The organism is Bacillus sp. SG-1, from assembly GCF_000181495.1.
Classification (GTDB): domain Bacteria; phylum Bacillota; class Bacilli; order Bacillales; family Bacillaceae_B; genus Rossellomorea.
Map to the genome: position 1 here is coordinate 42,501 of NZ_ABCF01000008.1, position 42,396 is coordinate 84,896.

General features: G+C 42.7%; 34 protein-coding genes, 16 tRNA genes, 2 rRNA genes and 1 pseudogene (1 of these 53 cut by a window edge). 44 read left to right on the plus strand and 9 right to left on the minus strand.

Annotation, left to right across the window (positions count from 1 at the left end; genetic code table 11):
• The 27 genes from BSG1_RS07220 to BSG1_RS07350 form a co-directional block, all read left to right on the plus strand.
• Positions 1-573 (plus strand): 23S ribosomal RNA (locus BSG1_RS07220) (it extends 2,364 nt beyond the left edge of the window).
• Positions 574-716: 143 nt separating this feature from the next.
• A 5S ribosomal RNA gene (gene rrf / locus BSG1_RS07225) occupies positions 717-833 on the plus strand.
• 10 nt (positions 834-843) lie between these two features.
• Positions 844-918, plus strand: a tRNA-Asn gene (locus BSG1_RS07230).
• Between the two features lie 4 nt (positions 919-922).
• Positions 923-1,014 (plus strand) — tRNA-Ser (locus tag BSG1_RS07235).
• Positions 1,015-1,027: 13 nt separating this feature from the next.
• Positions 1,028-1,102, plus strand: a tRNA-Glu gene (locus BSG1_RS07240).
• A 64-nt stretch (positions 1,103-1,166) separates the two neighbouring features.
• Positions 1,167-1,242 (plus strand) — tRNA-Val (locus BSG1_RS07245).
• Positions 1,243-1,252: 10 nt separating this feature from the next.
• Positions 1,253-1,326, plus strand: a tRNA-Met gene (locus BSG1_RS07250).
• 58 nt (positions 1,327-1,384) lie between these two features.
• A tRNA-Asp gene (locus BSG1_RS07255) sits at positions 1,385-1,461 on the plus strand.
• A gap of 161 nt (positions 1,462-1,622) precedes the next feature.
• Positions 1,623-1,698, plus strand: a tRNA-Phe gene (locus BSG1_RS07260).
• A gap of 11 nt (positions 1,699-1,709) precedes the next feature.
• Positions 1,710-1,785: transfer RNA gene (locus BSG1_RS07265), tRNA-Thr, on the plus strand.
• A gap of 12 nt (positions 1,786-1,797) precedes the next feature.
• A tRNA-Tyr gene (locus BSG1_RS07270) sits at positions 1,798-1,881 on the plus strand.
• Between the two features lie 7 nt (positions 1,882-1,888).
• A tRNA-Trp gene (locus tag BSG1_RS07275) sits at positions 1,889-1,962 on the plus strand.
• 17 nt (positions 1,963-1,979) lie between these two features.
• Positions 1,980-2,055, plus strand: a tRNA-His gene (locus BSG1_RS07280).
• Between the two features lie 45 nt (positions 2,056-2,100).
• Positions 2,101-2,175: transfer RNA gene (locus BSG1_RS07285), tRNA-Gln, on the plus strand.
• A 5-nt stretch (positions 2,176-2,180) separates the two neighbouring features.
• Positions 2,181-2,255, plus strand: a tRNA-Gly gene (locus BSG1_RS07290).
• Positions 2,256-2,260: 5 nt separating this feature from the next.
• Positions 2,261-2,334: transfer RNA gene (locus BSG1_RS07295), tRNA-Cys, on the plus strand.
• Between the two features lie 10 nt (positions 2,335-2,344).
• Positions 2,345-2,429: transfer RNA gene (locus tag BSG1_RS07300), tRNA-Leu, on the plus strand.
• 16 nt (positions 2,430-2,445) lie between these two features.
• Positions 2,446-2,519: transfer RNA gene (locus tag BSG1_RS07305), tRNA-Gly, on the plus strand.
• A 728-nt stretch (positions 2,520-3,247) separates the two neighbouring features.
• Positions 3,248-4,189, plus strand: a complete 942-nt coding sequence (locus BSG1_RS07310) for a carbohydrate ABC transporter permease (RefSeq protein WP_006836317.1) — start codon at positions 3,248-3,250, stop codon at positions 4,187-4,189.
• Positions 4,189-5,016: a carbohydrate ABC transporter permease gene (locus BSG1_RS07315; protein ID WP_006836318.1), complete on the plus strand. Its 828-nt coding sequence runs from the start codon at positions 4,189-4,191 to the stop codon at positions 5,014-5,016. Before BSG1_RS07310 ends, BSG1_RS07315 begins: the two co-directional genes overlap by 1 nt.
• Before the next feature lie 71 nt (positions 5,017-5,087).
• Positions 5,088-6,368 (plus strand): ABC transporter substrate-binding protein, encoded by a 1,281-nt coding sequence (locus BSG1_RS07320; RefSeq protein WP_044022558.1) that lies wholly within the window; start codon positions 5,088-5,090, stop codon positions 6,366-6,368.
• 138 nt (positions 6,369-6,506) lie between these two features.
• Positions 6,507-8,318, plus strand: coding sequence for a sensor histidine kinase (locus BSG1_RS07325; protein ID WP_006836320.1), 1,812 nt, complete (start codon positions 6,507-6,509; stop codon positions 8,316-8,318).
• A complete protein-coding gene (locus BSG1_RS07330; protein WP_006836321.1) occupies positions 8,296-9,873 on the plus strand; it encodes a response regulator transcription factor in 1,578 nt (525 codons plus the stop codon). Before BSG1_RS07325 ends, BSG1_RS07330 begins: the two co-directional genes overlap by 23 nt.
• An 18-nt stretch (positions 9,874-9,891) precedes the next feature.
• Positions 9,892-10,617: a ThuA domain-containing protein gene (locus tag BSG1_RS07335; RefSeq protein ID WP_006836322.1), complete on the plus strand. Its 726-nt coding sequence runs from the start codon at positions 9,892-9,894 to the stop codon at positions 10,615-10,617.
• A 406-nt stretch (positions 10,618-11,023) separates the two neighbouring features.
• Complete coding sequence (locus BSG1_RS07340; RefSeq protein WP_006836323.1) at positions 11,024-12,052, plus strand: Gfo/Idh/MocA family protein; 1,029 nt, start codon at positions 11,024-11,026, stop codon at positions 12,050-12,052.
• 13 nt (positions 12,053-12,065) lie between these two features.
• A complete protein-coding gene (locus BSG1_RS07345; protein WP_006836324.1) occupies positions 12,066-13,106 on the plus strand; it encodes a Gfo/Idh/MocA family protein in 1,041 nt (346 codons plus the stop codon).
• Between the two features lie 12 nt (positions 13,107-13,118).
• Complete coding sequence (locus tag BSG1_RS07350) at positions 13,119-14,087, plus strand: sugar phosphate isomerase/epimerase family protein (protein ID WP_006836325.1); 969 nt, start codon at positions 13,119-13,121, stop codon at positions 14,085-14,087.
• Between the two features lie 1,447 nt (positions 14,088-15,534).
• On the opposite strand, the gene BSG1_RS21075 is transcribed toward BSG1_RS07350, so the two are convergent.
• The gene (locus BSG1_RS21075) at positions 15,535-15,708 is read right to left on the minus strand and encodes a hypothetical protein (RefSeq protein WP_006836327.1); all 174 of its coding nucleotides are present in this window, start codon (positions 15,706-15,708) and stop codon (positions 15,535-15,537) included.
• A gap of 458 nt (positions 15,709-16,166) precedes the next feature.
• Between BSG1_RS21075 and BSG1_RS19765 the strand changes: the two genes are divergently transcribed.
• The 4 genes and pseudogenes from BSG1_RS19765 (at position 16,167) to BSG1_RS07370 (ending at position 19,322) form a co-directional block, all read left to right on the plus strand.
• Complete coding sequence (locus tag BSG1_RS19765; protein ID WP_052302367.1) at positions 16,167-16,655, plus strand: SDR family NAD(P)-dependent oxidoreductase; 489 nt, start codon at positions 16,167-16,169, stop codon at positions 16,653-16,655.
• Positions 16,656-16,814: 159 nt separating this feature from the next.
• Positions 16,815-17,144, plus strand: a pseudogene (locus BSG1_RS19770) (SDR family oxidoreductase); the annotation flags it as partial.
• Positions 17,145-17,245: 101 nt separating this feature from the next.
• Positions 17,246-18,163, plus strand: coding sequence for a GNAT family N-acetyltransferase (locus BSG1_RS07365; RefSeq protein WP_006836331.1), 918 nt, complete (start codon positions 17,246-17,248; stop codon positions 18,161-18,163).
• Positions 18,164-18,191: 28 nt separating this feature from the next.
• The gene (locus BSG1_RS07370; protein WP_006836332.1) at positions 18,192-19,322 is read left to right on the plus strand and encodes a serine hydrolase domain-containing protein; all 1,131 of its coding nucleotides are present in this window, start codon (positions 18,192-18,194) and stop codon (positions 19,320-19,322) included.
• Between the two features lie 60 nt (positions 19,323-19,382).
• Here BSG1_RS07370 and BSG1_RS07375 read toward each other — a convergent pair whose 3' ends face one another.
• Complete coding sequence (locus tag BSG1_RS07375; RefSeq protein WP_006836333.1) at positions 19,383-20,054, minus strand: B3/B4 domain-containing protein; 672 nt, start codon at positions 20,052-20,054, stop codon at positions 19,383-19,385.
• A gap of 495 nt (positions 20,055-20,549) precedes the next feature.
• On the opposite strand from BSG1_RS07375, the gene queG reads away from it, so the two are divergent.
• Together queG and BSG1_RS07385 are read left to right on the plus strand one after the other, a co-directional pair.
• Positions 20,550-21,686, plus strand: a complete 1,137-nt coding sequence (queG, locus tag BSG1_RS07380; RefSeq protein ID WP_006836334.1) for a tRNA epoxyqueuosine(34) reductase QueG — start codon at positions 20,550-20,552, stop codon at positions 21,684-21,686.
• A gap of 198 nt (positions 21,687-21,884) precedes the next feature.
• Positions 21,885-23,114 (plus strand): Bcr/CflA family efflux MFS transporter, encoded by a 1,230-nt coding sequence (locus BSG1_RS07385; protein WP_006836335.1) that lies wholly within the window; start codon positions 21,885-21,887, stop codon positions 23,112-23,114.
• A 141-nt stretch (positions 23,115-23,255) separates the two neighbouring features.
• On the opposite strand, the gene BSG1_RS07390 is transcribed toward BSG1_RS07385, so the two are convergent.
• Positions 23,256-24,896: a M4 family metallopeptidase gene (locus BSG1_RS07390; protein WP_052302368.1), complete on the minus strand. Its 1,641-nt coding sequence runs from the start codon at positions 24,894-24,896 to the stop codon at positions 23,256-23,258.
• A 405-nt stretch (positions 24,897-25,301) separates the two neighbouring features.
• On the opposite strand from BSG1_RS07390, the gene BSG1_RS07395 reads away from it, so the two are divergent.
• Positions 25,302-25,718, plus strand: a complete 417-nt coding sequence (locus BSG1_RS07395; RefSeq protein WP_006836337.1) for an NUDIX hydrolase — start codon at positions 25,302-25,304, stop codon at positions 25,716-25,718.
• Between the two features lie 39 nt (positions 25,719-25,757).
• Here BSG1_RS07395 and BSG1_RS07400 read toward each other — a convergent pair whose 3' ends face one another.
• Positions 25,758-26,030, minus strand: coding sequence for a DUF1292 domain-containing protein (locus BSG1_RS07400; RefSeq protein ID WP_006836338.1), 273 nt, complete (start codon positions 26,028-26,030; stop codon positions 25,758-25,760).
• A gap of 281 nt (positions 26,031-26,311) precedes the next feature.
• Between BSG1_RS07400 and BSG1_RS07405 the strand changes: the two genes are divergently transcribed.
• Positions 26,312-26,617, plus strand: coding sequence for a hypothetical protein (locus BSG1_RS07405; RefSeq protein WP_006836339.1), 306 nt, complete (start codon positions 26,312-26,314; stop codon positions 26,615-26,617).
• Positions 26,618-26,724: 107 nt separating this feature from the next.
• On the opposite strand, the gene BSG1_RS07410 is transcribed toward BSG1_RS07405, so the two are convergent.
• The gene (locus BSG1_RS07410) at positions 26,725-27,621 is read right to left on the minus strand and encodes a glycerophosphodiester phosphodiesterase (RefSeq protein WP_156791430.1); all 897 of its coding nucleotides are present in this window, start codon (positions 27,619-27,621) and stop codon (positions 26,725-26,727) included.
• Positions 27,622-27,843: 222 nt separating this feature from the next.
• Here BSG1_RS07410 and BSG1_RS07415 point away from each other — a divergent pair, with 222 nt between their 5' ends.
• Together BSG1_RS07415 and trmL are read left to right on the plus strand one after the other, a co-directional pair.
• Positions 27,844-28,704: an amidase domain-containing protein gene (locus BSG1_RS07415; protein WP_006836341.1), complete on the plus strand. Its 861-nt coding sequence runs from the start codon at positions 27,844-27,846 to the stop codon at positions 28,702-28,704.
• 65 nt (positions 28,705-28,769) lie between these two features.
• A complete protein-coding gene (gene trmL, locus BSG1_RS07420; protein ID WP_006836342.1) occupies positions 28,770-29,252 on the plus strand; it encodes a tRNA (uridine(34)/cytosine(34)/5-carboxymethylaminomethyluridine(34)-2'-O)-methyltransferase TrmL in 483 nt (160 codons plus the stop codon).
• A 511-nt stretch (positions 29,253-29,763) separates the two neighbouring features.
• Here trmL and BSG1_RS07425 read toward each other — a convergent pair.
• Positions 29,764-31,209, minus strand: coding sequence for a DEAD/DEAH box helicase (locus tag BSG1_RS07425; RefSeq protein WP_006836343.1), 1,446 nt, complete (start codon positions 31,207-31,209; stop codon positions 29,764-29,766).
• A 328-nt stretch (positions 31,210-31,537) separates the two neighbouring features.
• Here BSG1_RS07425 and BSG1_RS07430 point away from each other — a divergent pair, with 328 nt between their 5' ends.
• The 7 genes from BSG1_RS07430 (at position 31,538) to proC (ending at position 40,081) form a co-directional block, all read left to right on the plus strand.
• The gene (locus tag BSG1_RS07430; protein WP_044022560.1) at positions 31,538-31,984 is read left to right on the plus strand and encodes a DUF4385 domain-containing protein; all 447 of its coding nucleotides are present in this window, start codon (positions 31,538-31,540) and stop codon (positions 31,982-31,984) included.
• 241 nt (positions 31,985-32,225) lie between these two features.
• Entirely contained in the window at positions 32,226-32,975 is a 750-nt protein-coding gene (nfsA, locus tag BSG1_RS07435; protein WP_006836345.1) for an oxygen-insensitive NADPH nitroreductase, read from the plus strand.
• A 383-nt stretch (positions 32,976-33,358) separates the two neighbouring features.
• Positions 33,359-35,254 carry a PrkA family serine protein kinase gene (locus BSG1_RS07440; RefSeq protein WP_006836347.1) on the plus strand — a complete coding sequence of 632 codons (1,896 nt, stop codon included), beginning with the start codon at positions 33,359-33,361 and terminating at the stop codon, positions 35,252-35,254.
• 1,297 nt (positions 35,255-36,551) lie between these two features.
• Positions 36,552-37,718, plus strand: a complete 1,167-nt coding sequence (gene yhbH / locus BSG1_RS07445; protein ID WP_006836348.1) for a sporulation protein YhbH — start codon at positions 36,552-36,554, stop codon at positions 37,716-37,718.
• A 150-nt stretch (positions 37,719-37,868) separates the two neighbouring features.
• Positions 37,869-38,891, plus strand: coding sequence for a phosphotransferase enzyme family protein (locus tag BSG1_RS07450; RefSeq protein WP_006836349.1), 1,023 nt, complete (start codon positions 37,869-37,871; stop codon positions 38,889-38,891).
• 52 nt (positions 38,892-38,943) lie between these two features.
• A complete protein-coding gene (locus BSG1_RS07455; RefSeq protein WP_044022561.1) occupies positions 38,944-39,213 on the plus strand; it encodes a hypothetical protein in 270 nt (89 codons plus the stop codon).
• Between the two features lie 61 nt (positions 39,214-39,274).
• Positions 39,275-40,081 carry a pyrroline-5-carboxylate reductase gene (gene proC, locus BSG1_RS07460; protein WP_006836351.1) on the plus strand — a complete coding sequence of 269 codons (807 nt, stop codon included), beginning with the start codon at positions 39,275-39,277 and terminating at the stop codon, positions 40,079-40,081.
• Positions 40,082-40,135: 54 nt separating this feature from the next.
• Here the strand turns inward: proC and BSG1_RS07465 are convergent, their stop codons facing one another.
• From BSG1_RS07465 to BSG1_RS07475, 3 genes are all read right to left on the minus strand, one after another.
• Positions 40,136-40,801, minus strand: a complete 666-nt coding sequence (locus tag BSG1_RS07465; RefSeq protein ID WP_044022562.1) for an SIMPL domain-containing protein — start codon at positions 40,799-40,801, stop codon at positions 40,136-40,138.
• Positions 40,802-40,810: 9 nt separating this feature from the next.
• Positions 40,811-41,287 (minus strand): transporter, encoded by a 477-nt coding sequence (locus BSG1_RS21320; protein ID WP_083802861.1) that lies wholly within the window; start codon positions 41,285-41,287, stop codon positions 40,811-40,813.
• Between the two features lie 94 nt (positions 41,288-41,381).
• Positions 41,382-42,329, minus strand: a complete 948-nt coding sequence (locus BSG1_RS07475) for an L-lactate dehydrogenase (protein ID WP_006836354.1) — start codon at positions 42,327-42,329, stop codon at positions 41,382-41,384.
• Between the last annotated feature and the right edge of the window lie 67 nt (positions 42,330-42,396).

The window sequence follows — 42,396 nt, forward strand, 5'->3', positions numbered from 1 at the left end:
AAGGCACAAGGGAGCTTGACTGCGAGACCTACAAGTCGAGCAGGGACGAAAGTCGGGCTTAGTGATCCGGTGGTTCCGCATGGAAGGGCCATCGCTCAACGGATAAAAGCTACCCCGGGGATAACAGGCTTATCTCCCCCAAGAGTCCACATCGACGGGGAGGTTTGGCACCTCGATGTCGGCTCATCGCATCCTGGGGCTGTAGTCGGTCCCAAGGGTTGGGCTGTTCGCCCATTAAAGCGGTACGCGAGCTGGGTTCAGAACGTCGTGAGACAGTTCGGTCCCTATCCGTCGTGGGCGCAGGAAATTTGAGAGGAGCTGTCCTTAGTACGAGAGGACCGGGATGGACGCACCGCTGGTGTACCAGTTGTCTTGCCAAAGGCATCGCTGGGTAGCTATGTGCGGAAGGGATAAGTGCTGAAAGCATCTAAGCATGAAGCCCCCCTCGAGATGAGATTTCCCATCACTTTATGTGAGTAAGATCCCTGAAAGATGATCAGGTAGATAGGTCTGAGGTGGAAGCGTGGCGACACGTGCAGCTGACAGATACTAATCGATCGAGGACTTAACCACAATTTTTAGCGAAACTCGGAATACTTTCTTTTCTTCATACTTTATCTAGTTTTGAGTGAATAATTTTATAAGTTTTTTTAAAAAAAGACTTGAAAAAATTATAAAACTCGTTATAATAGTACTTGTCCTTAAAAAAGACATTGTCTGGTGATTAAGGCGAAGAGGTCACACCCGTTCCCATGCCGAACACGGAAGTTAAGCTCTTCAGCGCCGATGGTAGTTGGGGGATCTCCCCCTGTGAGAGTAGGACGTCGCCAGGCTGAGTATTATTCCGCAGTAGCTCAGTGGTAGAGCTATCGGCTGTTAACCGATCGGTCGCAGGTTCGAATCCTGCCTGCGGAGCCAATATGGAGAGCTGTCCGAGTGGCCGAAGGAGCACGATTGGAAATCGTGTAGGCGGGTAACCCTGTCTCAAGGGTTCAAATCCCTTGCTCTCCGCCATTATATATTAACTGGCCCCTTGGTCAAGCGGTTAAGACACCGCCCTTTCACGGCGGTAACACGGGTTCGAATCCCGTAGGGGTCACCAAGCTTTTTTACGAAGCGAAGCGGAGTAAAAGAAGCATCATTAAAAGTCATATTGAAACACATTTGGAGGATTAGCTCAGCTGGGAGAGCATCTGCCTTACAAGCAGAGGGTCGGCGGTTCGATCCCGTCATCCTCCACCATTTAAATCGTCGCGGGGTGGAGCAGTTCGGTAGCTCGTCGGGCTCATAACCCGAAGGTCGCAGGTTCAAATCCTGCCCCCGCAATACCATTTGACTCACGTCAAGTTGTTGATAGATATTTTGACTAACGTCAAAAATCTCTGGTCCGGTAGTTCAGTTGGTTAGAATGCCTGCCTGTCACGCAGGAGGTCGCGGGTTCGAGTCCCGTCCGGACCGCCACTTTTTTAAAAAAATCTTAGTTCAAACTAAGAGGGTTTCGATAAACGAAAAGGTCAAGGAAGTGACTGAGCGAATACCGGAACGCACTGGAAGGTGCGTGAGGATATGAGCGATGGAACTGACGCAGAGATTTGAAGTTTAGCGGAAGCCGAAACTAATACGGCTCAGTAGCTCAGTTGGTAGAGCAATGGACTGAAAATCCATGTGTCGGCGGTTCGATTCCGTCCTGAGCCACCATCTTCCTAAATGCCGGTGTAGCTCAACTGGTAGAGCAACTGACTTGTAATCAGTAGGTTGGGGGTTCAAGTCCTCTTGCCGGCACCATCGAGAATATTTGGAGGGGTAGCGAAGTGGCTAAACGCGGCGGACTGTAAATCCGCTCCTTCGGGTTCGGCAGTTCGAATCTGCCCCCCTCCACCATCTATATAGGGGTATAGTTTAAAGGTAGAACAGAGGTCTCCAAAACCTCCAGTGTGGGTTCGATTCCTACTACCCCTGCCATATTTTTAATACTCATGGCGGCTGTGGCGAAGTGGTTAACGCATCGGATTGTGGTTCCGACATTCGTGGGTTCGATTCCCATCAGTCGCCCCATAAAATTTTTAACATAACTAATTGAAGAAGCATATAATATATTAGTGGGCTATAGCCAAGCGGTAAGGCATCGCACTTTGACTGCGACATGCGTTGGTTCGAATCCAGCTAGCCCAGCCAATTTTGCGGAAGTAGTTCAGTGGTAGAACACCACCTTGCCAAGGTGGGGGTCGCGGGTTCGAATCCCGTCTTCCGCTCCATTGTCGGCGGCATAGCCAAGTGGTAAGGCAGAGGTCTGCAAAACCTCTATCACCGGTTCAAATCCGGTTGCCGCCTCCAATCAACACTTGCCGGTGTGGCGGAATTGGCAGACGCGCACGACTCAAAATCGTGTTCCTTCTGGAGTGCCGGTTCGACCCCGGCCACCGGTACCAATTTCATATGTATATTGCGGGTGTAGTTTAGTGGTAAAACCTCAGCCTTCCAAGCTGATGATGAGGGTTCGATTCCCTTCACCCGCTCCATACATAACATTCCAACTCTTTCTCTTGAGAAAGAGTTTTTTGTTGTTTAAGTACTAATTCACTTCTTCTGGTTTAACGCATAAGGATACATACAAGTTGGAACGCATGCTAACCTTGATCTAAGAGTGATGTAATCTGATGACATTATAGGAAGCTATTGCCTGCCGCTGCTTAACAGAGCACTTATACCCTTTGTTTGGGGTATACTGGCTGCATTTGTTTCTTTTTTAAAAATATCGGTTCTCATGTCACTAGAAGGAAAAGTCCCTGAGAGAGGGAATCTCGTCTATTCTGCTTCTATTTGCATCTAATATTCATTAATTGCGTCAGTTGAGGATTATTGCATCCAATTCAAAAGAAATGAGTCTAATTTGGAATAATTGTGTCTACTAGTATTTCTAAAGATCAAATAGGAATCTACAAGCTACTATTTTTAAGAAGAAGATTCACCTTAATCGATCGCATCCATAACTCCTCCTAACTGATGGTCCAGATCCACGATGAAGACCTTCCAGGTAAGAAAATTCAACCTATAATATATTAAGTAGAAGCGCTAGCCTGCCTTCCGAGCGTCGACTAATTCCTACTCTTACCGGGAAGTACCTGTCACCAAATGGAGCTTCACCACTCATCACAATTTTGCCCCTTCTTTGTCAATTTTGTATACCTCTTTAAGAAAGCGCTTCCATTATACTTAAAGAAAGTAATTTATATAGGCGGTGATACCGGTGGAGACAAAGATTGAGACAGGGCCTGTGAGGCCAGAGATACAGATCCAAACACCAGCCAAGAAAAAGATAAGGTATAAGAGCATATTAACCTATGCAGCCTTTGTGGGACCCGCCCTTTTGTTTTTCCTGGTGATACAGATCATTCCATTTTTGATGGGACTTTATTATTCTTTTACTTCTTGGAACGGAGTAAGTTCGGCTGTTGAATGGGTAGGGATTGAAAACTACAAAAAAATCTTTTCGGATGATCCTGTCTTTTTCAATTCATTCATGTTCACAACGAAGTTTATGTTTGCAGCAGTCCTTATTAGTAACTTGTTGGGCTTCAGTTTCGCGCTGCTCCTGAATGCAGCCTTGAAAACTCGAAATATATTAAGAACGGTATTCTTCATTCCGAATGTAATCGGAGGGCTATTGCTTGGTTTCATCTGGCAGTTCATCTTCGTTAAAGGTTTTGCCTCACTTGGTAATATGACGGATATCGGATTTTTCAAAATGCCATGGCTTGGGGATGAAACGACTGCCTTCTGGGGAATCGTCATTGTCTTTGCTTGGCAGATCAGCGGCTATATGATGGTCATTTATGTAGCAGCGCTTCAAGGAGTTGATAACTCTTTGTTAGAGGCGGCGAAAATGGACGGAGCTTCAGCTTGGGCTGTACTTACCAGGATTATTATTCCATTAATCCTGCCGGCTTTCACGATTTGTTTCTTCCTTACAATTTCGATGGCATTCAAGATCTTTGATTTGAATATTTCCCTGACAGGCGGAGGACCTTTTAACTCAACTCAGTCAGTTGCTATCAATATCTATCAGGAAGCATTCCAGAACAACCGATACGGGCTGGGTACGGCGAAGTCCATTCTATTCTTTGTGGTAGTAGCCATTTTCACTACCGTACAAGTAATGGTGACTAAGAAGAAGGAGGTTGAGGCATAATGGGCAATCGTTATACCAAAAAGACATTTGTTCTTGAGATTATCGGGATTACCGTAGGGCTCATTTTCCTTATACCTTTTTACTTCGTGCTGGTCAACTCGGTAAAGCCTTTTGCGGCAATCTTGATCGATGCAGCTGCATGGCCGAAGGAATTCCTTTTCTCCAATTATGCTAAGGTATGGGAAATCATTAACTTCCCAAGAGCTTTCTGGAATTCACTGGTTATCACAGTTTTTAGTAATATTGGTCTAGTCATCATCAGCTCGATGGCCGCCTGGAAGATGGTGAGGACACCAGGAAAGTTCAGTAAGATATTATTCATCATCTTTGTGTCAGCAATGGTCATTCCATTCCAGACGGTGATGATCCCGCTTATGAAATTGGGAGGGGCACTGAATCTTACGAACAGTATCCCGGGATTGATCATCATGTACTTCGGTTTCGGAGTTCCATTGTCATTGTTCCTGTTCCATGGCTTCGTGAAAACCGTACCGATGGAAATAGAGGAATCTGCGATGATCGATGGGTGCAGCCAGTTCGGTGTGTTTTGGAGAATTGTTTTCCCTCTTCTCAAACCGATTACAGTGACAGTCATCATTCTGAATACCCTGTGGATCTGGAACGATTACCTGCTTCCGCTTCTTGTATTGCAGGATGCAGAATTAAGGACGATTCCTTTGGCAGCGAGCTCTTTCTTTGCTCAATATACAAAGCAGTGGGATATGGGGCTTGCGGCATTGGTTCTCGGTATTACGCCGGTCATCATCTTCTTCCTGTTCTTGCAGAAACACATTATTAAAGGAATTGCTTCAGGATCAATTAAGTAGATATAAAGTTCATGGCAAAAGCCAGGAATTTATATAAAATATTAATAAGTACCAGGGAGGTCAAACTATTTATGAAACGTTTTCTGCTTTTATGTATGTCTCTAGTTTTTGTATTCGGTATTGTGGCCGGATGTTCTTCTAATGAAAACAGTTCAGGCAATTCAGATGGCAATACTGATTCAGGAGAAGAAGTAGTAACACTTAATTTCTTCCAGTTCAAAGTTGAAATTGCGGATCAGCTTGCTGAAATGATCAAAGAATTCGAAGCTGAGCATCCAAACATTAAAGTCAAACTTGAAACTGTCGGCGGCGGTGCTGATTACGGTGCAGGACTAAAGGCGAAGTTTGCATCAGGTGAAGAGCCGGATATCTTCAATAACGGTGGATTTAAAGAGTTGGAACTTTGGAAAGAAAAATTAGCTGACTTGTCAGATGAACCATGGGTTGAGCATGTTCTTCCTATTGGTAAAGTCCCGATGACAGATGAAGATGGAAAGCTTTACGGTATGCCGGTTAACCTTGAAGGTTATGGATTTGTTTATAATAAGGATCTGTTCGAGAAAGCGGGTATCACTGAGCCTCCTGGAACTATCGATGAATTGAAAGATGCGTCTGAGAAATTGGAAGCTGCCGGTATTACTCCGTTCTCAGCTGGTTACGGCGAGTGGTGGGTAATCGGACAGCATTTACTGAACATTCCTTTTGCTCAGCAGGAAGATCCAGTTGCATTTATCGAAGGTCTATATGATGGATCTGAAACAATCGTTGGCAATGAAAAATTCAAACAGTTCAAAGAAGTACTTGATACAGAGTTGAAATATGCAAACGACAACCCATTAACAACAGACTACAATACACAAGTTACTCTGTTTGCTTCTGGCGAAACAGCTATGCTTCAACAAGGTAACTGGACAGAAAACATGATCTATGAAATCAATCCTGACATGAATATGGGCTTCCTGCCAATCCCAATCAGCAACGATGACAGTGCTGACCGCTTACCGGTAGGCGTTCCTAACAACTGGGTATTAAATAAGAATTCCGAACATCTTGAAGAAGCCAAAACATTCTTAGAGTGGATGGTAACTTCTGAAACAGGCAAACGTTACATCACAGAAGAGTTTTCGTTCATTCCAGCATTTGATAATATCGAGCCTGCTGGTCTTGGCGACTTAGGACAGTCCATCCTTGAGTTCTCTAAAGAAGAGAAAACAATTCCTTGGACTTGGTTCAGATGGCCTGATGGAGCGAACAAAGAGTTCGCCGCGGCTATCCAGGAGTATGCTGCAGGAAAGATCGATTATGATACATTGCTTGAGCGCTTCCAGACTACTTGGGATAATCTGAAGTAATAGAATAATAGAAAGCATGTCTATTACAGGCATGCTTTCTATTTATATCCCTTTTGGGGGAGTGACTAAATAACGCTTTCAATTATAAGGCGATACACTCTATACTAGTGTATATGAGAGACTTGGAGGATCAACTTTATGATTAAGAACAGTATCCGAAACAAGCTGATCGTCTTGTTAATGATCACCACGATAATTCCTTTCGGGAGTTCCATTATTATTACATATCTATACACAAAGAATTCGATAGAGGAAGAAGTCGTGCAGGAAAGCAGCAATCTCCTTTACCAAGGGAAAATCAATCTGGAAAACTATATCAATGAATTAAGCGGGTTAACACTTTCCCTTTATAACAACCCTGATTTCATTAATTATATGAGGTCTCCGCAAAGTGAAAGTGATTACCTAACAATCGGGTTAGTTAAAAACGTCGTGCAAACGTTTCTTTATACAGAGAAAACGATTAAAGAAGTCACCATTACTTTTGCTGACGACGACAGGGTGATCTCTGCGACCAAACATTCGACTGTCGTTTTTTCTATGAGGGAAGGTGCTTCAGAACAAGAGGCACTTATGAAAGCTGCACGGAGTCCTTACAATCTGAATATTGCACCAGCCTATCCCCAGCAGGAAAATGAGAGGAAAAGGTCCAAGAGTATCGCCACCATACACAGAGCCCTTATCAATATTCCTGCCGATGAAGTATTGGGATATATCTCTCTGGAAATATTACCAGACAAAATTTTGGACTTGAGTAAAAATCTATACAATACTGACACGGAAGAATTTTATCTGTTGACTCCAGAAGGAGAGGTGATTTACAGCTCTGACGGTGATACCTCCCTAAATAAACGGAGCCAGGAGTGGATTCAGGAAATAACGGATGGAAATGAAACATCCGGTACCCTGGAATGGCAAAAGGACTCGTTTAACGGGGTGATGATGTATGACCGGCTTTCTCCATCAGCGGGCGGCTGGATATTAGTGAAAAGGGTCTCCTATGCGAACCTTTACGAAAGCGCTTTTAGTGTGGCGAAGATCAATATCCTGTTTGGCTTTGTCGGCTTGTCGCTTGTCATTCTGTCGATATTGTTCGTCTCATTTAAGATCACCTCTCCAATCCGTGTACTGCTGCATAACATCCAGCAGGTCGAAAAAGGTGAGATGAAAATTGAATCCCAATCCTTTGGAACCGATGAGATCGGACTTTTGGGTTCAAGGTTTCAGCAGATGATCGGGAGAATCAATCACTTGATTAACAGAGAATACAAACTGGAATTGGAGAATAAGACCAACCAGCTAAAGGTTCTGCAGTCCCAGATCAATCCGCATTTCTTGTATAATGCCCTTCAGTCAATCGGAACCATCGCATTGAAAAATAAAGTGCCGCAAATTTATACTTTGATTACCCATCTCTCAAAGATTATGAGATACGGAATGGATATGGAAGAAGATATCGTTTCGCTCAATAAAGAGATCAATTACACCCGGGCTTATCTCCTTTTACAGAAGGAAAGGTTTGGAGATCACCTGGACTATTCAATAGAGGTGGAAGAGGGGCTCAAGGAAGTAAAAGTACCGAAGATGCTGCTACAGCCAATCATTGAGAATTATTTCAAGCATGGCTTTGATATTCGTGAGGGGATTGGAAGAATCAGATTAAACTGTTTCAGTGAGCACGATGAATTGGTGATCACAGTTGAAGATAATGGTGCAGGGGTAACAGCGCAAAAACTTCAAGAAATCTATGAGCATTTTCAAACTGATATAAAGAATACAACAGGGGAAAATACAAGCATCGGATTGAAAAATGTGTTTGTCCGCTTGAAACTTTACTACAATCAACAGGCAAGTCTGGAATTGCAGAACTTAGAAGGCGGCTTCAGGGTCACAATGAGGCTGCCGGTACAGATGGAAGGTGATACTCATGAAAGCAATCATTATCGATGATGAAAAGCATGTCAGGGAAGGTTTGATCTTGCTGGCCGAATGGGAAAAGTTCGGAATTCATACCATCTTGGAAGCAGAGGATGGGGAGCAAGCCATTGAACTGATTAAAGAGCATCGTCCGGAAATCATTTTTACCGATATGAGAATGCCGAGAAAAGATGGAATAAGCTTGTTGAAGTGGCTGCATTCATCTGAACTCCACAGTAAGACGATAGTGGTAAGCGGCTATGATGATTATGAATATATGAGGAATGCTCTTTACTATAAAAGTTTTGATTATATCCTTAAGCCGATTGAACCGGAAGTGCTGAACGAAGCATTGGAGAAAGCCGTCAGTGAGTGGAAGGACCAAGCCCGCTCAAGAAAAAGCCAGGTGGAAGATAGTCAGGTCCTGAATGAGGTTAAACCTCTCTATTGGGATCGTATGTTTTCCAAACTTTGTCTAACGGGAGGTCTTTCTGAAGCAGCAGAAAACAGGATCAGGAATGAATATGGTCTATCTTTGACTGATAAGGGAGTGAAAATCGCCTTAATACCCATCAGGCCGTTTGTTGTGAAGGCTTTCCAGTTTGAAGATGAATTGGCTTTCTTTACATTGAGCAATATTGGGAATGAACTGTTAAGAAGGAGTAATGAGGGTGTCTGCTTTCGCAATATCAACAACGATGAGGAACTCGTCATTTTAATATGGAATGCAGACAATGCTCCACTATTGATCCAAGATATCCATACGGCCATTTACCAATACAGCAAAGTCAGGCCCATCATGGCTCTGGGAAAACACTCAGCAGATGTGAAAGGGGCTTATGACTCTTCACACCAGGTTTTAAGAAAGCATGACCTTCTGTCGGCAAAGCGGGTCGTGACTGAAGAAGATATACTAAACACCCCCCTTTTACACCTGCTGGATTATTCAAACGACCTGAAATGGGCGCTCCGTTCCGGCAGCATGGAACAAATCGATACACAAATAAACAGCCTGTTCAACTTGCTGGAAAAGGATTTTACTTTTTCATTAGACCAAATTGCCACCTGGGACAGGCAATTCGAATTATTGAAAAATAACTGGTTAAAAGAGTATGAGATTAACAATGAAGTTACATTTGTTAAGAGAGAAGACTACTGGAAGGAAGATGGCACTTTTTCTCTCCCAAAATTCAAAAAAGAAAAAGCGGACGAATTCAAGGAACTGGTCAAGATACTGTCCGATGCAAAATATCAAAAAGAGAAAAACAGCATGCAGCGGATTGAAGAGTATTTGCAAAAGAATTATCAGGAAGACATTAATCTGCAGGAGATTGCCGACCGGTTTTATCTCAGCAGGGAATATATATCGAGAAAATTCAAGCAGGATTATGATGCCACCATTACCGATTACTTAACAAGCATACGGATGGAAAAGGCCAAGAATCTATTGAAAAATCCCTACCTTAAAATCTATGAAGTTGCCTACGGGGTGGGTTATCAAAATGAAAAATACTTCAGCAAAGTGTTTAAAAAGCATGAAGGCGTGACACCGAACGAATATAGGCAATCTTATTCAACAAAATCTTAATAAACGGAGGGTTTACCCATGTTAAACGTTACAGTATGGAATGAGAATCGTCATGAACAAAAGAGTGAGAAAGTACGTGAAGTGTATCCCGAAGGTATTCACGGTGCTATTGCATCCTTCTTGGGAGAAGCATCCTTTAATGTGAAAACGGCTACCCTTGATGAAGAGCAGCATGGTTTGACAGAAGAAGTTCTCAAAGAGACCGATGTCCTGTTGTGGTGGGGACATATCGCACATGAGGAAGTATCCGATGAAGTGGTAGAAAGGGTCAGGCAGCGTGTTCTTGATGGAATGGGTCTGATTGTCCTTCACTCCGGCCACTTTTCAAAGATTTTTAAAGTATTAATGGGGACTTCCTGTGATCTTAAATGGAGGGAAGCGGATGAGAAGGAGCGGATCTGGATAGTGGAACCTAGCCACCCGATCACCGAAGGACTGGGAGAATATATCGAACTTGAAAGAGAAGAAATGTACGGGGAGCATTTCGATATCCCTGCCCCTGATGAGCTGGTGATGGTCAGCTGGTTCGAAGGCGGCGAGGTATTCAGAAGCGGATGTACCTATAAACGCGGCAACGGAAAAGTGTTCTATTTCCGTCCTGGCCATGAAACCTATCCTACCTATCACAACAAGGAAGTTCAAAAAGTGATTGTAAACGCAGTGAATTGGGCTTCACCTGTCAAACGAGAAAGACCTGTTTACGGAAATGCAAAACCGCTTGAAACGATTAAAGGTTCAAAGTAAAAGGTTATTCGTGAAAACTGATGTTAGTGAAGAAGGTCGGTTTACCTAGATTTCTCTATGTAGTACATTGCTATTTATCCAGGAATTAAATCCTGATTAAGAAAAGAGCAAGATCGTTTCCTAGCATGCTTTTCTCTTTTATGAATAGGCTGTTTGCTAAAAAATTGTTGCTTTCCACACTAACTATTCAGAGTTTCTTACGAAGGGTTGATTGGAGCGTAAGGTGTGCGACCTCCTGCGGGACTAGCGGGACAGGTGAGACCCCACAGGCGCAGCCGAGGAGGCTCACCGCCCGCCCCGCGGAGTCGCGCACCTGGAGCGGAAATCAACTATCTCATTCAAATAGCAAAAATACTTACGAAAAGAGCTTATAAAAAAGCTAAGCCATTAACAAGGAGGAAATGAAATGAATAAAATCAAAATCGGAGTGGTCGGATGTGGCAGCATCGCGCAGCATCGTCACCTGCCTGAATATGAAAATAACGAACATGTTGAAATCGTTGCTGTCTGTGACATCGTCGAAGATCGTGTACAGAAGGTTGCTGAGAAGTATGGAGCCCGTGCCTATACGGATTATGAGGAATTGATTGCAGATGGAAAAGTTGAAGCAATCAGCGTCTGTACCCCAAATTACCTGCATGCCCCTATTTCTGTCGCAGCATTAAGAGCAGGCAAGCATGTATTGTGTGAAAAACCGATGGCCACTTCTTCTGTAGAAGCACAGGAAATGATTCAAGCAGCAGAGGAGAGCGGAAAAAAACTGATGATTGCACATAACCAGCGATTCGTGCCATCTCATGAAAAAGCAAGAAAATTGATAGAGAGCGGTGAATTAGGAAAGATCTACAGTTTCCGTTCAGCTTTTGGACATGGTGGTCCAGAAGGCTGGAGTGCTGATGGAGCAGACAGCTGGTTCTTTAAGAAAAAAGAAGCATTCATAGGTGCAATGGGTGACCTTGGAGTGCACAAGACTGACTTGCTCCGCTACATACTTGGTGAAGAGTTTGCCGAAGTTGGTTCCTTCATTGAAACCAGTTCAAAGGAAAATGCGGACGTTGACGATACCGCTGTTTGTGTATTGAAAACTGAAAGCGGAATCATCGGGACACTGGCAGCAAGCTGGTCATATGTGTCGAAAGAAGATAACTCCACGATCATTTACGGCGAGAAGGCCATCCTGCGCTTGGAAGACGATCCAGTTCACTCTCTGGTTGTTCAATATGCAACCGGTGAAGTGGTTAAATATGAACTAGGCGGGATTCAGACCAATGAGGAAGGCGGACAGAGGAACTCCCATGTCATTGAGCAGTTCGTGGCCAGCATCGTACATGATACTGAGCCGTCCGTTACAGGGGATGAAGGAATGAAGTCTCTGCAAGTAGTATTGGCTGCGCTGGAATCGAATGAAACAAAACGAATTGTAAAAATCAACTGAGGTGTTATCAACCATGACAAAACTTCGTATGGGGATGATAGGTGTCGGAGGCATCGCTCAAACCCGCCATATCCCTGCGTATAAGCAACTGACAGATATCGTAACAATTGAAGCGGTCAGTGACATCAATGCCAAGACAGCTGAGGAAGTGGCTGCCAAATTTGATATCCCCCATGTGTTCAGTGATTATCATGACATGTTCTCCCATGTGGATGCTGTCACAATCTGTACACCGAACAAATTTCATGCGGAAATTTCAATTGCTGCACTCAAGGCAGGAGTACATGTCTTCTGTGAAAAACCGATGGCCATGTCGCCTGAAGAATGTCAAGATATGATTGTTGCAGCTGAAGAATCCGGCAAGGTATTGAGCATCGCCTACCATTACCGATTTATGAAAGAATCCCAGGCGGCGAAAAATTTAATAGACCAGAACGAAATAGGCGAACCGATCGTCGCAAGAGCCAGAGCCATCCGCCGCCGTAAAGTTCCAGGCTGGGGAGTATTCACGAACAAAGAATTGCAAGGCGGGGGGAGCCTGATCGATTATGGTTGTCATTTCCTTGATCTTTCCCTATGGCTGTTAGGCAATCCAACCCCTGTCGAAGTAACAGGAACAGCCTATAATAAACTGAGCAAAATGGCTGATGAAGTCAATATGTGGGGAGACTTTGACCGGGAAACGTTCGAAGTGGATGATCACGTAACAGCCTATATCAAGTTTGATAACGGGGCTTCGATGTTATTTGAAACATCATGGAGTGCCAATGTGAAGAGCGATGAAGAAGTAATGAGCATTTCCGGCTTAACAGGAGGGCTGGACTTGTTCCCTCTTCATCTTAATCAAAGGAAACACGGCATGCTGTTGAGCAGTAACGTGGATTGGGTACCTGGGGAAGATAATCCGGGTGTACCGCAGGCGGAAAACTTTATCAACAGCTGTCTAGGGCGTGAAGAACTTCTTGTAAAACCTGAGGAAGCAATGAAAGTATCACAGGTCATTGATGCAATATACCAAAGCAGTGAAAATGGTCATAGCATTCGACTGCAATAGGAGGAAGCGTATATGAAACTAGGTGTGTTTACCGTTCTATTTTCTCAAAAGAATTTTGAAGAAATGCTGGACTATGTAAAAGAAGCGGGGCTTCATGCCGTTGAAATCGGAACAGGCGGCTATCCAGGAAACGCTCATTGTGACTTGGATGCTCTTTTAGAGAGCGAAGAGAAGCGGAAGGATTATTTAGATAAGGTAACATCGAGGGGGTTGACCATCAGTGCATTCAGCTGTCATGGAAACCCAATTTCTCCTGAGAAAGCGTTCGCTGAAGAGTCCCATGCGGCTCTGGAAAAAACAATCAAGCTCGCCGGATTAATGAATGTCCCTGTCGTCAACTGTTTCTCAGGAACTGCAGGAGACCATGAAGGGGCGAAACATCCTAACTGGCCGGTATCTCCTTGGCCTAATGAATATGGCGACATCTTAAAGTGGCAATGGGAAGAAAAGCTCATTCCATACTGGAAGAAGATGGGCAAGCTTGCCGAAGATAATAATGTGAAAATCGGCCTTGAACTGCATGGCGGATTCCTTGTCCACACTCCTTACACAATGTTGAAATTACGTGAAGAAACCTGTGAAGCCATCGGTGCCAACCTGGATCCTAGCCACTTGTGGTGGCAGGGGATCGATCCGGTCGCAGCCATCAAGATCCTTGGGAAAGCAGGCGCCATTCACCATTTCCATGCAAAAGATACCTATCTTGACCAGGACAACATCAATATGTACGGTCTGACGGATATGCAGCCATATGGCAGCATCCAAACAAGAGCATGGTCATTCCGTTCAGTCGGCTGCGGCCACAGTATGCAGGAATGGTCGGATATGATGAGTGCATTAAGGACCTACGGCTATGATTATGTCGTCAGCATCGAGCACGAAGACCCAATCATGTCGATTGAAGAAGGCTTTATGCGTGCAGTCAAAAATTTGAAGTCGATTTTGATTGAAGAACAGCCTGCAGATATGTGGTGGGTGTAGGGAAGGACTTTTAAGAAAGAGGGGTACCAATCTAATTGATTGGTGCCTTTTTTGTTTTCTATTGATTTATGGACGGACATCCCGTGGATCAGGAGCGTGGTGGATCTTCTTATGATGTTAGATGGAATGAAGTCCCTCGCGTGTGAAGCGCATGTCGTGATTGTGAGCTTTAGGAAGAAATGATGCCCCGCGCGTCCGGAGCGCATGGCATCATTGTGAGTTTTTGGATGAAATGATGCCCCGCGCGGTCGAAGCGTTTGGCATCATTGTGAGCTTTAGGATGAAATGATGCCCCGCGCGGTCGAAGCGCATGTCATCATTGTGAGTTTTAGGATGAAATGATGCCCCGTGCGTCCGGAGCGCATGTCGTCATTGTGGGTTTTAGGAGGAAATGATGCCCCGGGCGTCCGAAGCGCATGTCGTCATTGTGGGTTTTAAGAGGAAATGATGCCCCGCGCGCCCGGAGCACATGTCATCATTGTGAGTTTTAGGATGGAATGATGCCCCGCGCGGTCGAAGCGCATGTCATCATTGTGAGTTTTAGGAGGAAATGATGCCCCGCGTGCCCGGAGCACATGTCATCATTGTGAGTTTTAGGATGGAATGATGCCCCGCGCGTTCGAAGCGCATGTCGTCATTGTGAGCTTTAAGAGGAAATGATGCCCCGCGCGTTCGAAGCGCATGTCGTCATTGTGGGTTTTAGGATGAAATGATGCCCCGTGCGTCCGGAGCGCATGTCGTCATTGTGGGTTTTAGGAGGAAATGATGCCCCGGGCGTCCGAAGCGCATATCGTCATTGTGGGTTTTAAGAGGAAATGATGCCCCGCGCGCCCGGAGCGCATGTTATCATGTGAGCTTTAAGATGAAATGATGCCCCACGCCCGCTGTTTTCCTAGAAGGAATATACCAATGATTAGAAGAATGAGTAGATGACTACTTCAAAATAAGGAATGAGAATGAACCTGAAGTTATTAGAGTTAAAGTGAAAATTGTAGTATAAGGGGTTGGTCGTTTGGAGAGTTCATTGTTAAAACTGATAGAAGACAATAGAAAGGCGTTTATGTTTTCAAATTATATCTTCTTGGTCCTCTATGGAGGCATAACGTTTCCAACAATCTACTCAAGTGATCTCATTTTTATTGCAACCATGATTGTGAGCTATGTTTACCTCAGTGTTATATTCTGTGGACTGTTTGATAGAAACCCATTAGTTGTGTTTTCTTCAGCATTTTTGTTCAATCTGGTCGGACTCTCGTTGCGAGTTATCTTGGAGTGGGGAGAATACTCAATGACAAGATCTTTAAATTTCTTGACTGTAGGATTTCATTTGATCATTATCCCATTGTTCATATTACTTATTTATCTTATATGGCCAAAAATAAAGTTTAAAACTAAATTTTAGTGAAATGGCTTGAGTCAAAAACCTCAAGCCATTTCTTGATAGAGACTATTCATGGATTTGCTGTTGCACCTGTTGGATTTTTTGTTGTGCTTTTTCAAGTTCAGTTAGGGCGAAGTTACATGCTTCTGCCTCACTGCTGCCTGAATTAGCTTGTTTCAAGTGAAGATGTGCTTTATGGATAATATCCTGTGCTTCTTGTAACTCGCTTTTAAAGTTCATGGCAGTTCACCCCTTTATCAGATCATCTTCTTTATCATGCGTAATCTTCCGTTGAAATACACCCGGATACCTACTTTTTGATTTTATATAAGTATAGTATTACCTTATAGCGTAGGGTGGTAGAAAGGTGAATTCTTAAGGATTAGATGCTTTTTTTGAAGAAGTTGTTACAACGAAATAATATACTCGCATCAACTATACAGGATTCAGCTTTTGTATGGACTGTAATCGTTGAGCACTATTTAGCAATAATATCCAATATAAAATATCTATGATACTATAAGACTCAGAGATGACTTAAAGGAGCAATAAATTATGGCAACTATCCTATAATCCAAACTTGATATATATCCCTTTAAACCAAGGGATAAGTATGTCTATTTTTATTATAGGACGTGCTCTCCAATGAAATATTCATCTCTTTTTGTGTGCGTCCTTCAAACAAGGAGGATAAATACTTGAAACACTTAAAAGGAAAAACAGCTATTGTAACAGGTGCAAGCAGGTCAACGGGAATAGGGGCTGCAATATGTCTTTCCCTTGCTAAGGCAGGGGCAGATGTATTCTTTACCCATTGGGCTCCGTTCGATGAAACTGATGGAAATGGAATTGAGAAAGATTTTCCACAAGAATTATATGAGATTATAAAAGGCTTTGGAGTAAGATCATCTCATATGCCGCTGGATTTAAGTTTGGCGGACGCTCCAGTAAAGCTGTTGAATAAGGTGGAAGAAGAGTTAGGAACAGCTAATATATTGGTTAATAATGCAACCTATGAATCTCCGGTGAGCTATAGAGAATTAAATGCAGAAATACTGGATAAGCACTATCAAGTTAATAATAGTGGTACCTTGATGCTGTCCGTCGAATTTGCGAGAAGGTACGAAAGAAAACTCTTTGATAAAGGCTGTTTTCGTATAGATTGTTGCTTTCGGAAAAATCCCTAGTGCCGGATTTTTCCCCTGGTACAAGGTTTCTTCTCTCTGAACAGGGAGAGCAGCTCTTTTCTTCCTGCCTTACCAGGATATTTCGTGTGAATGATGTCTATTTTTTCGAAATTCATATTAAATAGCAACAAAGTTTAAGAAAAGAGCCTTGATAAAAAAGATGGCAGGATTATTAATCTTGTATCAGGAGGGCCAAACCCTAATAATTTGGCTTATATTGCAACAAAAGGAATGATCATTGCGATAACCGAACCGCTGTCAGTAGCACTTGCTCCCATAGGGATTACGGTGAATTCTGTAAACCCAGGGCCAACTGACTCAGGATGGATGACTGAAGAAATAAGAAATTATTTATTACCTCAATTTCCTTCTGGCCGCCTTGGAAAACCGGAAGATGCAGCAAGACTTATCACATTCTTAGCAAGTGACGATTCCAGCTGGATTACAGGGCAGACTATTAAATCTGAAGGAGGATTTTTGGGGAAGTAGAGGTATTTAAGGGAGGATTGTTTTAGCGATTCTCCTTTTTGTCGTTTTGAAGATTTTGAGGTTTTGGACTTTGGTAACCTTAATTAGAAAAGGGGAAAGAAATGTCTATCATAACAATTGAAAAAGCTGTCAGTGAAGATGCTGATAAACTGACAAAAATCATGAAGAGGACTTTTGATGAAGAAGCAAAAAAGTGGCTGGCGGGTCAAACTGGTGTAGTTGATTATAATATTCAGCCTCCTGGGTACGCATCAATCGAGATGACAAAATATATGATTGAAGAACTGGAATATTTTAAGGTTAAATATAAGGGCAAAATCGTTGGCGGAATTATTTTAACGATTACTGGAACGTCCTTTGGAAGAATTGATCGGATATTCGTTGACCCTGAATATCAAGGGAAGGGAATAGGCTCTAATGTTATAAAATTAATTGAGGAAGAATTTTCAATGGTACGAACTTGGGATCTTGAAACATCAAGCAGACAAATTAATAATCATAATTTTTATGAAAAAATGGGGTTTAAGACCACCTTTGAAACTGAGGACGAGTACTGTTATATAAAGAGAAAGGGATCTTTATCAGCACCGGAAGGTAAAGATATATCCAATATTCAATACGAGAATTGCAATATGGAGAGAACAGAGTGTTATCAAGTGAATCTGGAAGGTAGTTCATTTAGTAACAGTAATCTAGCAAATACACACATTAGTAATTGCAACCTTAGTCATTCTAAATTCCAAAATATTAACCTAACACATTCTCTTTATGCGGACTTAAACCTTTCTAATAGCACAATGAAATTAGTTACTTTGGGAGGAGTTTGCTTTATAGATTCTAACCTTGGGGAGGACGAACAACCAGTTTCGTTTGAAAGATGTGACCTCAAAGGCTCCACAATAAGTAATAGCAATTTACAAAACGTAGAAATAAAAGATAGTGAAATAACAGGAATGAAAATCAATGATATTTCAGTAGAAAAGCTTCTTGAAGCATATTATCAAGTGAATAAAGAGTAAAAATATAGGATTTATAACGGAGGTTTCCATGACTTATTCAGATGATAAGTACTATCAGATAACGGATTTTATAGAGAAGCAAATGCATAACCATAACGGTGTCGGATTGAGTGTTGCGATTGTTAAAGATTCAGACATTGTCTATTCAAAGGGATTTGGTCATTCTCAGATTCATCCAGTAAACAAACCTATTGATGCGGATACTTTGATGAGCATTCAAAGTGTTTCTAAGAACTTTGTGGCAGTTTCAATTATGCAGTTGGTTGAGAAGAATATGATTTCATTGGATGATTCTGTGGTGGACTATTTGCCTTACTTTAGAACAAAGGATAAACAACAGAGCGATACCATCACGATCCGGCATGTATTGTCCCATACTGCGGGATTTCCCTCAGATTTAGGAATAGCCAATATGACTGCTCCGAATATAAGAGAAATATTTTCAGATACTCCTACAGAATTCCAGGAAGCATTAGACTATTACCGGCTTACAGAAGAAGAACTATATAGTATCAAAAACCGTGAAGATATAACGAAATGGTTTAAGAAAGTAGAATTGGAGTATCCGGTCGGGAAGGGATGGAATTACTGTACCGATGCATATGTAATACTTGCGGATTTATTTGAAAAAGTTACAGGCTCCTCTTGGGAAAAACATCTTAAGGAAGATATATTGATTCCCTTGAATATGAACCGGACAACTGGCGATTCGGCTTTGGTTGAAAGTGAAGAGAATAGTGCGAGATATTATTTGGGCGAGGAAAAAGTAGAAACTCCATTTCCAAAGAACCAAATTTCCGCTCCGATTGGATATTTATATTCAACAGCGAATGATCTAGGAAACTATTTACTCTTCCACTTAAATAAAGACGCCACTATTTTACGTTCGGATTTAATAGAAGAAATGCGGAAACCCGTTCAACTCGTCAATGAGGAATGGCGATTCGGAAGTGAAGTCAGGAGCTATGGACTTGCTTGGTTTACAGATACATATAAAGGTCAGGGGGTTGTAGAACATGGAGGCGGTCAAATGGCTGTCAGGTCGCTTATTTCCATGGTTCCCCAACATAAGCTTGGAATTGTAGTATTATTGAATTTTGATGGAACCATCCATCATGATATATGTGATAAGATCATAGACGTTTTCACTGGTTCTTAAATATATTTGAATACTGCACAAAAAAAGCAGAAGCCGCAATGGTCTCTGCTTTCATATCTCTCAACTGCCAACAACTGAAAACGTTCCTTCCCCTCCATGGATTGAAACAAACATATCCATCAGGGATTTTGTCAGCTTTTCACTCTCCTCAACAGAAAGAGAGGGCTTTAAAAAGATGATTTGTACCGCGTTTTTCGTTTCTTCCCCTACAGGTGCTGTTGCTGAATCGACAAATGGGCTTCCGAATGGGCCGGCAGCGTCACATGCAACGATCAGGTTCTCGATTGAATTTTCACGTCCATTCAATCCGGTGTAGGATTCCCCTTCAGAGCCGATCCTTAGTTCGATATTTTCACCTTGCAGTTTGTCCAAATCATAGATGCCGATCGGGACTTCATATTGCAGGGAAAAGAAGTTGTTCAGGTCAATGGCTGAATTGATCGTTTGCAGGTAGTTTTGCTTTTTAACCCTGCGGTATAACGCTTCAGCCGAGTGGCGGTAACGGTTCGGGTCTTTGCCAACCGATTTGAAAATCTTTCTCCATTGGGCAACGCCGTCAATTTCAGTCACAGGCCTTTCCTGGAGGTCAAAAAAGATTGATTCCTGAAACAGCTGCAGCCTGCCTTTCAGCATTTGAGGCGATGAGCCGACTTCGATATTATGATATTGAATAAAACCAACTTTGAAACCGTCTACCTTGGCTGTAATTAGGGGATTTATCGTAATTTCCACTTATTTTCCCTCCACATTTATTTTAAAATAGTTTATCATAATACACGGCTATATTTCATATGTGGGAATTTACTGAGTAAGTATGAATTAATATTCTTATGCTCAGATTTGAAAAGTTTAAATCACTTAGAATGTTTAAATAATAAAGTGGGGACTAAGTCTTGAATATATAATAATTAGATTGGAGCGGAAGGTGCGTGATCTCCTGCGGGATTAGCGGGACAGGTGAGACCCCGCAGGCGAAGCTGAGGAGGCTAATCCAGCTCCAGCGGCCAGTGACTAGCAGATTTCGGTCTCTCTCCTTGCGATAAGTCATCATCGAATCGCTAACGCTCTTCGTGATTCCTTTATCTCATACGAGAGCCCTAAAATCTGTACGTCACTGAACGGCACGGCCGCTTCCACTTTTTACTTCACCGCCCGCCCCGCGGAGTCACGCACCTGTAGCGGAAATCGTTAAACGATTATAGTAATCATAGAAAGGAGGAGAGAGCATTGGATTTCGATCAATTAAAGCAGGATATTATTGAATACAGCAAAGAAATCGGTATTGATAAAATTGGTTTTACGACAGCCGACACCTTTTCCGAGATGAAGAACCTGCTGCTACGCCAGGAGATGCTGGGCTATCAGTCAGGCTTTGAAGAAAAAGATATCGAAAAGCGTGTGGACCCCTCACTCATATTCGATGGACCGAAATCAATCATCGCGATTGCTCTCGCCTATCCTTCGAGAATGAAGAATGCTCCCCAAAGTAAAAGGGGTGAACGCCGGGGGATTTTCTGCAGGGCGTCATGGGGGACGGATTATCACGATGTTCTCAGGGACCGGTTATCCAAGCTGGAGAAGTATATAGAGTCCAGAGTTCCACAGGCTCAGTTTAAATCCATGGTGGATACGGGAGAGCTTGTAGACAGGGCGGTGGCCGAGCGTGCAGGAATTGGCTGGAGCGGGAAAAACTGCGCGATCATTACTCCTGAGTTTGGTTCCTATGTATACTTGGGTGAAATGATTACGAATCTTCCGTTTGCCCCTGATGAGCCAATTGAAGACCAATGCGGTACATGCAATAAGTGTGTAGATGTCTGCCCGACAGGAGCACTCGTCGAAGGTGGACAGCTCAATGCACAGCGCTGTATTGCTTTCCTAACCCAAACTAAAGGGTTCCTGCCTGATGAATTCAGAACTAAGCTTGGTAACAGGCTGTACGGCTGTGATACTTGTCAAACGGTCTGCCCTGAAAATAAAGGCAAGGATTTTCATAACCATTGGGAAATGGAGCCTGATCCTGAAATCGCCAAGCCGCTGTTGAAACCTTTATTGACAATCAGCAATAGAGACTTCAAAGAAAAGTATGGACATGTTTCCGGATCATGGAGAGGGAAAAAGCCAATTCAGCGGAACGCCATAATTGCTTTGGCTCACTATAAAGATGAAACTGCCCTTCCTGATCTAATCTCTGTGATGGAAAATGATGTAAGACCGGTTATCAGAGGAACCGCTGCCTGGGCATTAGGCAAGATTGGCGGAACCACTGCCGAGGAAGCCCTTCAGGCATTCCTTGCAAAAGAAAAAGACGAAGAAGTCATTTCTGAAATCCATAAAGGGTTGGAATTGATATCAGCAAATTAAAACGGACTAAGCTGCCATTGCTTTGGTCCGTTTTTTTGGCGCAAAAACCGATGAGCAAGGAAATGTCAAAGGAAGATTAGTAGATTATTTCTCCAAAAAGAATCCAAATCTATTGTAAAAAGCAGGCTTTCTTTGCTAGAATCAATTGAACTAATTGGAAGAAACTGAAAGTGTCAGACAGGAAGGAAGTTTAGAAACATGATTCAACCACCTACAGGAAAGGAGCGGATCGGGCTTGCATTTCTTCTCGGAATGCTTGGTGTGCTCGGACCGCTTAACATTGATATGTATTTACCCAGTTTCCCTGGAATCGCCTCAGACTTGGAGGCGAGTGCTTCCCAGGTCCAGCTAAGTTTAACGAGCTGTCTCATTGGACTGGCTGTCGGTCAAATTGTAGTAGGGCCCATCAGTGATGCAAAAGGGAGAAAAAGTCCCTTACTGTTGTTTATCTTCTTGTTCGCCCTGTCATCTATTCTTTGTGCCGTTGCTCCAAATATTTCGGTATTGATTGCAGCGCGTTTTCTGCAGGGGTTTACCGCGTCGGCAGGAGTTGTACTATCGAGGGCAGTGGTTCGTGATGTATTCAGCGGAAGGGAACTGACGAAGTTTTTCGCTCTATTGATGGTCATTAATGCTACTGCTCCCATGATTGCTCCCATAACTGGCGGAGCAATACTATTGCTGCCATTTGCAACTTGGAATACGATATTTTATGTGCTTGGACTAATTGGCTTTCTCATAGTAGGGGTCATTGCCCTGAAATTAAAAGAAACCTTGCCGCCTGAAAAGCGTATTCCAAGCTCTCTTGGGAGTTCGGTAAGAACAATTGGCAGTCTGCTGAGGGACCGGTCATTCATCGGCTTCGCTTTGACGGTCGGACTGATTCACGGTGGGAGCTTTGCCTATGTTGCAGGAACACCGTTCGTTTATCAAGGGATTTATGGGGTTTCTCCGCAGGTTTTCAGCATATTGTTCGGAATAAACGGCCTTGCGATCATTACAGGCAGTTTTCTCATCGGCCGTCTGGGCGGCTTTATTCATGAGAGAAAGCTGCTTCGAGTGGCTGTCATCATAGCAGTGTGTGCGACTTCATTTCTGCTTCTCATGACAATCATTCAAGGTCCATTGGCAGCGGTTGTCATTCCTATATTCATCTATATGACAACTATGGGAATGATTTTGACCAGTACCTTTACATTGGCAATGGAACACCAGGGACATCGGGCAGGCAGTGCTAGTGCGGTATTGGGAATGCTCCCGCTGGTCATTGGGTCGATTGTCGCTCCGCTTGTAGGAATAAATGAAACAACGGCAGTGCCGATGGCAGCAGCGTTATTCATTACAGCTTCTTTTGGGGCTGTGGCATTCTTCAGGTTAACGGGGAAAAAACAGGCTTTAGCAATGAAGTTAAGTACGAATAGCAATTGATATTTGTTAAAGTTTTAATTGATTTTCGTGAATTATCTGAGGGGAGGGCCCTTCTTAGCAAGGGGGGAATCGCTGCAGAGCAGAAAAAGGCCGGTTGGACAAATATCCAACCGGCTCTTTTATTGAGGCTTTTTTTCTTCTTTAGTATACTCCTACACTGTCCCAAGCCGATTTTACAGCATTGTAAGTAGAACTTCCGCTTCCGTACAGGTCTGCTGCAGATTGCAGAAGAGAAGCACGTGCGTAACTGAAGTCACTTGTAGGCGTCAGGTAGACTGTAAGGGCACGATAGTAAATTTTTTCAGCTTTGGCATTGCCGATGCTTGTGACAGTATTATAGAAAGCTTTATTTGGAATCCCGGAATTTGTGTGAACGCCGCCGTTGTCAGAAGTAGTGTTCACATAATCGTCCATATGCTCCGGTTGTCCATATTGTGACGGATTGGAAAGACTGCGCAGTGCATCACCTGCTACGCCTGGTGTGTATACATCTTCACCCATTAAGTAATCAGCCGTATCAAGGAAGTAGCCGAATACATCGGAGAAGGACTCATTTAAGGCACCAGATTGATATTGGTACTCTAATCCGGCAGTCCTTTCTGTTACTGCATGTGTAATCTCATGTGCCACAACATCCTTGGCTCCTGAAAGTTCACGGAAAGTTGATCCGTCACCGTCTCCATATACCATCTGTGATCCATTCCAGAAAGCATTGTTGTAATTGGTACCATAATGCACCGTTGAACGGATGGTTGCACCATTGTTATCATAACTGTTGCGGTTATGAGTGTTTAAGAAATAATCATATACATCTTCAGCATAGGCGTGAGCGTCTACTTCCGCTGCTTGGGAGTAGGCTGTCCAGGCGTTATTGCTGTCGACTGTGTAATATCCCGGCAGGGTTGTCCCGTTTTGAGCTGTACGTGTTTCAATGACACCGTTCATTGGTTTTGTTACGTCATATAAATAGTAAGTTCCATTTGCATAATAAGTATTAAGCTGCTTGTAATCATCTTTCACACCATATCCGTAACCAGTAGTTGCAGCATCTGTAACAGCGTTATATGCTTCAAGAACCTCACCGCTTACAGCATCTACATAGATTTGCCAATTTGCTCCGTATGGCTGGATGAATTGCAATTGAACTTTGTAAGCAAGATTGAAAGCCCCATCTTTCTCATGAACTACTAAATCTTTTTTTACATTGGTGTTTTTAACTTTGCTTTTCTTTGCTGCAGCAAAGGTTTCTTCTTCTGGCGTTACTGTTTGAGATTCATCAAGTTCAATATAGTTCCAGGCAAGACTTACTGCCTCGTCTTGATTGATTTCAGCTTTTGACTTTTTAACTTTTTTAGAAGCATCCGGATATAATTGTCCTGCAGCTGTAGAAACGGAGTTGTCTTTATGTGTATGCACAGAGAAGATGGCTCCGTCGATTGGAACACCTTTCACTGACTGAGCAAATTTGTAATGCTTCATCCCCAGTTCATCTTCTGTCGTTTCTAGAAGAGTCAGCTCGGTAGAAGGATCGATTCCCAGAGCATCCTGGTTATTCTTAAGGAATTTTTTAATTTCTTTTTCATTTTTAGCCTTGGATTTTGAGAGTTTTTCAGAGTAGAATTTTGGTTTATCCTTTTGTTTATCCAGAATTTTTTTGGAGACTTCAAATTTAGAAGTATGATTGCTTGAAAGTGTTGATGCTAAAGAGGCTCCAGGCAAAGCTGCGCTGAATACTAAAGAAGTGCCGAGTGCTAATGATACTAATTTTAATTTTTTTGTCATATGTGTTGCTCCCTCCATCATTTTAATCTTGCATAATAGCTATTATTTCAAAGTAACCCGCGTGGTCTAGAAATTAGTCTAGCAAATGAGCAAAGAATTACAATCAAAATGTTTTGAATATTTTAACGATTTTGTGCGTTATTCAAGCCTTTTCGGTTCTTTATCTTTTCAATGCTCTTTCAATCTACAATTATAGTTTTTTAGGCATATGTAAATAGTTATAAAATAAGGAAAATTAAGGATTGTAAATATGGTAAATATGTAACTGATAGGTAATTTATGGTAGTTTTTAAGAGGTTTCTGATATAGTGATTATTGACTTAGAAGAACGTCAGTTAGAATAGGCAAGTAGAGAGAATTATTCAGTCATCAGGAATAGAATAATGAATTCAGTGGGGTGTGGATATGAAAAGAGAAGATGTGGTTTATGGTTTGATATTTGATGAGCATAAACAAAAGGTAATTATGGTCAAAAATGTTGGGGCTGGATGGACGCTTCCCGGCGGTGCAGTTGAAAAGGGAGAGACGCTTGAGGAAGCTCTTATTCGTGAAGTAAGAGAGGAAACCAACTTAACAGTGGAAGTTGAAGAGCTGCTTGCCGTTAATGAAGTGTTTTTTATTGAAAAAGACGTTCACCCGCTATTTTTCACTTTTAAAGTAAAGATTGTGGACAGTGAAATAAGCATTTTGGATCATGAGGAAATTGAGGACATACAATGGGTGGACCTGAATGAGGCTGATGCATTAATGCCCTATTTTACTGAAGGAGTAGAAGGGCTGTTACAAGGTAAGCTCGATTATACCTTTCAAGGAAAGCGATGATAGCAAACGTGAGCCCCATAGTATGGGAGCTCACGTTTTTTACTTATGTTCCGCTTCAAGGTTTTCTGTCCCTTCTACGGCAATCTCATAGGCATCAAGGATGGAATCATGATCTTCTTCATTCCTGATGTTGACAAGGTACTGGTCATCTCCCTCTTCCTCGACTTTCATCACAATCGTATGGTTACCATTGCCAGACTTTAACATCGCGTAAGAATGGCCTTTCATTTCAAATAAGGCTTCAACTGAATATTGCTCCTGATTGCCATTCACATCTTCAATGGTAATGATATCTCTGTATACATCATGCATCACTTTTCCCCCTTGTGGTTGAGATTGTCCTGTTTATCGTTTCCATTCTGGCAAGTGTTCATGTGAGGCAAAGAGTGAGAGAATCTTCCAGATTGGCAAAGGTAACTTCTTAAGCGGGATTTATCACCTCGAATAATTCTTTTGGTGAAGTGATTTGGGACTACCTGCAGAATTAGTATGACAACCGAGCAAAGTTCACGTCCGGACGCGGAGTTACACTTCCCATAGTCTCTGGAAAGAAAGGGCATACTAAGAAAAAAACTTAGTCAGGGGGAAAAGGTGTGAAGGTGGACGATCAGGAAAGGAGTCAGCTCAGTCAGGCAATCGACCAGTTATCAGAAGGACTGGACACCATCATTGAGCTGTATAACAATTCGGTGGAAGATAAGCCGCTTCTTCAATTGACGGATGAGAATGAAGAGTTATTGAGCAGAGCCACAATCAAATATGGCGGAGAAGAGGTCAACGGAAAGGTGAACAAAGTAATAGCCGAACTTCTCGAATGGCTTCCGCTGGATGATGTGGTAACTGAAGAAGCTGAAGCGAATGAAGAAACGGAAGAAACCGAAGAAATCGAAGACAAATAGCCGTTACGAAGACGGCAGTAAATGAAAAACAGAGAAAATGTCAGTGATTTTCTCTGTTTTTGTATGGAAAGAGAACTAGTGTTGTCGGAGGGAATGATGAGCAAAAATCACTTTTTAAAAAGAAGCAAGGCTAGAAACGTAATGGCACTGATAATTAATGAGGTTTTCTCAAGTAAACTGGTGGATGAATAATATTGTTCGTCAGGATAATTTGTGATGATTCCATTCACATTGAGGTTGCGTAAGCTCTGTGCAGTTTTTGAATCAGAAACTGTCCACGTAAAGACATTCAGGTTTCGTTCTTTAGCCTGCTGCATGAAGCTGGCATCTACAAGGGTTGCTTTAGGATTGATAAAGGAGGCGAATCCATCGATTGCAAACAGGTCTTCCCCTGAGGAGAATTCAGAAGTTCCAATAATGATTCCAGTAGGGATCACAGGCAGCAGTTGATGAAATTCCTGAATGGACTGTTTATCAAACGACTGGACAATAATGGGGGATAGTGTATATCCCGCCTTCAACCTTTTGGTTAAAAGCTCAGCCAGTTCTTCCTCGATATCAGGGTAAATAGAGGGGTGTTTGAGTTCAATCAGAATTCCAGTTCGTCCTTCATACCGGTCGAGTATAGTTTCAAGGGTAGGAACTTTTTCTCCTTTGAATCTTGGACTGAACCAGCTCCCGGCGTCAAGAGCTGCCAAATCGTCGTAAGTCAAGTTCTTAATGCGTCCTGTTCCATTGGTTGTCCGGTCAACAGTCACATCATGCATGGCAACAAGTTTTCCGTCCTTTGTCATTTGAACATCAACCTCGATGTAATCGGCGCCAAGGTTGACAGCCATATCAAAGGCAGAGAGAGTGTTTTCAGGTGCTAAGGCAGAAGCACCGCGGTGAGCAACAATTAAAGTATCATTACCCTTGTCGCTGGCAAAGGATCCTGTCATTCCATTCAGGAAACAGAACACAGAAAAACTGAGAAACAAAGAGAGAAGTATTTTGATAAGCATTCCTCCTTTCAACCTATTCAGCCCTTTCCCTTCATTACCCTTCTTCACTCGGGTTTTACACCCGCATTGTCCTTATATATTAAATTATGCAAAATTGGGACGGATGGTCAGCAAAACGGGCTTTATATTTTTAATGCTTTCGGGGAGATAGTGCAGACGAAAAATAAGTTTTGCCGGGCTTCCATTCATCATAGGTATTAATGAGAGAAGGAGGCTGAAAAGATGAGAAAGCAACTGATAGCAAGACTGGAGGAGAGAATAGCAAATTTCATAGATGGTGAAGGGTCTGACAAACTACAACGAAAGAATGAGTTGCTGAGAAAAAGAAATGGAGAAATCGTAAAAGTCGAAGGAACAGGAAGAATTGAAAAAGTTGAAAGAGTCGAAGGTGGAAGCAGGGCAGATTACACGCTTCACCTGAAATATTTGGTCAAACAAAAGAACCTGATGCATATAGAAGAAGAAATTGAACCAAGAGAGGCTTTCTTTTACAAAGGCAAACTTGTCAGTGATGATGAACTTCCAGTTGACTACAGCCAGCAGTCACAGCCTGAAATCAACTTCCGTGATGGGGAAGAAGAAGAAAGGATCGCCTATCAATACGATCGGTTAAAAGCTGTTCAGTATGCAGAAAAATGGTGGAACAGTTACAATCCCGCCTATAAAAAGTTTGAAGTCGATTGTACAAACTTCATCTCTCAATGCCTTCATGCTGGCAACGCGCCAATGAGAGGATATCCAGGCCGTGGAAGAGGCTGGTGGATGAGAGACAACAATTGGAGTTACAGCTGGTCTGTAGCCAATTCACTTCGCCTATATCTTCCTTCTTCCAATTCCGGCCTGAGAGCGGAAGAAGTCTCAGGCCCGGAAGAATTAAAGCTCGGGGATGTAATCTGTTACGACTTTGAAGGAGACGGCCGATACAATCATAATACGATTGTGACTTCCAAGGACGCCTATGGAATGCCGTTGGTCAATGCCCACACCACAAACAGCAGGCTAAGGTACTGGAGTTATGAAGATTCAACCGCGTATACTTCTGATATCAAATATAAGTTCTTCACAATTGTAGATGATCACTAAATTATTGTCCTTGGAGCAAACGGTGGTATAATGTCACATAGAGTTTATTATCGAGGTGACGAATAGTGGGTATACATGTAGTACTATATCAACCAGAGATTCCTGCAAACACCGGAAATATCGCACGGACATGTGCAGCAACTGACACGACTCTTCATCTGATCAGACCCTTAGGTTTTTCAACAGACGATAAAATGCTGCGCAGAGCGGGACTTGATTACTGGCAGTTTGTAGAAATCAACTACTATGATTCCATTGAGGAATTCTTTGAAAAAAATGAAGGCGGTGAATTTTACTATCTCACAAAATACGGTGAGAATGTCCATTCCGGCTATGATTACAGCAATAAGGAGAAGGATTATTACTTCATCTTTGGAAGAGAGACAACCGGACTTCCGGATGAAGTCATCGAAAACAACAAGGATCGCTGCCTTAGAATTCCGATGAATAACAATGCCCGCTCCCTTAACCTTTCCAATACGGCTGCAATTCTTGTATATGAAGCGTTGCGCCAGCAGGATTACTTGCAACTGAATAAAAAATTGTAAAAGGACTGGATGTTGTCTGGTTCTTTTTTTTGCTTAATTTGTTTTGTTCTTCATAAAGGCTGGGTTTATTTACGCTTTAGGTGGAGTGTATCTGCTTTAGGATGTCAAGCTTTCTCAAGACAGTTTTGGCTCTCAGTGCTGTGGTTGATGTCCTTGAAGGAGTTTCTCAAGGCAGTCTCGGCTGTCAATTCGGTGGTTGATGTCCTTGAGGAAGGATCTCAAGACACTTTTGGTTGCCAATTCGTGAGTTGATGTCCTTGAGGAGGGTTCTCAAGACACTTTCGGCTCCAAATTCGAGGATTGATCTCCTAGAAGGGGTAGCCAAGAACTGACGCACTTAGGTAACCTATTATTTTGGTTGATAGGGGAACCGTACTATAATTCAATAAGGATAATTAGAAGTTGCCATGTAAGGTAGCTTTGGCTCTCTGAACCTTATGATTCTAAAGAAAAGCAAATATCCCCCCTCATCATTTAAAACAAGGGGGGATCGCATTTTCTATACCATCTATTATTTAATTGCTTTACTCACTTTTAACTTCTTACCTTTGACCGTCGCCTTCTCCATGGCTTGTAAAACCAAGGAGCCCTTTCCATTCAGAATGTCTACATAAGACATTTGATCATGTATGGTGATAATGCCTATATCATCTGCAGAGACGCCAGGGATTTTTGCGATCGTTCCGACAAAATCAACAGCGCGGATTTTCTTCTTTTTACCTCCGGTGAAATGGAGTTTCATAATATCTTGATTGATGCGGGCGGTTTTATTATTCCTTACAACGCGTCTGCCGCTGAGTTTTTCTTCGAAAGCAGCTTTTCCAGCAGCCACTTCGGAATGGCTTGGAGCTTCTACTGCAGGTAGTTCAAAGCCGATGTATCTTTCAATTGCTTTGATGAATTTTCCTTCATAAGGAGTTGATAATGTAATGGCTTTTCCTTTATTTCCGGCACGGCCGGTTCTTCCGGTACGGTGCACGTAGCTCTCTTTTTCCATGGGAACATCATAGTTGATGACCAGTGTCACATTATCAATATCAATCCCTCTTGCAGCTACATCAGTCGCCACAAGATAGCGGAAGTTCCCCAGTTTGAATCCTTCCATAACAGAGAATCTGTCTTCTTGTTCCAGCCCCCCATGGAGTCTCTCACAAGGATATCCGGCCTTTTCGAGTTCAGAATACACTGTATCCACGTTTTCCTTTGTCCGGCAGAAAATCAGGCAGCTGTCAGGATTTTCTACTACTGTGATGTCTTTAAGGAGTGAGATTTTTTCTTCTTCTCTCACTTCAATTAAGGAATGTTCAATGGTATCAGCTGTCACCCCGGTTGATTCAATCTCAATCTGAAGAGGATTGTTCATGTATTTATGGCAAAGATTTTCAACGTCTTTAGGCAAGGTAGCGGAAAACACCATTGTTACACGATTTGAAGGCAGCTCTTTAATAATCGCTTCCACTTCATCGATGAAACCTCTATTAAGCATCTCATCTGCTTCATCAATGATAAGATACTTGATTTGATTCAGGTCTAACGTTTCTCTTTCAATGTGGTCCATGACCCGGCCAGGCGTACCAACGACTACATGAGTTTTTTGTTTTAGCTCATCCTTTTGTTTTGAAAAAGGTTCTTTTCCATAAACGGCCACTGCTTTAATGCGTTTAAACCTTCCGATATTCGTGATATCTTCGCGTACTTGAACCGCAAGCTCCCTGGTTGGGGTAAGGATTAATGCCTGTGGCTTTTTCTCTTCCCATTCAATCATATCGGAAACAGGGATGCCAAAGGCGGCAGTCTTTCCGCTACCTGTTTGGGCTTTAACGACAAGATCTTGATTTTCCAATGCAGATGGAATGACTTTATTTTGGACTTCAGTTGGCGTTTCATATTTTAAAACAGCTAGTGCTCTTTGTATCTCTTCACTTACATGATAATCCGCAAAACTTTTTTTACTCATTATTCAACCTCTTTATTTGTTTTTTCGTCCTATGTATAGGATTCTCTTCAAGAAACATCGTATGCATTATCGGAATATGGTTCATTATACTTGAAAAGTGAGGACAAATCGCTTTTATTACAAATTTTTAAAATAAGGAGACTCTCCCAACCTCTGAAACAGCCGGGGGAAAGGAGAATTTGTGCCATTTGTTAACATTTGGAACTTCACATATCATCTATGCATCTGCAGAGGGACAGGAATCAATAAGAACCCGAAGCACTGAATAGTTTTTTGAGGCATACAAAATGGAGACCGAGGGTAAACCTCACATAAAAGGATGATAGCCATGGCTTTTAACTATGATTTGGACTTTGTAAAAATCGATTTTCGCAAAAATCCTGAATTGTACAGGGTTGGCAGGGGAGAACAAGGGGTGCTGCTGGTGGAGCCTTACAAAAGTGAAATCCTGCCGCATTGGCGATTCAAGACCCCTGAAATAGCGGAGGAGTCATCCGATAAAATTTATCAGATGTTTCTCGATTATAAGGAGAAAGACGATTTTGTCGGCATGGACATGGCCAGGAAATTTCTACAGATGGGATATACACGAGCACGCCGATACACGAATTACAAAGGCGGGAAGAAATATGACGGGAATGGCGAGATAAACGAAAGGCAGAATGATCCGGAGAAGGCAGAATCAGCGGCCATCTTTATGGGAAAATGGAAGCTTGCGAGAGAGGATAAAGATTATCTTGAGCGGAAAAAAGACCACCAGAAGAAATATGGATAAAGGTAAGGGTGCCTGGTCCCGGCTCCGGTTACTTTGAAAGAGAGTCAACCGGGCTTCATGAAGTCATTGAGATAATAAGCCCCGCCGCCTTTTGAGTACAGCAGAAATTGGCTTTCGCCACCTCTAACAAATTTACATGCAACTAAAAAAGGACGGGATGTTCCCGGTTCTTTTTATTTGTCTTGTGATAGGTGTAACCTTAACATAGAGGATAAAATAGATATTGGGAGGTTTTTAATATATGAATTCAACAATAGAGACGATTTTATCCCATAAGTCAGTGAGGAAGTTCAAGGATGAAGAACTGACGAGGGAACAAATTGAAACATTGGTCAGGAGTGCCCAGGCAGCATCGACCTCCAGCATGATTCAGGCCTATACGATCATCGGGGTTACGGATCCAAAAAAGAAAGCAGAGCTTGCTGCTATTGCCGGTAATCAAAGCTATGTGGAAGAAAACGGCCACTTCTTTGTATTCTGTGCAGACCTTTACCGTCACGAGGTCATTGGGGAAAATGAAGAAGCAGACGTAACCGAATCACTCCAAAGTACGGAAAAATTCATGGTTGCGGTGATAGATGCTGCACTTGCTGCACAAAATGCTAGTGTCGCCGCCGAATCAATGGGCCTCGGAATCTGTTACATAGGCGGCATCCGAAATGACTTAAATGCGGTGTGTGAAGTACTGGAGATCCCGGACAGAGTTATTCCTTTATTCGGACTGGCAGTGGGGACTCCTGATGAAGATAATGATCTCAAACCGAGAAGACCGCTGTCCCACGTCTACCATGAAAATGCATATAGGTCTGATAAAGAAACAGTGGCAAAAGAACTGGAAGAATATGATGCAACCATTTCTGAGTATTATTCAGAGCGAACCAATGGAAAAAGGACGGATACTTGGTCAGCTCAAATGGCAAGGATGTTGTCAGCCAAAAAGCGCATGTATATGAAAGAGTTTGTTGAGAAAAAGAAGTATGACTTGAAATGAGCTCGGTTTGAAAGCTGTTGAACTTAACATAAAAGCCCCCTGCCATCGTCGGCAGGGGGCTTTCTTTCTAAAATCAGTCTTTGTTTGTACCTGGCTTGTTATCGTAACCGGCAGTAAAGATCGCTGTAAGGAATGCAGCACATACGCCCAAAATAAGAATTGTACCCATATCTATGTATTCCTCCTCGTATCGTTGTTTCGTTGTCAATCCTTCTCTTAGTATAGCCTATTTCCCTGATTATGTGAATGTTAAGCCGATTTTTTTCGGGTAATATTTGAAAACTTTTCGAACATCAGGACAATTTTCTTTATTTAGCATGATTGTCTATCTGAGGGCATAGAGTATAATAATCGCTCTCAACAAGTGACAGGGGAGGTCCTTTATGGATATTTTAAAAAAGGTTGAAGGCTATCGTGTTGAAGAAGAAAAGTTGAAATGGGAAGGTACATTTGCAGATTATCTGGATATTATCAAAGAGAGACCTATTGTAGCTCAGTCAGCACATTCACGTGTGTTCAATATGATTCAAGATGCAGGGGTAGAAGAAGTTAATGGGAAAAGAAAATATAAATTCTTCAGCAACCAGCTGTTCGGGCTGGAGGAAGCTTTGGAGAGGCTGGTTGAAGAATATTTTCATCCCGCTGCGAAAAGGCTCGATGTCAGAAAAAGAATCCTGCTATTGATGGGTCCTGTCAGTGGTGGTAAATCGACATTGGTTTCGATGTTAAAGAGAGGGCTGGAAGCATATTCCCGTACAGACCGGGGTGCAATTTACGCAATTAAAGGATGTCCGATGCATGAAGATCCGCTGCATTTGATTCCACAGCATTTGCGGGAGGACTTCTTTGACGAATATGGAATCAGGATAGAAGGTAATCTTTCGCCGTTGAACACGATGAGAGTCGAGAAAGAGTACAGCGGGCGGATTGAAGATGTTTTGGTTGAAAGGATTTTCTTTTCCGAAGACAAACGGGTCGGTGTCGGCACATTCAGTCCATCAGATCCAAAATCACAGGATATTGCCGATTTGACGGGAAGCATCGATTTCTCAACCATAGCTGAATATGGTTCAGAATCAGATCCACGTGCCTATCGATTTGATGGAGAACTAAATAAGGCGAACCGCGGCCTCATGGAATTCCAGGAAATGCTCAAGTGTGATGAGAAGTTTCTGTGGCATTTGCTGTCTTTAACACAGGAAGGAAACTTCAAAGCAGGAAGGTTCGCCTTGATTTCCGCTGATGAGCTGGTCGTCGCTCACACGAATGAAACAGAGTATAGATCCTTTATTTCGAATAAGAAAAATGAGGCATTACACTCGAGGATCATCGTCATGCCAGTTCCATATAACCTTAAAGTGACTCAGGAAGAAAAGATTTATGAAAAAATGATCAGTGAGAGCGATGTGTCGGGTGTTCATATTGCCCCACATACATTAAGGGTTGCCGCCATGTTTACAATCCTGACTCGTCTGAAGGAACCGAAACGCGGTGACATTGATTTAATAAAGAAGATGAGGTTGTATGATGGAGAAAGCGTCGAAGGCTTCAACTCTGCCGATGTCGAGGAGATGAAAAAAGAGTATCAGGATGAAGGGATGAGCGGAATCGATCCGCGTTATGTCATCAACCGTATCTCTTCTACAATCATCCGCAAAGAAATGTCATCAATCAACGCCCTGGATGTCCTTCGTTCGCTAAAAGAAGGGCTGGATCAACATCCATCGATTACCCAGGAATTAAGGGAGAAATACCTGAACTTTATTTCCGTTGCCCGGAAAGAATATGATGATATCGCCAAGAAAGAAGTCCAAAAAGCGTTTGTGTACTCCTATGAAGAATCTGCGAAAACGCTTATGGACAATTACCTGGATAACGTAGAAGCATACTGTAATAAGGCGAAGCTGCGTGACCCGCTGACGGGTGAAGAAATTAACCCTGACGAAAAACTAATGCGCTCGATTGAAGAGCAGATCGGTATCTCTGAAAATGCGAAAAAAGCATTCCGTGAAGAGATTCTAATCCGCATTTCAGCATATGCACGTAAAGGGAAAAGATTTGACTATAACTCTCACGACCGCTTGAGAGAAGCCATCCAGAAGAAGCTGTTTGCCGATCTTAAGGACGTCGTCAAAATCACAACTTCATCCAAAACTCCTGATGAACAACAGCTGAAAAAGGTCAATGAAGTGGTTGCAAGATTGATTGACGAATACGGTTATAATTCGACTTCAGCCAATGACTTGTTAAAGTACGTTGGAAGCCTGTTAAACCGATAATCACATTCAAAGAAAGAGCTGGCAGCCTTATTATGGGGCTGCCGGCTTTCTATTTATTTGTCCCTTTAGCATTTTTATAACGTATTGTAAAACAACTACATTTTTTGTCATGCCTGGAGATTAATAGATGCTGGATGAAACCGAACGGAATTAGGGCATCATCCTGGATCGCCGTGATATATGATGTGTGAAAACAAGCGGAATTAGGGCATCATTTTAGGCTGCTGTGAAAAATGATGTAGGGAAACAAGAGGAATTAGGGCATCATTCTGGGCCGGTGTGATAAATGATGTTTGAAAACAAGTGGAATTAGGACAACATCCTGGGCAACCGCAATAAATGATGTATGAAAACAAGCGGAATTAGGACATCATTCTGGGCCGCCGTGAAAAATGATGTGTGAAACAATCGGAATTAGGGCATCATTCTGGGCTGCCGTGAAAAATGATGTAGGAAAACAATCGGAATTAGAGCATCATTCTGGGCCACCGTGATAAATGATGTAGGAAAACAAGCGGAATTGGGGCATCATTCTGGGCCGCCGTGATATATGATGTGTGAAAACAAGCGGAATTAGGACATCATTCTGGGCCGCCGTGAAAAATGATGTAGGAAAGCAATCGAAATTAGGGCATCATTCTGGGCTGCCGTGAAAAATGATGTAGGAAAACAATCGGAATTAGGGCATCATTCTGGGCCGCCGTGAAAAATGATGTATGAAAGCAAGTGGAATTAGGACATCATTCCAGGCTGGTGTGAAAAATGATGTAGGAAAACAAGAGGAATTAGGGCATCAATCTGGGACGCCGTGAAAAATGATGCATGAAAACAATCTCAATTAGAGCATCATCCTTGGAAGCGACAAGATGAAGATTAGCACAACTAGGGCGGAGTGGAGTAAAAGAGGCAGCGAGGGCGATTCGTGCGAGTCGTTTAGTGGACATGAGTTTAAGAGTCAAAACAGATAGTCATAAATCTACTGAAGAGACTGCAAAGCACTGATGATCCAGAAATGTTTAGCCGCCCATTTTTCATTTTCTTCCCATTTTTACTCATAAGCAGACGGCCCCGTTAATACTTATTTATACACACCTGATAATAAATGAAATAGAGGCTTGTCCATTTAATAGGTGAACGTACAATTGTCGAAATTATTTGTAAATTTATTGCCGGTTCTGCATAGTATAGAGTAATCAGCAATTGTTTTACCACTGCTGCTTTTTATTTTCAGCACTCGAGACAGTATATGCAAACAGTTGTATCTTTGTGAAAAAATTAAATAAGGAGGGGAAATAGAATGAGTCAATTGGATAATCATCAGTTTGTGATTTCAAAGGAAGACTGGTCCCTCCACCGCAAAGGCTATGATGATCAGCAGAGGCATCAGGAAAAAGTTCAAGATGCCATAAAAAACAATCTGCCAGATTTAATCTCCGAGGAAAATATCATTATGTCAAACGGCCGAGACGTTGTGAAGATTCCGATACGATCATTGGATGAATACAAAATCCGCTATAATCATGATAAGAATAAACACGTTGGTCAAGGACAGGGAGACAGTCAGGTTGGAGATGTGGTAGCTCGAGACGGCTCACAGCAAAAAGGTCCTGGTAAAGGCCAAGGCGCAGGGGATCAGGCTGGAGAAGATTACTATGAAGCGGAAGTTTCTATGATGGAGATTGAAGAGGCACTGTTCAGCCAACTGGAACTGCCCAACTTGAAGAAGAAAGAACAAGATATCCAAACGGTGGAGAATATAGAATTCAATGATATCCGTAAAACTGGATTGATGGGCAACATTGATAAGAAAAAAACGATGATGACAGCTTTTAAAAGAAATGCAATAAGCGGAAAACCGAGCTTTCACCCGATTTATCAGGAAGATTTGAAATTCAGGACATGGAATGAAGTTTTGAAACCAGAGTCAAAAGCGGTCGTACTTGCGATGATGGACACAAGTGGAAGTATGGGAGTATGGGAAAAATACATGGCGAGGAGTTTCTTCTTCTGGATGACCCGTTTTCTCCGTACCAAGTATGAAACGGTGGAGATAGAGTTCATTGCCCACCATACCGAAGCCAAAGTCGTATCAGAAGAGCACTTCTTCTCAAGGGGAGAAAGCGGCGGAACGATTTGTTCATCGGCTTACCGAAAAGCATTGGAACTCATTGAAACGAAGTATCAGCCTACAAGATATAATATTTATCCATTCCATTTTTCAGATGGCGACAACTTAACCTCAGACAATGTCAGGTGTGTAAAACTGGTAGAAGAACTGATGAAGGTCTCAAATATGTTCGGTTACGGAGAAGTCAACCAGTATAATCGCCATTCCACTTTGATGAGTGCATACAAAAACATCAAAGATGAACAATTCAGGCACTTCATTTTGAAGCAAAAAGCAGATGTATTCCATGCTATGAGGAGCTTCTTCAAAAAAGAAGAAAATAAGATGTACGCATAAAAGACAGGGAAACCTGTCTTTTATTTTGCTTTAGCCCTTTAAACCACTAAGAGGGACTGTCCCTCTTAGTGGTTTAAAGGGCTAAAGCGCTTGAAGGGAAATGGGTCTGTCTAGCGAATGTATTAATGAAATAACTTATGGGGGTTGAGAATGGAAAAGTGGGTTGAGGAATTATTTAACGAAGATATTCTAAGGAGAGCTGCTGAGTTTTATGGCGGTGATAGTTCAAACGCCAAAAAGCTTGGTGACTTTGAAAATTATGTTTACGAGATTCATAAAGGCAATACACCTTACATACTCCGCCTGACGCATAGCTCACACCGAAATAAAGAGCAGGTAGAGGCCGAGTTGGAATGGGTCAACTATCTGCATTCTCAAGGAGTGAATGTCTCACTTGTCAGTCATTCTAATGAAGGCAATCTTGTAGAAGAGATACCAGCAGGCGGATCAGCCTTCTACGTTTGCCTGTTTGATAAAGCTCCTGGAGTTCCAGTCAGTGTGAAATCCGATATGATGAACCCTCTTCTTTATGAAGAATGGGGAAGAACGATTGGGAAAATGCACAGGGTCACAAAAAATTACAAGCAGGCTCATATAGCAAGGGAACATTGGTATGAAGACGATCTATTAAAAAATATGAGCAGCTATCTCCCAAAAGAGGATGCTGGTATAGCATTAGAGGGGAAGGAATTAATGGGAAAGCTTCTTTCTTTGCCTACGGAGAAAGATGAATACGGACTAATACACTCTGATATTCATTCAGGCAATTTCTTCTGCCATGAAGGGGAAATCCACGTTTTTGACTTTGATGACAGTTCCTACCATTGGTTTGCCAGTGACATTGCGATCCCTCTGTACTACTCGACGTGGGCGAAGGTGGGCAGTAAAAGCCTCCAGGAACGTTCTGTTTTTGGAGAAGAGTTTCTCACTCATTTTTTGAAAGGGTATTTCAGAGAAAACACTCTTGAGGAAGTGTGGATCAAAAGAATTCCCCTGTTCTTAAAGCTCCGGGATATCATCCTTTATTCGGTCTTCCACAAGAAGTTTGACATGAGCCACTTATCGGAGTGGGAAGAGGGAGCGGTGAAGGGGATCAAAGCACGTTTGCTACAAGATGAGCCAATGGTTAGTGTGGACTATGAAAAGATTTTGGGTCATGTAAAGAGTGAATAAGCACCTTGCGGGAAGATGAATAATAACAACACTTAAATCTGGGGTGATGGTGATGTCTTCTGCCAAAAAGGTGATGTTCGCGATTGCCAATGTCTTCATCGGAATTTTATCTGTCTATCTATATATTTATGTGTGGCTGATCTTGGAGATGGTTTCCGGAATAGCCATTCATCCATTCTGGAGTATACTTGCGGGCCTGGCGTTATTTTTCATGATTAATTTTATTTTCCTTCGGCATTTCCGGTTAAAAGAATGGCTGATAGCTTTGGGAATCGCCCTTGGTTCGGCTTTAATTTTTGCATCCATCTTTGCTTTTTCTTGAAATAGCGGGCTTGTTGTAATACTGTAGCAATAGTATTTTATTTAGCACAGGATGTGACCATATGGAAAAGAATATAGGCTTTATTGGGAGCGGGAACATGGCAAAAGCTATTCTTGGAGGCCTGCTTACATCAGGAATTGCACATGCTGGCAATATCATGGCAAGCGCCCTGACAGAAAAAACAATCACCAGTATCAATCATGAATACAATATCCGAACCACAAGGGATAACAAGGAGGTTGCGGCTTCAGCGGACTATCTTTTTCTTGCGGTAAAACCGGATCAGTATGCCGGTGTCATTGAGGAAGTGAGAGAACATATCCAAAAGGACGCCATCGTCATTACAATCGCTGCTGGTGTGACGCTGCACACGTTGGCTGAACAGTTTGGTACTCAGGTTAAAATCGTTCGCACAATGCCTAACACACCATCCTTGGTGGGCGAAGGGATGAGTGCTTTATGTCCGAATGAAAATGTGACAGATGCTGAATTGGAAGAGGTCCTTATGCTATTCGAGAGCTTTGGCAAGGCTGAGGTGCTTGAAGAAAATTTGATGGATGCCGTCCCGGCAGTAAGCGGATCTTCTCCGGCATATGTATTCATGTTCATAGAAGCTCTTGCAGATGGGGCCGTCAAACAGGGCATCTCAAGGGATAAGGCCTATAAAATGGCTGCTCAGGCTGTTTTAGGGGCTGCCAAGATGGTACTCGAAACCGAAACTCATCCGGGAGAATTGAAGGATGCGGTCTGTTCCCCGGGTGGAGTGACCATTGAAGCCGTCAGCACCTTGGAGAAAACAGGATTCCGTGCTTCTGTATTATCCGCGATGGAAAGCTGTTATAAAAAATCCTCCAATATGATTGATTAACAAAAAGGATTTCCTCCAACGGGGAAATCCTTTTTTTATGTTAGGGTGCTCTTTCTATTGCATCAATTTATATTTAACTGTCAAACGCGCAAGGATTCCTACTTCCCCGGGCTGGAGGGGGGCTGTGCTTTCTGCTGCGAGTACATAAGCTTTAGCAGGCCTTGGGATCATGGGAATGCTACTGTCTTCATTGATTTCAAGCGGCATCGGATTCAATGTAGTACCGGCCGACCGTGCAAGAACCTGTGCTTTTTTTAAGGCATCTTCATAGGCTTTTGACAGGGCTTTCTGATAATGGATCTGTGGTTCCGCTATGGCAAATTCCACCCGCTCGATGATATTCGCCCCATTCCCGACAGCATCATCAATGACTTCTCCGATTTTATCTATTTCTCTTATTTTTACTGAAAAGACCTGCCTGACTTCATAACCTTTAAAAACCTGTTTGCCATCAATATAGTCATATTGCGGATATATCTGATATGTGGAAGTTTGAATATCCTTTTCAGCAATGCCGTTTTGTTTGAAGGAATTTAAGACAGCTGTGCTGACCTCGTTATTTTTCCGCTGTGCTTTAGTTAATTCCTTATCACTGGTTACAGCCCCGATCTGCGCAATAGCTAAATCAGGTTGGACATCAATTGTTTTTTCTCCAGTTACCGTGACGGTCCGGTTGCTTTTCTTTTCTGCCTGGTTTCTGTAGGGTTGTTGATAATACATGGACATCACCTAAAAACACTGAAAGGAACGGATTCTCCGCAAGTCTGTTCCGAAATACACCCAAGTGAAACCGGTCCATCTGAATCCGGAAATGGAACGGCGTCCAACGAAGACAGGATAGAACCAGAACTGCTGTCCGCCTCTCATCCAGATATAGGTATAACGGTACAGGCATCCCTGTATGGCCCCGGGGTCGACTGCGAATGTGGTGGTTCCTTGACTACTTGTCGTAAGTGTTTGGGCTGAAGACTGTGATGGCGTAAAGGAAGGCGGTGGGCCTGTTGGTGCTTGCATCTGTCCCTGGCCTTGCCCCTGCCCCGTACCAGGCGGTGATGAAGGAAATCCAGGGAATCCTTGGCCGCCCCCTCCTGGCGGGAAACCTGGGAATCCCTGACCGCCACCGCCTGGCGGGAATGAAGGGAATCCTTGACCGCCTTGGCCGGGAGGAGGAAATCCTGGGAAGTGCATTTGACGATAATAATACATAAAAAAATACCCCTCTCAAATATAGTCATTTTCACTATATGCAGAGGGGCATATCCGGGTACCTGCTCAAAGCAGGCGCGGTTTGGATAGAAGGCTACCGTTGAAACGCTTTATCGATGACGTCTTTCAATGTATTTGCTGAATGGGCAAAATGTTCTCTTTCTTTTTCGTGCAGTGGCAATTCAATCACTTTTCGTATCCCACCACGGTTAATGATCGCTGGAACACCAATATATAGTTCATCCATGTCATATTCTCCTTCCAATAAGGCAGAAACAGTCAAAATACTGTTTTCATTGTTAAAAATCGCTTTCGTGATCCTTACCAGCCCCATTGCAATTCCATAATAAGTGGCACCTTTTCTTTCGATGATGTGATAGGCTGCATCACGCACATTCACGAAAATTTCTTCCAGTTCTCTTTGAGTTTGAAGAGAATCCATATTAATCATTTCCCGTAGCGGACTGGCTCCGATTGTGGCATGGCTCCAAACAGGGAATTCGGTATCTCCGTGTTCTCCCATGATATATGCATGGACATTACGGGCATCTACATCAAAATGATCTCCCAACAGATAACGAAGGCGGGCAGTATCCAAAATTGTTCCAGAGCCGATGACACGTTCTTTGGGCAGTCCTGAAAAATGCCATGTTGCATACGTCAGTATATCGACCGGATTAGTCGCGACGAGAAAAATCCCGTCAAATCCGCTTTTCATCACTTCGTTTACAATGCTTTTAAATATATTTATATTTTTATCGACAAGATCTAAACGGGTTTCGCCAGGGGCTTGATTTGCACCAGCCGTAATGACCACAAGATCAGCGTCTCTGCAGTCAATGTAATCGCCGGCCCAAATCTTCATAGGGGAAGAGAAGGGAAGACCATGGTTCAGGTCGCGGGCATCTCCCTCGGCTTTTTCTTTATTCATATCAATCAGCACAAGTTCCCTGGCAGCTCCTTGATTCAACAGTGCAAAGGCATAACTTGATCCTACAAATCCAGTTCCTATTAAAGCGACTTTTCCTTTAAAGTTTGTCATGGATATCACCCTTTTTGAGTTATTAGGATTGTTTATTATCAGTTTGTATTGTGAAAGACTTCACAAA

Coding starts and splice junctions, on each gene's coding strand:
- BSG1_RS07455 (WP_044022561.1), top strand. CDS start 38,944: ATGTCTTCTGCCAAAAAGGTGATGTTCGCGATTGCCAATGTCTTCATC.
- BSG1_RS07330 (WP_006836321.1), top strand. CDS start 8,296: ATGAAAGCAATCATTATCGATGATGAAAAGCATGTCAGGGAAGGTTTG.
- BSG1_RS07350 (WP_006836325.1), top strand. CDS start 13,119: ATGAAACTAGGTGTGTTTACCGTTCTATTTTCTCAAAAGAATTTTGAA.
- BSG1_RS07335 (WP_006836322.1), top strand. CDS start 9,892: ATGTTAAACGTTACAGTATGGAATGAGAATCGTCATGAACAAAAGAGT.
- BSG1_RS07425 (WP_006836343.1), bottom strand. CDS start 31,209: ATGAGTAAAAAAAGTTTTGCGGATTATCATGTAAGTGAAGAGATACAA.
- BSG1_RS07315 (WP_006836318.1), top strand. CDS start 4,189: ATGGGCAATCGTTATACCAAAAAGACATTTGTTCTTGAGATTATCGGG.
- BSG1_RS07320 (WP_044022558.1), top strand. CDS start 5,088: ATGAAACGTTTTCTGCTTTTATGTATGTCTCTAGTTTTTGTATTCGGT.
- BSG1_RS07390 (WP_052302368.1), bottom strand. CDS start 24,896: ATGACAAAAAAATTAAAATTAGTATCATTAGCACTCGGCACTTCTTTA.
- BSG1_RS07430 (WP_044022560.1), top strand. CDS start 31,538: ATGGCTTTTAACTATGATTTGGACTTTGTAAAAATCGATTTTCGCAAA.
- BSG1_RS07370 (WP_006836332.1), top strand. CDS start 18,192: ATGACTTATTCAGATGATAAGTACTATCAGATAACGGATTTTATAGAG.
- BSG1_RS07340 (WP_006836323.1), top strand. CDS start 11,024: ATGAATAAAATCAAAATCGGAGTGGTCGGATGTGGCAGCATCGCGCAG.
- BSG1_RS07325 (WP_006836320.1), top strand. CDS start 6,507: ATGATTAAGAACAGTATCCGAAACAAGCTGATCGTCTTGTTAATGATC.
- proC (WP_006836351.1), top strand. CDS start 39,275: ATGGAAAAGAATATAGGCTTTATTGGGAGCGGGAACATGGCAAAAGCT.
- BSG1_RS07385 (WP_006836335.1), top strand. CDS start 21,885: ATGATTCAACCACCTACAGGAAAGGAGCGGATCGGGCTTGCATTTCTT.
- BSG1_RS07415 (WP_006836341.1), top strand. CDS start 27,844: ATGAGAAAGCAACTGATAGCAAGACTGGAGGAGAGAATAGCAAATTTC.
- BSG1_RS07365 (WP_006836331.1), top strand. CDS start 17,246: ATGTCTATCATAACAATTGAAAAAGCTGTCAGTGAAGATGCTGATAAA.
- BSG1_RS07450 (WP_006836349.1), top strand. CDS start 37,869: ATGGAAAAGTGGGTTGAGGAATTATTTAACGAAGATATTCTAAGGAGA.
- BSG1_RS07440 (WP_006836347.1), top strand. CDS start 33,359: ATGGATATTTTAAAAAAGGTTGAAGGCTATCGTGTTGAAGAAGAAAAG.
- BSG1_RS07395 (WP_006836337.1), top strand. CDS start 25,302: ATGAAAAGAGAAGATGTGGTTTATGGTTTGATATTTGATGAGCATAAA.
- nfsA (WP_006836345.1), top strand. CDS start 32,226: ATGAATTCAACAATAGAGACGATTTTATCCCATAAGTCAGTGAGGAAG.
- BSG1_RS07475 (WP_006836354.1), bottom strand. CDS start 42,329: ATGACAAACTTTAAAGGAAAAGTCGCTTTAATAGGAACTGGATTTGTA.
- BSG1_RS21075 (WP_006836327.1), bottom strand. CDS start 15,708: ATGAACTTTAAAAGCGAGTTACAAGAAGCACAGGATATTATCCATAAA.
- BSG1_RS21320 (WP_083802861.1), bottom strand. CDS start 41,287: ATGTATTATTATCGTCAAATGCACTTCCCAGGATTTCCTCCTCCCGGC.
- BSG1_RS07400 (WP_006836338.1), bottom strand. CDS start 26,030: ATGCATGATGTATACAGAGATATCATTACCATTGAAGATGTGAATGGC.
- yhbH (WP_006836348.1), top strand. CDS start 36,552: ATGAGTCAATTGGATAATCATCAGTTTGTGATTTCAAAGGAAGACTGG.
- BSG1_RS07410 (WP_156791430.1), bottom strand. CDS start 27,621: ATGCTTATCAAAATACTTCTCTCTTTGTTTCTCAGTTTTTCTGTGTTC.
- BSG1_RS07345 (WP_006836324.1), top strand. CDS start 12,066: ATGACAAAACTTCGTATGGGGATGATAGGTGTCGGAGGCATCGCTCAA.
- BSG1_RS07465 (WP_044022562.1), bottom strand. CDS start 40,801: ATGTATTATCAACAACCCTACAGAAACCAGGCAGAAAAGAAAAGCAAC.